69 protein-coding genes and 1 riboswitch (2 of these 70 cut by a window edge) are annotated in these 56444 nt (G+C 44.9%); of the genes, 63 read left to right on the forward strand and 6 right to left on the reverse strand.

What is annotated here, in order from left to right; translation table 11 throughout:
• From LCM20_RS06730 to LCM20_RS06800, 15 genes are all read left to right on the forward strand, one after another.
• Positions 1-35, forward strand: partial view of a pyrimidine-nucleoside phosphorylase gene (locus LCM20_RS06730; RefSeq protein ID WP_225194660.1) — the final stretch only. The gene continues 1267 nt to the left of window position 1, outside the view; 35 of the gene's 1302 nt are visible here — the last part of the coding sequence; its start codon lies beyond the left edge, outside the window; it ends in the stop codon at positions 33-35.
• A 293-nt stretch (positions 36-328) separates the two neighbouring features.
• Positions 329-1495 carry a D-alanyl-D-alanine carboxypeptidase family protein gene (locus tag LCM20_RS06735; RefSeq protein ID WP_225194661.1) on the forward strand — a complete coding sequence of 389 codons (1167 nt, stop codon included), beginning with the start codon at positions 329-331 and terminating at the stop codon, positions 1493-1495.
• A 92-nt stretch (positions 1496-1587) separates the two neighbouring features.
• The gene (spoIIAA, locus tag LCM20_RS06740) at positions 1588-1941 is read left to right on the forward strand and encodes an anti-sigma F factor antagonist (RefSeq protein WP_225194662.1); all 354 of its coding nucleotides are present in this window, start codon (positions 1588-1590) and stop codon (positions 1939-1941) included.
• The gene (spoIIAB, locus tag LCM20_RS06745) at positions 1938-2378 is read left to right on the forward strand and encodes an anti-sigma F factor (protein WP_225194663.1); all 441 of its coding nucleotides are present in this window, start codon (positions 1938-1940) and stop codon (positions 2376-2378) included. Before spoIIAA ends, spoIIAB begins: the two co-directional genes overlap by 4 nt.
• A gap of 11 nt (positions 2379-2389) precedes the next feature.
• Positions 2390-3136 carry an RNA polymerase sporulation sigma factor SigF gene (gene sigF, locus LCM20_RS06750; protein ID WP_225194664.1) on the forward strand — a complete coding sequence of 249 codons (747 nt, stop codon included), beginning with the start codon at positions 2390-2392 and terminating at the stop codon, positions 3134-3136.
• 101 nt (positions 3137-3237) lie between these two features.
• Positions 3238-3855, forward strand: coding sequence for a stage V sporulation protein AA (locus tag LCM20_RS06755; RefSeq protein ID WP_225194665.1), 618 nt, complete (start codon positions 3238-3240; stop codon positions 3853-3855).
• On the forward strand, positions 3842-4252 hold the full coding sequence (locus LCM20_RS06760) for a stage V sporulation protein AB (protein WP_225194666.1): 411 nt from the start codon (positions 3842-3844) through the stop codon (positions 4250-4252). Before LCM20_RS06755 ends, LCM20_RS06760 begins: the two co-directional genes overlap by 14 nt.
• Positions 4253-4267: 15 nt before the next feature.
• Positions 4268-4726: a stage V sporulation protein AC gene (gene spoVAC / locus LCM20_RS06765; RefSeq protein ID WP_225194667.1), complete on the forward strand. Its 459-nt coding sequence runs from the start codon at positions 4268-4270 to the stop codon at positions 4724-4726.
• 12 nt (positions 4727-4738) lie between these two features.
• Positions 4739-5752 (forward strand): stage V sporulation protein AD, encoded by a 1014-nt coding sequence (spoVAD, locus tag LCM20_RS06770; RefSeq protein WP_225194668.1) that lies wholly within the window; start codon positions 4739-4741, stop codon positions 5750-5752.
• Positions 5749-6099: a stage V sporulation protein AE gene (gene spoVAE, locus LCM20_RS06775; RefSeq protein WP_225194669.1), complete on the forward strand. Its 351-nt coding sequence runs from the start codon at positions 5749-5751 to the stop codon at positions 6097-6099. The genes spoVAD and spoVAE overlap by 4 nt, the downstream gene beginning before the upstream one ends.
• Before the next feature lie 24 nt (positions 6100-6123).
• Positions 6124-7590 carry a spore germination protein gene (locus tag LCM20_RS06780; RefSeq protein WP_225194670.1) on the forward strand — a complete coding sequence of 489 codons (1467 nt, stop codon included), beginning with the start codon at positions 6124-6126 and terminating at the stop codon, positions 7588-7590.
• 110 nt (positions 7591-7700) lie between these two features.
• Positions 7701-8999, forward strand: coding sequence for a diaminopimelate decarboxylase (gene lysA, locus LCM20_RS06785; RefSeq protein WP_225194671.1), 1299 nt, complete (start codon positions 7701-7703; stop codon positions 8997-8999).
• 15 nt (positions 9000-9014) lie between these two features.
• On the forward strand, positions 9015-9452 hold the full coding sequence (locus tag LCM20_RS06790; protein WP_225194672.1) for a peptidylprolyl isomerase: 438 nt from the start codon (positions 9015-9017) through the stop codon (positions 9450-9452).
• 6 nt (positions 9453-9458) lie between these two features.
• The gene (locus LCM20_RS06795) at positions 9459-9899 is read left to right on the forward strand and encodes a site-2 protease family protein (RefSeq protein WP_225194673.1); all 441 of its coding nucleotides are present in this window, start codon (positions 9459-9461) and stop codon (positions 9897-9899) included.
• Positions 9900-10139: 240 nt separating this feature from the next.
• Positions 10140-10502: a GNAT family N-acetyltransferase gene (locus tag LCM20_RS06800; protein WP_225194674.1), complete on the forward strand. Its 363-nt coding sequence runs from the start codon at positions 10140-10142 to the stop codon at positions 10500-10502.
• 30 nt (positions 10503-10532) lie between these two features.
• Here the strand turns inward: LCM20_RS06800 and LCM20_RS06805 are convergent, their stop codons facing one another.
• Positions 10533-10997 (reverse strand): DUF309 domain-containing protein, encoded by a 465-nt coding sequence (locus tag LCM20_RS06805; RefSeq protein WP_225194675.1) that lies wholly within the window; start codon positions 10995-10997, stop codon positions 10533-10535.
• A 137-nt stretch (positions 10998-11134) separates the two neighbouring features.
• Here LCM20_RS06805 and LCM20_RS06810 point away from each other — a divergent pair, with 137 nt between their 5' ends.
• From LCM20_RS06810 to LCM20_RS06885, 16 genes are all read left to right on the forward strand, one after another.
• Complete coding sequence (locus tag LCM20_RS06810) at positions 11135-11869, forward strand: segregation/condensation protein A (RefSeq protein WP_225194676.1); 735 nt, start codon at positions 11135-11137, stop codon at positions 11867-11869.
• 17 nt (positions 11870-11886) lie between these two features.
• Entirely contained in the window at positions 11887-12477 is a 591-nt protein-coding gene (gene scpB, locus LCM20_RS06815; RefSeq protein WP_225194677.1) for an SMC-Scp complex subunit ScpB, read from the forward strand.
• Between the two features lie 196 nt (positions 12478-12673).
• Positions 12674-13753 (forward strand): D-alanyl-D-alanine carboxypeptidase family protein, encoded by a 1080-nt coding sequence (locus tag LCM20_RS06820; protein ID WP_225194811.1) that lies wholly within the window; start codon positions 12674-12676, stop codon positions 13751-13753.
• On the forward strand, positions 13747-14337 hold the full coding sequence (locus LCM20_RS06825) for a nucleoside recognition domain-containing protein (protein WP_225194678.1): 591 nt from the start codon (positions 13747-13749) through the stop codon (positions 14335-14337). Before LCM20_RS06820 ends, LCM20_RS06825 begins: the two co-directional genes overlap by 7 nt.
• Positions 14334-14849, forward strand: coding sequence for a spore maturation protein (locus LCM20_RS06830; RefSeq protein ID WP_225194679.1), 516 nt, complete (start codon positions 14334-14336; stop codon positions 14847-14849). Before LCM20_RS06825 ends, LCM20_RS06830 begins: the two co-directional genes overlap by 4 nt.
• 285 nt (positions 14850-15134) lie before the next feature.
• Positions 15135-15863 carry a pseudouridine synthase gene (locus tag LCM20_RS06835; protein WP_225194680.1) on the forward strand — a complete coding sequence of 243 codons (729 nt, stop codon included), beginning with the start codon at positions 15135-15137 and terminating at the stop codon, positions 15861-15863.
• A gap of 54 nt (positions 15864-15917) precedes the next feature.
• Positions 15918-16466 carry a thiol-disulfide oxidoreductase ResA gene (resA, locus tag LCM20_RS06840; RefSeq protein WP_225194681.1) on the forward strand — a complete coding sequence of 183 codons (549 nt, stop codon included), beginning with the start codon at positions 15918-15920 and terminating at the stop codon, positions 16464-16466.
• Positions 16467-16493: 27 nt separating this feature from the next.
• Positions 16494-18119, forward strand: a complete 1626-nt coding sequence (locus LCM20_RS06845; RefSeq protein ID WP_225194682.1) for a cytochrome c biogenesis protein ResB — start codon at positions 16494-16496, stop codon at positions 18117-18119.
• 32 nt (positions 18120-18151) lie between these two features.
• The gene (gene ccsB, locus LCM20_RS06850) at positions 18152-19339 is read left to right on the forward strand and encodes a c-type cytochrome biogenesis protein CcsB (protein ID WP_225194683.1); all 1188 of its coding nucleotides are present in this window, start codon (positions 18152-18154) and stop codon (positions 19337-19339) included.
• A gap of 83 nt (positions 19340-19422) precedes the next feature.
• The gene (locus LCM20_RS06855; protein ID WP_225194684.1) at positions 19423-20139 is read left to right on the forward strand and encodes a response regulator transcription factor; all 717 of its coding nucleotides are present in this window, start codon (positions 19423-19425) and stop codon (positions 20137-20139) included.
• Complete coding sequence (locus tag LCM20_RS06860; RefSeq protein WP_225194685.1) at positions 20139-21923, forward strand: ATP-binding protein; 1785 nt, start codon at positions 20139-20141, stop codon at positions 21921-21923. The genes LCM20_RS06855 and LCM20_RS06860 overlap by 1 nt, the downstream gene beginning before the upstream one ends.
• Before the next feature lie 37 nt (positions 21924-21960).
• Positions 21961-22142: riboswitch (cobalamin riboswitch) on the forward strand.
• Between the two features lie 176 nt (positions 22143-22318).
• Positions 22319-22717 carry a DUF4430 domain-containing protein gene (locus LCM20_RS06865; protein ID WP_225194686.1) on the forward strand — a complete coding sequence of 133 codons (399 nt, stop codon included), beginning with the start codon at positions 22319-22321 and terminating at the stop codon, positions 22715-22717.
• Positions 22718-22723: 6 nt separating this feature from the next.
• Positions 22724-23230, forward strand: a complete 507-nt coding sequence (locus tag LCM20_RS06870) for an ECF transporter S component (protein WP_225194687.1) — start codon at positions 22724-22726, stop codon at positions 23228-23230.
• Positions 23231-23393: 163 nt separating this feature from the next.
• The gene (gene sigX / locus LCM20_RS06875) at positions 23394-23933 is read left to right on the forward strand and encodes an RNA polymerase sigma factor SigX (protein ID WP_225194688.1); all 540 of its coding nucleotides are present in this window, start codon (positions 23394-23396) and stop codon (positions 23931-23933) included.
• The gene (locus LCM20_RS06880; protein ID WP_225194689.1) at positions 23923-25023 is read left to right on the forward strand and encodes a hypothetical protein; all 1101 of its coding nucleotides are present in this window, start codon (positions 23923-23925) and stop codon (positions 25021-25023) included. Before sigX ends, LCM20_RS06880 begins: the two co-directional genes overlap by 11 nt.
• A 111-nt stretch (positions 25024-25134) precedes the next feature.
• Complete coding sequence (locus LCM20_RS06885; protein WP_225194690.1) at positions 25135-25587, forward strand: helix-turn-helix transcriptional regulator; 453 nt, start codon at positions 25135-25137, stop codon at positions 25585-25587.
• A 30-nt stretch (positions 25588-25617) separates the two neighbouring features.
• On the opposite strand, the gene LCM20_RS06890 is transcribed toward LCM20_RS06885, so the two are convergent.
• Complete coding sequence (locus LCM20_RS06890; RefSeq protein ID WP_225194691.1) at positions 25618-25866, reverse strand: ferredoxin; 249 nt, start codon at positions 25864-25866, stop codon at positions 25618-25620.
• A 91-nt stretch (positions 25867-25957) separates the two neighbouring features.
• Here LCM20_RS06890 and LCM20_RS06895 point away from each other — a divergent pair, with 91 nt between their 5' ends.
• Genes LCM20_RS06895 through LCM20_RS06910 form a run of 4 tightly spaced genes read left to right on the forward strand, consistent with a single transcriptional unit; the run spans position 25958 to position 29438 of the window.
• The gene (locus LCM20_RS06895) at positions 25958-27031 is read left to right on the forward strand and encodes a helix-turn-helix domain-containing protein (protein WP_225194692.1); all 1074 of its coding nucleotides are present in this window, start codon (positions 25958-25960) and stop codon (positions 27029-27031) included.
• Entirely contained in the window at positions 27015-28538 is a 1524-nt protein-coding gene (locus tag LCM20_RS06900; protein WP_225194693.1) for a RecQ family ATP-dependent DNA helicase, read from the forward strand. The genes LCM20_RS06895 and LCM20_RS06900 overlap by 17 nt, the downstream gene beginning before the upstream one ends.
• The gene (locus LCM20_RS06905; protein WP_225194694.1) at positions 28535-29134 is read left to right on the forward strand and encodes a CPBP family intramembrane glutamic endopeptidase; all 600 of its coding nucleotides are present in this window, start codon (positions 28535-28537) and stop codon (positions 29132-29134) included. The genes LCM20_RS06900 and LCM20_RS06905 overlap by 4 nt, the downstream gene beginning before the upstream one ends.
• The gene (locus LCM20_RS06910; protein ID WP_225194695.1) at positions 29124-29438 is read left to right on the forward strand and encodes a hypothetical protein; all 315 of its coding nucleotides are present in this window, start codon (positions 29124-29126) and stop codon (positions 29436-29438) included. The genes LCM20_RS06905 and LCM20_RS06910 overlap by 11 nt, the downstream gene beginning before the upstream one ends.
• A gap of 141 nt (positions 29439-29579) precedes the next feature.
• Here LCM20_RS06910 and LCM20_RS06915 read toward each other — a convergent pair whose 3' ends face one another.
• Genes LCM20_RS06915 through LCM20_RS06925 form a run of 3 tightly spaced genes read right to left on the reverse strand, consistent with a single transcriptional unit; the run spans position 29580 to position 30640 of the window.
• The gene (locus LCM20_RS06915; protein WP_225194696.1) at positions 29580-30149 is read right to left on the reverse strand and encodes a manganese catalase family protein; all 570 of its coding nucleotides are present in this window, start codon (positions 30147-30149) and stop codon (positions 29580-29582) included.
• Between the two features lie 16 nt (positions 30150-30165).
• Positions 30166-30429, reverse strand: a complete 264-nt coding sequence (locus LCM20_RS06920) for a spore coat protein CotJB (RefSeq protein WP_318247301.1) — start codon at positions 30427-30429, stop codon at positions 30166-30168.
• On the reverse strand, positions 30407-30640 hold the full coding sequence (locus tag LCM20_RS06925; RefSeq protein ID WP_225194697.1) for a spore coat associated protein CotJA: 234 nt from the start codon (positions 30638-30640) through the stop codon (positions 30407-30409). Before LCM20_RS06925 ends, LCM20_RS06920 begins: the two co-directional genes overlap by 23 nt.
• Before the next feature lie 149 nt (positions 30641-30789).
• Between LCM20_RS06925 and LCM20_RS06930 the strand changes: the two genes are divergently transcribed.
• The 7 genes from LCM20_RS06930 to LCM20_RS06960 all read left to right on the forward strand — a co-directional run bounded on the left by LCM20_RS06930 (position 30790) and on the right by LCM20_RS06960 (position 37582).
• Positions 30790-31404 (forward strand): CBS domain-containing protein, encoded by a 615-nt coding sequence (locus LCM20_RS06930; protein ID WP_263621968.1) that lies wholly within the window; start codon positions 30790-30792, stop codon positions 31402-31404.
• 109 nt (positions 31405-31513) lie between these two features.
• On the forward strand, positions 31514-32287 hold the full coding sequence (locus LCM20_RS06935; RefSeq protein ID WP_225194699.1) for a metallophosphoesterase: 774 nt from the start codon (positions 31514-31516) through the stop codon (positions 32285-32287).
• A 79-nt stretch (positions 32288-32366) separates the two neighbouring features.
• Entirely contained in the window at positions 32367-33269 is a 903-nt protein-coding gene (locus LCM20_RS06940; protein ID WP_225194700.1) for a MerR family transcriptional regulator, read from the forward strand.
• Positions 33270-33400: 131 nt separating this feature from the next.
• Positions 33401-33982, forward strand: coding sequence for a genetic competence negative regulator (locus LCM20_RS06945; protein WP_225194701.1), 582 nt, complete (start codon positions 33401-33403; stop codon positions 33980-33982).
• Between the two features lie 131 nt (positions 33983-34113).
• Complete coding sequence (locus LCM20_RS06950) at positions 34114-35052, forward strand: D-alanine--D-alanine ligase (protein ID WP_225194702.1); 939 nt, start codon at positions 34114-34116, stop codon at positions 35050-35052.
• A 128-nt stretch (positions 35053-35180) separates the two neighbouring features.
• Positions 35181-36461, forward strand: coding sequence for a Glu/Leu/Phe/Val family dehydrogenase (locus LCM20_RS06955; RefSeq protein WP_225194703.1), 1281 nt, complete (start codon positions 35181-35183; stop codon positions 36459-36461).
• Positions 36462-36604: 143 nt separating this feature from the next.
• Positions 36605-37582 carry a YpdA family putative bacillithiol disulfide reductase gene (locus LCM20_RS06960; protein ID WP_225194704.1) on the forward strand — a complete coding sequence of 326 codons (978 nt, stop codon included), beginning with the start codon at positions 36605-36607 and terminating at the stop codon, positions 37580-37582.
• A gap of 43 nt (positions 37583-37625) precedes the next feature.
• On the opposite strand, the gene LCM20_RS06965 is transcribed toward LCM20_RS06960, so the two are convergent.
• On the reverse strand, positions 37626-38594 hold the full coding sequence (locus LCM20_RS06965; protein ID WP_225194813.1) for an asparaginase: 969 nt from the start codon (positions 38592-38594) through the stop codon (positions 37626-37628).
• A gap of 95 nt (positions 38595-38689) precedes the next feature.
• Here LCM20_RS06965 and prsW point away from each other — a divergent pair, with 95 nt between their 5' ends.
• From prsW to LCM20_RS07070, 21 genes are all read left to right on the forward strand, one after another.
• Positions 38690-39346 carry a glutamic-type intramembrane protease PrsW gene (gene prsW / locus LCM20_RS06970; RefSeq protein WP_225194705.1) on the forward strand — a complete coding sequence of 219 codons (657 nt, stop codon included), beginning with the start codon at positions 38690-38692 and terminating at the stop codon, positions 39344-39346.
• 182 nt (positions 39347-39528) lie between these two features.
• On the forward strand, positions 39529-40368 hold the full coding sequence (gene sleB, locus LCM20_RS06975) for a spore cortex-lytic enzyme (protein WP_225194706.1): 840 nt from the start codon (positions 39529-39531) through the stop codon (positions 40366-40368).
• Positions 40369-40379: 11 nt separating this feature from the next.
• The gene (gene ypeB / locus LCM20_RS06980) at positions 40380-41720 is read left to right on the forward strand and encodes a germination protein YpeB (RefSeq protein ID WP_225194707.1); all 1341 of its coding nucleotides are present in this window, start codon (positions 40380-40382) and stop codon (positions 41718-41720) included.
• A 213-nt stretch (positions 41721-41933) separates the two neighbouring features.
• Positions 41934-42596, forward strand: a complete 663-nt coding sequence (locus tag LCM20_RS06985; protein ID WP_225194708.1) for a flagellar brake protein — start codon at positions 41934-41936, stop codon at positions 42594-42596.
• 107 nt (positions 42597-42703) lie between these two features.
• Complete coding sequence (gene cmk / locus LCM20_RS06990) at positions 42704-43384, forward strand: (d)CMP kinase (protein WP_225194709.1); 681 nt, start codon at positions 42704-42706, stop codon at positions 43382-43384.
• Positions 43385-43969: a lysophospholipid acyltransferase family protein gene (locus LCM20_RS06995; protein WP_225194710.1), complete on the forward strand. Its 585-nt coding sequence runs from the start codon at positions 43385-43387 to the stop codon at positions 43967-43969.
• Between the two features lie 101 nt (positions 43970-44070).
• The gene (gene rpsA, locus LCM20_RS07000) at positions 44071-45213 is read left to right on the forward strand and encodes a 30S ribosomal protein S1 (protein WP_225194711.1); all 1143 of its coding nucleotides are present in this window, start codon (positions 44071-44073) and stop codon (positions 45211-45213) included.
• A gap of 18 nt (positions 45214-45231) precedes the next feature.
• A complete protein-coding gene (fni, locus tag LCM20_RS07005) occupies positions 45232-46257 on the forward strand; it encodes a type 2 isopentenyl-diphosphate Delta-isomerase (RefSeq protein ID WP_225194712.1) in 1026 nt (341 codons plus the stop codon).
• A 252-nt stretch (positions 46258-46509) separates the two neighbouring features.
• Positions 46510-47097, forward strand: coding sequence for a hypothetical protein (locus LCM20_RS07010; RefSeq protein ID WP_225194713.1), 588 nt, complete (start codon positions 46510-46512; stop codon positions 47095-47097).
• Positions 47094-47963, forward strand: coding sequence for a YIEGIA family protein (locus LCM20_RS07015; protein ID WP_225194714.1), 870 nt, complete (start codon positions 47094-47096; stop codon positions 47961-47963). Before LCM20_RS07010 ends, LCM20_RS07015 begins: the two co-directional genes overlap by 4 nt.
• Before the next feature lie 11 nt (positions 47964-47974).
• Positions 47975-48160 carry a capping complex subunit for YIEGIA gene (locus LCM20_RS07020; RefSeq protein WP_079479945.1) on the forward strand — a complete coding sequence of 62 codons (186 nt, stop codon included), beginning with the start codon at positions 47975-47977 and terminating at the stop codon, positions 48158-48160.
• A gap of 259 nt (positions 48161-48419) precedes the next feature.
• Positions 48420-49730, forward strand: a complete 1311-nt coding sequence (der, locus tag LCM20_RS07025; protein WP_225194715.1) for a ribosome biogenesis GTPase Der — start codon at positions 48420-48422, stop codon at positions 49728-49730.
• Positions 49731-49748: 18 nt separating this feature from the next.
• Complete coding sequence (locus LCM20_RS07030; RefSeq protein ID WP_225194716.1) at positions 49749-50789, forward strand: NAD(P)H-dependent glycerol-3-phosphate dehydrogenase; 1041 nt, start codon at positions 49749-49751, stop codon at positions 50787-50789.
• A 61-nt stretch (positions 50790-50850) separates the two neighbouring features.
• A complete protein-coding gene (locus LCM20_RS07035) occupies positions 50851-51108 on the forward strand; it encodes a stage VI sporulation protein F (RefSeq protein WP_225194717.1) in 258 nt (85 codons plus the stop codon).
• A 228-nt stretch (positions 51109-51336) separates the two neighbouring features.
• Positions 51337-51534 (forward strand): DUF2768 domain-containing protein, encoded by a 198-nt coding sequence (locus LCM20_RS07040; protein ID WP_225194718.1) that lies wholly within the window; start codon positions 51337-51339, stop codon positions 51532-51534.
• Positions 51535-51550: 16 nt separating this feature from the next.
• Positions 51551-52270, forward strand: coding sequence for a hypothetical protein (locus tag LCM20_RS07045; protein ID WP_225194719.1), 720 nt, complete (start codon positions 51551-51553; stop codon positions 52268-52270).
• Positions 52271-52937: 667 nt separating this feature from the next.
• Complete coding sequence (spoIVA, locus tag LCM20_RS07050; RefSeq protein ID WP_225194720.1) at positions 52938-54416, forward strand: stage IV sporulation protein A; 1479 nt, start codon at positions 52938-52940, stop codon at positions 54414-54416.
• A 448-nt stretch (positions 54417-54864) separates the two neighbouring features.
• The gene (locus LCM20_RS07055; protein ID WP_225194721.1) at positions 54865-55137 is read left to right on the forward strand and encodes an HU family DNA-binding protein; all 273 of its coding nucleotides are present in this window, start codon (positions 54865-54867) and stop codon (positions 55135-55137) included.
• Positions 55138-55263: 126 nt separating this feature from the next.
• On the forward strand, positions 55264-55488 hold the full coding sequence (mtrB, locus tag LCM20_RS07060) for a trp RNA-binding attenuation protein MtrB (RefSeq protein WP_225194722.1): 225 nt from the start codon (positions 55264-55266) through the stop codon (positions 55486-55488).
• A gap of 162 nt (positions 55489-55650) precedes the next feature.
• Positions 55651-56373, forward strand: coding sequence for a heptaprenyl diphosphate synthase component 1 (locus LCM20_RS07065; protein WP_263621969.1), 723 nt, complete (start codon positions 55651-55653; stop codon positions 56371-56373).
• Positions 56374-56375: 2 nt separating this feature from the next.
• Positions 56376-56444, forward strand: partial view of a demethylmenaquinone methyltransferase gene (locus LCM20_RS07070; protein WP_225194724.1) — the beginning only. 642 nt of this gene lie beyond the right edge of the window; only the first 69 of its 711 coding nucleotides appear in the window; its start codon is at positions 56376-56378; its stop codon lies off the right edge, out of view.

The raw sequence follows: 56444 nt of genomic DNA on the forward strand, positions 1-56444 counted from the left end.
AGAAGCCGACCCTCATTCACAACATCATTAAGTAATGGAATTCCCTGGAGCGCTGCTCCGGGGTTTTTTGTGCTTACATACCAAGTTGGCCAAGCGCTGGGAGTCTTCCTGTCACTTGGTTCAACACTTTCTAGTTGCTATTGGAAAATCCTTCAGCCTATTCGCTTTACCCTCCAATTTCCTCTAACGGTCTCCCCTATCCCACCTGATCCACACAAATTATCTCGATAAAAACTGCGTTCCTCGCTTTGATTTCGTCAACTTTTCGTATAAACAGATATGCCTTGGGAAAAATAGGTTCACTTACAGCAAAATGGAGGAATGACCTATGCGAAAATGTTTGACATTGTTATTGTTACTCAGCTTACTCCTCTCGTTCTTTCCCATATCGGTTTTTGGAGCAGAGAAAAGTGATTTAATCGATTCTTCAAAATCCGCCATTTTATTAGAGAAAAACAGTGGAATGACACTGTATGAGAAGAACTCAGACGAGAAGCTGCCACCCGCTAGTATGACGAAAATCATGACGCTTCTTTTAATTATGGAAGCGTTGGAGAAAGAAACGATTAAAATGGATGAAATGGTAAGGATCAGTGAGCACGCTGCTTCTATGGGAGGGTCTCAGATTTTCCTTGAGGCAGGAGAAGAAATGTCTGTTGAGAACCTTTTGAAGGGGATTGCTGTCGCCTCTGGTAATGATGCGAGTGTCGCTATGGCCGAACGCATTGAAGGTACAGAGAAGGCATTTGTCAAAGCCATGAATAAGAAGGTTAAGGACCTAGGCTTGAAGAATACTCATTTTGAGAACCCTACAGGTCTGCCTGCAGAAGGGCACTATAGTACAGCTCACGATATGGCCGTCATGGCAAGAGAGCTGCTTCTGCATGATGAAATCACGAAATTCACAACCATTTATGACGATTACTTACGTAAAGGGGAAGAAAACGAGTTCTGGCTGGTGAACACGAATAAGCTGATAAAGTCGTATCCCGGTATGGACGGATTGAAGACCGGCTTTACAAGAGAAGCCATGTACTGCCTGACTGCTTCCGCGAAGCGTGACGACCTGCATATGGTAGCGGTTGTGATGGGGGCAGAGACACCTAAGAAGCGTAACGCTGATGTTACGAGCCTACTCGATTATGGATTCGGACAATATGAAGGAATTAAGCTTCACTCTAAAGATGAGGAGATGGCCACCCTTCGCTCAACTCGAGGAGAACCGCTTCACTTGTCTTTAGTTCCTGAGAAGGATGTCGTCGTACTGAAGAAGAAGAGTGAGAAAAAAGGGGACTATGAAACAAGTACGGAAGTGAGGAAGTCTGTAGATCTTCCTGTTGAGAAAGGCGAGCACATGGGATGGGTGAAGGTGACCCATAACGGCGATGAAGTGGCGAAAGTCAGGCTTGAAGCTGCGACGGAAGTGGATCGAGCCGGGTTCTTGAAATTGTGGGAACGCTCATGGAGAAATTTGACGAGCTTTTACAGGTTTTAGCCTATTTCCACTAGTATTGTTTTTCAGCAGGAATTAGAAGGATAACATGCGAAAGACTTACGTGACTCTTATTTAGATTGAGGAGGGAAACGATGAGTCTTCACGTCGATTTTATTGTAAAAGAAAATGTGCTTCTTGTTCGATTAGAGGGTGAACTGGACCATCATGAAGCGAGCCGACTACGGGAGGCTTGGCAACAAGAGCTTGCAAACAACAATGTCGGACATGTCATTGTAAATTTAGAGAAGCTCACCTTTATGGATAGTTCGGGACTTGGTGTCATGTTGGGTCGATATAAAGAAGTGCAGGCATCAGGAAGTGAGATGGTGATCTGTTCCATTTCACCAGAAGTGAGAAGGTTGTTTGACTTATCAGGAATGTTCAAAATTGTGAAGCTGGTGGACAATGAGACATTCGCACTTGAGATGCTGGGGGTGGCTTCATGAGAAATGAGATGACGATTGAATTTCTCAGTGTCAGTGAAAATGAATCTCTCGCCCGCGTCGCTGTCGCATCCTTTGTGAGTCAAATCAACCCTACGATGGAAGAGTTGACGGATATCAAGACGGTTGTGTCTGAGGCTGTTACAAATGCTATCATTCACGGATACCAGGAGAAAGTGGATCAAAAGGTCCGTTTGATGTGCTCGATTGATGGGGGCGAAATTGAAATTACCATTCAGGATGAGGGTGAGGGCATTGAAGACGTTGAAATGGCCCGCGAACCTTTGTACACCTCTAAACCGGAATGGGAGCGCTCGGGCATGGGCTTTACAATCATGGAGAACTTCATGGACCACGTCGAAATCACTTCAGGGCCGGGGGAAGGGACAACGATTCATATGAAGAAGCAGCTCACTTCCACCAAGGCTCTCTGTAATTGAGGGTCCCTGAGATGAGTGATACGACGAAAGCGCGCCTCAGTGATCATGACGTCAAGGAATTGATCCGAAAAAGCCAGGAAGGTGACCAGGATGCACGGGACTTTTTGGTGGAGAGCAACACAAGGCTCGTTTGGTCCGTTGTGCAGCGATATCTGCGTCGAGGGTACGACCAGGACGACCTTTACCAAATTGGCTGCATCGGTCTTTTGAAGTCGATCGATAAGTTCGATTTAAGCTATGATGTACGCTTTTCCACCTATGCGGTCCCGATGATCATTGGGGAAATTCAACGATTCATTCGGGATGATGGAAGCGTGAAAGTGAGCAGAAGCTTGAAAGAACTGAATCACAAGATCCGAGGAAAGAAAGAAGAACTTCTGAAAAATCTTGGCAGATCACCTACAGTCAATGAGCTGGCGGAAGCTCTGGACTTATCACCGGAGGAAGTCGTCCAGGCGGAGGAAGTTGGACGACCACCCCAATCGATTCACGAGACGGTGTATGAGAATGAAGGAGATCCGATTACTCTCGGAGATCAAATCGCAGAAAAAGATGATGGGTGGTTTGAACACATTACGTTACGGGACGTGATGGAGAAGCTTGATAAGAGAGAGAGGTTGATCATCTACCTTCGCTACTACAAAGATCAGACCCAAACGGAAGTAGCGGAGAGACTTGGCATCTCACAAGTGCAAGTTTCCCGTCTCGAGAAGAAGATTCTGTCAGATATGAAACAGACGATGAATGATACGACTTGAAACTGAGCTCCTAACCGGGCTCAGTTTTTTTCTTTTTCTCATATTTTTTGTTACGGGGCACATAATAAGCGCAAGAAAAACTTGCAGGGGAGGACAACAGAATGGCAACTCCTGTGTATATACGATTAAAGCAGGCTGTCAAGGTGGACTCCCTGTCGGAGGTTCGACTCGGCCATATCGCGAGGGTCGCCGGACCTAAACGATACAGTCATTCGCTCCATGACTTGCTGGTTCATCATATTACACCCAAGGATCAGAATATCGTCGTCATCGATGGGATTTCCATCATTGATAAAGTGATACGGAAATTTCCGACCTTGGATGTAGAACTTTTAGGACCCAGTGAGTGTGTCGTGCATATCGAAAAAGCTAAGAAAAAACCATCGATTGTGATGATTATCGGGATTTGGATTTTATTATTTATCGGAGCAGCGATGGCAATTATGAATTTTCACTATGATGTCAGCATGCTTGAAGTGCAGCAGAAACTTCACTTTATGCTGACCGGAGAAGAAGCTGAGCATCCGCTATGGATACAAGTTCCATATTCGATCGGACTCGGAATCGGTATGATTTTATTCTTCAACCACTGGTTCAAGAAACGTTTCAACGAAGAGCCGAGTCCGCTTGAGGTGGAAGTGTTCAAGTACCAGGAAGACTTGGACCACTATGTTGCGATCCATGAGAATAAAGAGGGCAATAAACATGTGGATCGTTGAGAGTTTAATTGGGCTTTCCGCTGGTCTCGCTGTGGGTACTGGATTTGTTGCTTTTTTGACGGTGCTCGGTGTTGTGCCGAGGTTGATGCAGCTGAGTCGATCAGAGTCGAAGCTCAGGTATTATGAAGCCGCCATTATGGCTGGGGTATTTGCAGGGATCTATTTATCATTTGGCGACATAGCGATTCCCATTTCCGTTGTTGGTATTTCACTTTGGGGGTTGTTCCACGGGATTTTTGTCGGCATGCTGGCAGCCGCTTTGACTGAAGTTCTGAATGTTTTTCCGCTGCTGTTCAAGCGGGTAGGAGTAGACGTATTTTTAATTCCGTTGCTAATGGCGGTCGTGCTGGGAAAAATAGCCGGATCCCTTTTTCAGTGGGTCATATTCGTAAGGTGAAAGGATGGATAGGAAATGAGCGATCAACGAATAGATGAGAATAATTTTGAGAAAATCAGTAAAACGTATCAGCCAAAACCGAATTACGTGTTGAACTGTTTTAAAGCCTTTGTTGTAGGTGGATTGATTTGTGTGCTGGGAGAACTGTTATCAGAAATGTATATTCATTGGTTTAATTTCAGTGATGAAGAGGCTGGTAACCCAACTGTAGCAACACTTATTCTGCTTTCCTCACTTGCGACAGGGTTTGGTGTGTATGATAAGCTCGGTCAATTTGCAGGAGCGGGTTCTGCTGTTCCTGTTACGGGGTTTGCGAACTCTGTCACATCAGCAGCTCTCGAATACAAAAGCGAAGGATATGTACTAGGTGTAGCCACGAACTTATTTAAACTGGCCGGCTCCGTCATCGTATTTGGAGTGGTTTCCGCTTACGTACTCGGTATGATTCGTTATATCTGGTCACTGATATTTTAGGAGGACAACGTGATGACGAAATTAGGGAAACAAACTTGGGTTTATGACAATCCTGTTTATATACAAGCATCAGCGACAGCGGTTGGCCCGTTAGAAGGGGAAGGACCGCTGAAAGATTATTTCGACCATGTCTATGATGATCTTCACTGTAATGAAGACAATTGGGAATTAGCGGAGCGTGCGTTAATGGTGGACTCTGTTCACAGGTGCCTTCAAAAAGCAGGGGTCGATGAGTCGAATGTTGACCTGTTATTAGCGGGGGACCTTTTGAATCAGAACGTCACAGGAAACTATGTCGCCCGTCAACTGGGGATCCCGCTCCTAGGTATGTTCGGAGCTTGTTCCACAAGCATGGAGACACTGGCAACTGCTTCCGCTCTCGTATCATCAGGTTACGCCAAGCAAGCGATGGTCGCGGTAAGCTCTCATAACGCGACAGCTGAACGTCAGTTTCGATACCCGACCGAATACGGTGGACAGAAGCCCCAAACCGCTACATTCACGGTAACAGGAAGTGGAGCAGCCCTGGTCTCCACTAAGCCATCTGAAATTCGAGTCGAAGCGGCCACGATAGGAAAAGTCCTGGATTATAAATTGAAAGACCCGTTCGACTTAGGATCCGCTATGGCTCCTGCAGCGTGGAGTACCATCAAGACGCACCTTGAAGACATGGGGCGTGTTCCAAGCGATTATGACCTGATTGCAACAGGCGACCTATCGGCTGTCGGAACTCCGATTCTAAGGGATTTATTAAAACAGGACGGACTGGATGTGTCTGAAGTCCATAATGACTGCGGCCTGATGGTCTATCATAGTGACCAACCGGTTTTCAGTGGAGGAAGCGGATGCGCCTGTTCGGCTGTTGTCACTTATTCAAAATTAATCGAAGAATTGAAGAACGGAACGTATAATCGAATTCTCGTTGTGGCCACAGGAGCACTCATGAGTCCTACGATGGTTCAACAAAAAGAAACGATTCCCGGTATTGCTCATGCCGTCGTTCTGACGAAGGAGGAATCGTCATGAACTTTGTCTGGGCATTTCTAGTAGGAGGGGGTATCTGCATTATAGGGCAGCTGCTTCTGGACGTCGCGAAATTAACACCTGCTCACGTCATGAGCTCATTTGTCGTTGCAGGTGCCGTACTTGATGTATTTGACCTCTATGACAACTTAATCGAGTTTGCAGGTGCAGGGGCGACAGTACCGATCACAAGTTTCGGACACTCGCTGTTACACGGGGCTATGGAGCAGGCGGATGAACACGGATTTATCGGGATAGCCATCGGGATTTTTGAATTAACATCGGCTGGAATCGCCTCCGCCATACTGTTCGGCTTTATTGTGGCCATCATCTTCAAACCGAAAGGATAGAGGGGCGAAAAGGAGGGAAGGACCATGCCTGAAAAGACGAAAACACCAATCGTCATGAAGTTGGAACAAAACCGTGATTTTTTAAATCAGCGCATCGGTGTCGATCAGTCATTTGATATCGGATTCAGGAAGTTAGATATTCTTGGAAAACAAGTGAACATCTATTATGTGACCGGTTTATGTGAAACACCTGTGATTGTCGAAATGATTGAGCAATTACTGGACGTTGAACATGATACGGACGATAACAGAGGGGTATTCAAACGAATTCAAAACGGCATTCCCCACCAACAGGTCGAAGCGGTCGAAACCATGGAGCAATGTATCACCCAGCTCTTGTCTGGGCTTGCCGTTCTGTTCATAGACGGTGAGACGGAGGCTCTTATCGTCGATGTTCGTTCTTACCCGGGCAGAACGCCTGAAGAGCCGGACACAGAGAAGGTCATTCGTGGGTCGAGGGATGGGTACACCGAGAATATTATTGAAAACACCGCCCTCACAAGAAGAAGGATTCGTGACGAACGGCTGCGGAATGAAATCATGCAGGTCGGGGAGCGTTCCAAGACCGACATCTGCCTGTCCTACATTCAGGATGTCGCGGATCCAGGCCTCGTAGAGAAATTGAAAAAAGAAATCAAAGGGATCGATATTGACGGCCTTTCCATGGCGGACAAAACGTTGGAAGAATATATTGTCCATCAGGGATACACGCCGTTTCCTCTGGTTCGATATACGGAACGCCCGGATGTAGTAGCTTCTCACTTATTCGAAGGGCATGTCGTCATTATGGTGGATACATCCCCGAGTGTCATCATTACGCCTACGACCTATTTCCACCATGTTCAGCACGCGGAAGAATTCAGGCAGTCACCACTGGTCGGGACGTTTGTCCGCTGGGTTCGTTTTTTTGGTATCCTGGCCTCTGTGTTTTTATTACCGCTATGGATGCTTTTTGTACTGCAGCCGGATTTACTCCCGGAGTCATTCGCTTTTATAGGACCTAATGAGGAAACGTCGATTCCTGTTATTTTCCAAATATTAATTGCAGATCTTGGACTCGAAATGTTGAGGATTGCCGCGATTCATACGCCAACCCCTCTATCAACGGCGATGGGATTGATCGCAGCTGTATTGATTGGACAGATAGCAATCGACGTTGGAATGTTTGTTCCGGAGGTCATTTTGTACGTTGCGGTAAGTGCGATCGGTTCCTATGCGACGCCGAGTTATGAGCTCTCGGTAGCGAACAAAATGTCACGAGTGACGCTTGTTATATTTGTCGCAATGTTCGGGGTGAAAGGGTTTATGATTGGTTTAGCCGCTTACGTCCTGCTGTTGGCAAGAATCAAGTCATTGAATACGCCGTATCTCTGGCCGTTCCTACCGTTCAATCCTAAGGCAGCGATCCAGATCGTTTTCCGGATGTCCATGCCTATGCTGAAGGTTCGACCGAGCATTACCAATCCGCAAAACAATCAAAGGCAGAAATAAAACAGGATTGCCGCCTCTTTACCATTGTGATACATTAAAACAAATGAAATGTTCCTTTATCATAAGGAGCATTTTCTTTTGATCATTTGAAGAAGGGGCGGGGATACGGTATGAGGAATAAAACAGTGAACGAAGATGGACAATTGCTGATCGGAGGTGTTCCTGCCAAAAAACTTGCAGATGAATATGGTACACCTTTATACGTATATGATGTAGGGCAGATCAGAGACAATGCCCGGGCTTTTGTCAATACCTTCAAAGAATATGATGTGAAGGCACAAGTGGCTTATGCCAGCAAAGCCTTTTCATCTATAGCGATGGTCCAAGTGGCGCACCAGGAAGGGCTGAGTTTGGATGTTGTCTCAGAGGGTGAGTTACATACGGCACTCGAGGCCGGATTCCCGGTCGATCGGATTCATATGCACGGGAACAACAAAAGTATCCGCGAACTCGAGATGGCGGTTTCCAATGATATAGGCTGCATCGTAGTCGATAATTTCTACGAGATCGATTTGCTGACGGCAATACTTGTGGAACAGAATAAGACAATGAATGTATTGATGCGGGTTACACCGGGGATCGAAGCCCATACGCATGATTATATTTTGACCGGCCAGGAAGATTCGAAGTTCGGTTTCGATTTGTCGAACGGGCAGGCCGAAGAAGCCTTCCTGAAAATGAATGAACACGAACACCTGCATGTCTTAGGGCTTCATTGCCATATCGGTTCACAGATATTCGAAACGCAAGGGTTTGAAATGGCCGTTCAGAAGCTTTTTGCCACACTGGAAAGTTGGCGTGAAAAATTCGGTTACAAGGCGAGCGTGCTTAATCTTGGAGGAGGATTTGGAATCCAATACAAGAGTGAAGACGAACCACTGGAATTGAATGAGTACGCCCATGCTTTAATCGATGAGGTGAAAAGGCTCACGTCAGTGAATGAGTATCCGATGCCTGAGATTTGGATCGAACCAGGGCGGTCGATTGTTGGAGAAGCCGGGACGACGTTATATACCGTCGGCTCTGTGAAAGACATTCCTGATGTCCGGACGTATGTATCCGTAGACGGAGGAATGACAGACAATATCAGACCGGCATTGTATGGTGCGAAGTACGAAGCAGCGCTGCCGGAGAGAATGAACGAAAAGGTCGAAAAGACTTACTCGATAGCAGGGAAGTGCTGTGAATCTGGAGATATGCTAATATGGGATATGGAGCTTCCGAAAATCGAACACGGCGATCTTCTGGCCGTTTACTCAACCGGCGCCTATGGATACGCGATGGCGAACCATTATAACCGGTTCCAGAAGCCGGCTGTCGTATTCGTTGAGGATGGAGAGCACCAACTCGTCGTAAGAAGAGAAAGTTATCAGGAGATGACACGACACGATGTGTCATATGAATTATGAGAGGGGTCTTACACAATGAAAAAAGCAACGATTCAATTCGAAAATGGAGAAAAGATGATCATCGAGCTATACGATGAAGCGGCACCCAATACGGTAGCCAACTTTGAAAAGCTTGCTAACACGGAATTCTACGATGGACTGACGTTCCACCGTGTTATCCCTGACTTTGTCATCCAGGGAGGTTGCCCGGACGGAACAGGAGCAGGTGGTCCAGGATATACGATCAACTGTGAAACCGAAGGGAATCCTCACAAGCATGAACGCGGCACACTTTCCATGGCGCATGCCGGTAAAGATACAGGAGGAAGCCAGTTCTTCGTATGTCACTCTCCTCAGCCACACCTTGACGGACGTCATACGGTCTTCGGCAAAGTGATCGAAGGAGTGGACACGGTTGACCGTGTGCGCGTCGGAGACGTCATGCAAAAGGTACGCGTAGAAGACGAAGCTTAAGGTGACATGATTCTAGAAATCATCGTCTTGATCTTTTGGACAGCCCCCCTTTGTTTGTTTATACACGAAGGGGGGCATGTTCTTGCCGCGAGATTTTGCAAAGCAGAAACATCGCGTCTGACAATCGGCTCCGGACCAAAATGGTTCAGCTTGTCCGTCTGCCGGGTGGATATACATATTCATACCATTTACTTTCATGGTGCGCACTCAATGAACGAGAAAAGCATAGAATTTTCAAAGAAGGAAAAAGCCTGGATCAGTTTGGGGGGACCTTTTCTCAATGGTTTGGTCGCCTTCCTATTCGTTCAACTGCCATTGGACTTCTCAAACCATTTACTATGGTTTATGCTGTTCAATGCTTATCTGGCCATCGTAAACAGTATTCCCTTTCGTTATCGTGGTAAAAAATCCGACGGTTACTGCTTCTTTCGTTCGTTTTTGACATAAGGGTTGATTTAAAACCAGTCATCGGCTATTCTATATGTCAGGTATGAACAAACCCTGGGGGAACGAACTATGAAAATGTCTAACTGGAAGCTGTTTACGATCTTGCTGATCCTGAGTTTGTCTTGGGGTGCGTATGTTTTATTCGGCATTCTCATGAAGTGAATACATGAGGATCAGGACAATGACTGTAAAAGTGAACACGTACCCTGTACACTTCACTTTTTAAATTGAGGGGTTATTATGTTAATTCGATATAAAAAATCATTTGAGAAGATTGCAATGGGACTCTTGTCCTTCATGCCGGAGGTTTCGGACGTAAAAACCTTACAAGGTATGATCAAGGAATATGATGAAAATGAAAACTGGCATCTGTTTCTTTGGAAGGATGAAGACATTCTTGGTGCAGTCGGTGTGCGTATAGATGGGGCGAAAGTGATCGTTCAACACGTAACCGTCAATCCTTCTCATCGTAATATGGGAATTGGAAAGCGGATGTTCCATCGCATCAACGAACTTTTCAAAGAGTACGATGTTTGTTCAGATGTCGCCACCGAATCGTTCATTGAGAAGTGTGAGTCGGAGAGCCCGTCTTCACAAGTGTAAGAAAAAGAGGTGCTGGACAGCGCCTCTTTTTTATTGGTTTCGTAGTTTGTGTTTATACACAATGGCATCTTCGCTCGGGCTGGGCTCACCAAACATGACGTCCCATTCCTTACAACGATCGTAGACGAGCTGCTGCAATGCCTCATCCTTTAATGGGATAAGGGGGCTCTTGTAAGGCATGAGTGATTGGACGAGCTGAAGTTCTTCGCGAAGTAACGTCTCTAACCGCTGCTCGTCGATTCCGAGAGGTGTAAGATCTGTATCCGGGTAATCGAGAAACAGAAGACAGCGGTTGACCAGCTTCTTCGCACCTTTGAAGTTCTCTTGACGATGGTGGTAAAAGCCGACCGCCATTTGGATCAGGAAAACCCATGGTGATTGTCTGTTTTCGGGGTCCGTATCTTTCCAGTATTCTTCTAACACCTCGTGACATTCAAAGTAGTCTCTCGTTCCATGAAAGTGAGCTAAATAGTCAATATAGGCTTGTGGATACATAGACAAATCTCCTCTTTTCGTCGCACTGATGCTATTTTATCTGACGCTGTACAGAAGAGGCAAATTCAAATTAAGATTAACGCCACCTTGATTTTTTGGTACGATTAGAGGTGCATCAGATGTAAAGGACGATTCATATGACAAAAACTTATCAAGTGAAAGTAGATGGATTTGAAGGTCCGCTTGATTTACTCCTTCATTTGATTCATCGTTATGAGATTGATATATACGACATTCCTGTGTCTCAAATAACGGATCAATATATGCAGTTTATCCATACGATGCAGGAACTTGAACTCGATGTGGCGAGCGAATACCTCGTTATGGCTGCCACGCTTCTTGCTCTGAAGAGCCAAATGCTTCTGCCTAATCCAGCGATGGAAGAAGCGGAAGATGAGGAGATGGAGGAAGATCCACGGGAAGACTTGATGAGGCGGTTGATCGAATACCGTAAGTACAAGCAGGCTGCCCATGAGTTGAAGGAAAAAGAGGTCGAAGCGAACCGGATTTATACTCGTCCTCCTATGGTGCTTGAGACGGAAGAAACCGATCAGCCTATCGAGCAGGGCGAAGCGTCAGTGTATGATATGGTACAAGCCATGAGTCGCCTGCTGAAGAGGTCGAAGCATCAATCCAAACAGGAATCCAGAATCAAGCGGGATGAGATTCCGATTCAAGTGAGAATGGACGAGATTCTTCAACGCGTGCAGCTGAAAGAGGAAGGGACCCCTTTCACCCAATTGTTTGAAAAGCGGACCCGTCCGCATATGGTTGTGACGTTTATTGCTTTACTGGAATTGATGAAATCGAGAAGTATCATTTGTGTTCAACAAAAGCATTTTGAAGAATTGGTCGTTTATCCATCAGAATAAACAATGGAGGAACTGCCGTGAATGTAGAAGAGTCAAAAGCAATTATTGAAGGAGTGTTATTCGCTTCTGGTGAAGAAGGGATTACGCTGAAAAAACTAGGGGATCTGCTCGAAGTCACCCCGCGCGAATTGGATGCCATCATTGAGGAAATGATTAAGGGGTATCAGGCGAAGGAAAGAGGAATCACTGTGATGAAAGATAACGGAACCCTCCATCTGACAACGAAACCTGAACACGCCGTTTATTATAAACAACTGCTTGATTCCTCCGGCTCGACAAGGCTGTCTCAAGCTTCTCTTGAGACACTGGCGATTGTTGCTTACCAACAGCCTATTACGCGCATAGAGATCGACGACATACGTGGTGTGAAAAGTGATCATGCAGCCCGGACTCTTGTCAATCGTGGATTGATTGAAGAAAAGGGGAGAAAAGAAGCGATCGGCCGGCCGATCCTTTATGGTACGACAAAGGACTTCCTGATATATTTCGGGCTTACATCGCTCGATGAACTGCCTCCGTTGTCAGAGTTCATTGAACAGCAGGACGTAGAGGACGAAGCGGATTTGTTCTTTGAGAAATTCACCGATCTGGATGATTCTGATTCATAGAGATCTGGCCTTTTTAGGTCAGACTCTTTTTTTGTCTGAAAAACAATGAGCTTGGATCTATCGATAAGACCTTTCGGTTCAGTTTGCTCCATGAGTCTTTGAACGGTTTGTGAAAAGGCAAACTTCTTTCATATGCTTGTCTTTCACTGCATAGAGTGGAGTAAACGACGATAACAGGGAGGAATACCTCTTGCGAATGATAGTTACTCTAAGTCTTCTCATGACCATGTTATTACTCACATTCTCTCCAATAAAAGGACAAGCCAATCCGAATCTCGGAGTCTCAGCTGAACATGCTGTGCTGATGGATAGCGAATCAGGCAGGGTGTTATTTGAGAAAGATGCCTATGATTCGTCTTTGATTGCCAGTACAACCAAGATAATGACAGCCATCATCGCGATTGAATCAGGAAAACTGGATGAGAAAGTAGAAGTGAGCGGCCAGGCTGTAAGAACAGAGGGTTCCTCGATCTACTTGACAGAAGACGAGAAAATCCCACTGAGAGACTTAGTCTACGGATTGATGCTGAGGTCTGGCAATGATTCGGCCGTAGCCATTGCTGAACATGTCGGTGGAAGTGTCGAAGGTTTTACCCATCTGATGAATGAGAAAGCGCAATGGCTTGGGATGCAGTCCAGTCACTTCGAGAATCCTCATGGTTTGGACGGAGAGACCCACTTCTCAAGTGCTTACGATTTGGGGCTGCTTATGGCGTATGCCATGAAGGATGAAACGTTCAGAGAAGTGACGGGCAGTGAAAAATACCTTTCTGAGAACCGCGATTATGCGTGGATGAACAAGAACAAACTGTTAACGAAGTATTACGAGCCTACGAACGGTGGGAAGACCGGCTTCACAAAAAAGGCAGGCCGGACGCTTGTAAGCAGCGCCGAGAGAGACGGAATGGAGCTGATTGCAGTCACGCTGAATGCTCCGGACGACTGGAACGATCACCAGCGGATGTATGAGTGGGGATTTGAGCATTTCGAAACGGTTCAGCTTCAAAAGCAAGGGGTCATGGAAGCGAATGGGCAAAGCTACTACATTCCAAGAGATGTATCGATGCCGCTCTCCTTACTCGAGAAAGAACAGCTTGAAGCACACTTTTACCGTTATCCTGTCGATGACTCGAGTCACTTGGCTGGTGTTGCACACTATTCCATTGGCGACACTCCGTTGTTAAAAACACATGTGTGGAAAGAACGTCCAGAGCAGGGATTGATAGAAGAGTCGCTGAACTTCATGAAACAGTTGACGGGGGTTTCCATATGGTAAACCTGATATGGGTTTTACTGGCGGCGGTTGGAATCATCTTTGCTGCTTTCAATGGAACCATGAAAGAAGTCAATGAAGCCATTTTCCTGACACTTGATGAAGCGGTGATGATCACCATCAGCCTCGCCGGTGTCCTTGTCTTCTGGCTTGGGTTAATGAAGATAGCAGAGGAAGCGGGTCTGCTGAGGGGACTCGCCGCCATCTTCCGACCTATTGTGGAAAGAATCTTTCCGGAAATTCCTAAAGATGATCCAGCTATTGGCTATATATTATCGAATATGACGGCGAATATGTTCGGCCTTGGGAATGCTGCAACACCAATGGGGTTGAAAGCGATGAAAGAAATGAAACGACTGTCAGGCTCTGACGGAGCGAGTCGTTCTATGATTACCTTTCTTGCCATTAATACTTCCTCCCTCACCTTAATTCCGACCACTGTCATCGCCATCCGTATGAAATATGGGTCTGTCGATCCGACCAGTATTGTCGGGGCTACGATCACCGCTACGATCATCTCAACGCTTGCTGCTTTGATGATCGACCGATTCTTCTACTACAGGCGGATGAGGGTGAGGAAGTTATGATCAGCATTTGGTTTATACCGGGTATTATCTTTATCGTTCTTGCGGTTGCGACAATCAAAAAAGTACCGGCGTATGAGGTGTTTGTAGAGGGTAGCAAAGAAGGAATTCAAATAGCGGTTTCCCTTCTTCCTTTTCTCCTTGGAATGATGGTGTCTATCGCCATCTTTCAAGCTTCAGGAGCGATGGGGGCAATTCTGAAAGTGTTTGAACCGTTAATGACATCGATTGGCGTACCGGAAGAAATTCTTCCCCTCGCCCTGATCAGACCGATATCCGGCACGGCTGCTTTAAGTATGACGACGGAACTGATTCGTACATTCGGACCGGACTCCCTCATTGGACAGCTTGCCTCCACCATGCAGGGAAGTACCGACACGACACTTTACATCATTACAGTCTATTTTGGGGCAGTCGGAATCAAACGTATGGGAGACGCGTTAAAAGTTGGACTATTGGCGGATTTAGTCGGTATCATTGCAGCCATCGTTGTTGTTTTCATCCTATTTTCGTAATAGGGTGATTTTTTTGTGCGCAGTGTTCTCACACGGGACGTACAAAAAATGGTCGTACCGCTCCCTCATCATCATGAAAATGGAATAAGAGTTTCCACATTTGGCAAGGTTTAATGGAAGAGAAAGAGAATCAATTTCGACAAGCTGATTCCGCTTATTCTCATTTGGTGCCGGAACGTGTATAATGAGATGTTGAAAGCCGCGTTGTATCTGGCACAACGTGGTTTATCTATGGATAGTATGAATATGTAAAATAAAAAGGTTGGTGACGGTCCTATGGCAAACATGGAACGACTACAAAAGGTGATCGCCCATGCAGGTGTAGCATCAAGAAGAAAAGCAGAACAATTAATTGTAGATGGAAAAGTGAAAGTAAACGGAGAAACCGTAACAGAACTCGGAACGAAGGTAACGCCGAACGATGACATCGAAGTGAACGGTGTACCGATCGACAAAGAGGAACCTGTCTATTTCCTTCTCTATAAACCACGCGGAGTGATTTCCAGTGTGAAAGATGATAAAGGTAGAAAAGTAGTCACGGACTACCTGCCTGAAGTACAAGAACGTATTTTCCCGATCGGACGTCTCGATTATGATACTTCCGGCGTGCTTCTTCTGACAAATGACGGAGATTTCGCTAATCTACTCATGCACCCTAGTCATGAGGTTGACAAAGAATACATCGTGAAGACAAAGGGAATCCCGAGCTCAGATCATATGAAAAAGCTGAAAAAGGGCATCTCAGTTGATGGAGACTATCTGAAAGCTGTGCATGCAAAAGTGATGTCTACAGAAAGCAAGAGAAATACGGCGATTGTAAAAGTGATCCTCCATGAAGGGAAGAACAGACAAGTCCGTCGAATGTTTGATGCATTAGGCTTCCCTGTGGACAAGTTGAAGCGTGAGAGATACGGCATGATCGGGCTTCATGGAATGAATGCCGGTGACTACCGCCCGTTGAAACCTCATGAAGTGAAACAGCTTCGTCAACTAGCTGAAGAAAATGTTAAATAACGTTCAAATTTAGTATCTCCAAACAATGGTATAATGAGTGGGGAGTGACAAAATATGAAAGAATCTACGTTCAAGAAAAAACGAAAGCGCTTATTTTTCCGTACCTTCATGCTGCTCTTCATGGCAGGCCTCGTTGCGTTTGCGATTATTTCGAGCCTCAATGAGGAGGATGCCGTGATTGCAAAAGGGGAAAAAGCACCTAATTTTCAACTGAACAAATTCGGAACAGATGAACCGGTTACCCTGCGTAGTTTAGAGGGAAAAGGCGTCATGTTAAATTTCTGGGCCACTTATTGTGAACCATGTAAAGACGAAATGCCTTATATGGAGGAAATGTATGCGGAGTATAAAGATAAAGGTGTAGAGATCTTAGCGATCAACCTGGATTCTACCAACATCGTGGTTGAAAGGTTCCTTGACGACTATGGCATTACATTCCCGATTTTGCGAGACAAAAAGGGGCAAGTGATGGACTTGTATCAAATCGGTCCAATCCCTACGTCCATTTTCATCAGCCCTGAAGGAGAAATTGTTGAGCAAGTCAAAGGTGAACTGACCTTGAACAAGCTGGAAGGCTACCTCCAACAAATTACGCCTGAGTAAGTCTATTCAACATTGTGAGGTTTTAGTATGAAACAAATGAAATGTGAATGCGGTCATGTTAACCCGACTGGTACAGTCCTTTGTGAGGAATGCGGGAAACCGATTGAAGGGAACCAGCACATTGATGGAAATGACCGCCAGGAACTTTTGAACATGCGCTATGACGGTTCAGCCAGGCGCTCACAGACCTACAACAGGACAGTGGTCGATAAGATCTGGAATTTCTTTTCTTCTGTTAAAGTGGGGGTCTGGTTAATTGTCATTACGGTGATCGCATCGGGGATTGGTACGATTTTCCCTCAAGAGATGTACATACCGAGTAATGTAGATCCCGCTATTCACTATCGTGATGAGTTCGGGATTTTAGGTCAAATTTATTACCAACTGGGCTTTCATAATCTGTTCAGTTCATGGTGGTATATGTTGCTGCTCGCGATGATCGGGATTTCGATCGTGATTGCCAGTATCGACCGTTTCTTCCCTTTGTATAAAGTACTGAAGAAACAAAAACCGAAGCGTCACGAGGCATTCATGAAAAAGCAGCGCGTTTTCGGAAAGACAGAAAATGCACAAATTGATGTGGAACGGTTCAAAAGCAACTTGAAAAAACAGCGTTTTAAAGTTACGGAACAAGATGGGCATATCCTTGCAGAGAAGAACCGATTCTCAAGATGGGGTCCATACGTCAATCACATCGGGTTGATCATTTTTCTGATCGGTGCTTTATTACGATTTGTTCCGGCTTTCTACATTGATGAATTCGTATGGGTGCGGGAAGGAGAAACAACCGTTATCCCCGGTACGGACAGTCAGTATTACATTGAGAATTTAGATTTTATTCTTGAGACCTATGATCAGAACGATGAACGTTTCCAAGAAGCGATTCAGAATTCAGGTGGTCTTGTACCGAAGAACTTCCAAACGGATGCCATCATCTATGAACGTTCTGAGGAAGCCCTCCCTGGAGCTGAGTCCGAACTTCAAGTGGTTAAAGAAGACTCGGCGAGAATGAACCATCCGATTAAATTCGGTGAGTTCGCCCTCTATCAATCCAGCTATCAGTTGAATGAATTTGATGAAATGACATTTAAGATTCATGATGCAGGTGATGAGGATACCAATTACGGAGAATTCACGGTAGATCTCAACGATCCGCAAACCGAATACCAGCTTGAAGGAGGCTACCGGGTCGTCATTGAAGATTACTTTCCTGAGTATGAGCTGAGTGACGGCGTACCTAGTTCGATTTCGAAATATCCGAAAAACCCGGCTTTCGTATTCAATGTTTACCCTCCAGATGCATCAGAGCCGGAAACGAGCTTCCTTGGCATTGGCAGTAATATCCCAGCAAATGAAAACAACGAGTATAAGCTAGGGCTTGTGAATTTCGATGTGCGGGATGTAACGGGTCTGTCTGTCAAAAAGGACCATACGCTAGGGATCATTTCTCTCGGCGGTGCGATCTTTATGATTGGTGTGATTCAGGGGATGTATTGGAACCATCGCCGTATTTGGCTTCAGCCGAAGAAGGATGGCGTTTGGATAGCTGGACATACGAACAAAAACTGGTTTGCACTCCGGCGCGAAATTGAAAAAGCGGTTGACGGGACGAACATCGAAGAACCCGTTGATCAGTATGAAATGAAATCGTAAGTCATTTCCATTGAACAGTTAGGAGGACGATCATGGGAGATTTAGTTTCGATCAGCAGTAACCTATTATATGCTTCATTCATCATCTATTTGATTGCGACATTCTTCTTTGGAGGCACGATACGCGATAAACAAAAAGGAAGAAGCCGGGTCGCTGGTAAAATAGGAATAGGCATTACCATCGTAGGTTTCTTATCTCAAGTTGGTTATTTTATTACAAGATGGATGGCAAGCGGACATGCACCGGTCAGTAACTTATTTGAATACACGACGTTCTTTGGCATGATGCTTGTATTTGCATTCATTATTTTGTATTTCATTTACAGGCTGGATTTCCTCGGACTGTTTGCCCTACCGGTCGCCTTGTTGTTGATTGCTTTTGCCAGCATGTTTCCGACCGAGCTGTCGCCACTTGTGCCATCTCTCAAGTCGCACTGGCTCTATATTCATGTAACGACAGCATCACTTGGACAGGGGATTCTATCCGTCAGCTTCGTAGCAGGGCTGATCTTCTTGATCCGTCAGGTTGATCAGACGAAACGTTCAAAACATACTTCCTGGCTGGAATTTGTTTTATATGTAATTGTGGCAACCGTAGCCTTCATCATTCTCTCTTCCACGTTCAGTGCGCTGAATTACGAAGCGACATTCGAAGCACCTGTGAATGGACAGCAGGGTGAGGTGACGTACGAGCTGCCAGCTTTAGTCGGACCTGCTGGTGGTGAGCTGACCACAGAAGGCGTTATGGCTCCGTTATTCAGTGCACCTGGCTGGATGGAAGGCCAGGACGCGGCCAAGAAGTTGAATACGTTCCTTTGGTCGATTGTCGGAGGGCTCGTATTATATGGACTTCTCAGACTCATACTGAGAAAGCGTCTTGCAGCTTCGATTCAACCGCTGCTCAAGCGTGTCAATCCTGAACTTGTGGATGAAGTGGCGTATCGCTCCGTAGCCATCGGATTTCCGGTGTTTACGCTTGGTGCACTCATTTTTGCCATGATCTGGGCTCAACAAGCTTGGGACCGATTCTGGGGATGGGACCCGAAAGAAGTATGGGCATTGATTACATTCTTCTTCTATGCGGCTTATCTTCATTTAAGGTTGTCCAGAGGCTGGCAGGGGATGAAATCCGCCTGGCTTGCCGTTGGAGGATTTGGCATTATTATGTTTAACTTGATTGTAGTGAACCTTGTAATTTCTGGTTTACACTCATACGCTTAACAAATCTGTACGTCATGAAGGGCAGGGGGGTGAGGAGTACTCCTCTGTCCTTTTTTCGATCTTTGAAAAGAGGAGGATGTATCGTGGAACAAGAAGCTAGAGTATTAGTCGTAGATGATGAAGAGCGTATCCGCAGACTGATCCGTATGTATTTAGAGCGTGAGAATTACGTCGTTGAGGAAGCAGAGGATGGGGAGGAAGCCTTGACGCTTGCTCTTCAGGAAGATTTCGATGTGATTTTACTTGATCTAATGCTGCCTGGTAAGGATGGTATGGAAGTGTGTAAACAGTTACGGGAAAAGAAAGCGACTCCTGTCATCATGCTGACAGCCAAAGGTGAGGAAACAAACCGTGTTCAGGGCTTTGAAGTCGGGACGGATGATTACATCGTGAAGCCGTTCAGCCCACGTGAAGTGGTGCTGCGTGTGAAAGCTTTATTGAGGAGAGCCTCCTCGACCCGGTTCTTGGAGACAGATACGTCAGCAAGAAATGTTCTCGTCTTTCCGCATATGACAATTGATAATGATGCTCACCGTGTAACAGCGGACGGAAAAGAGGTCGCGTTGACACCTAAAGAGTATGAGCTGCTTCATTTCATTGCTCAGGCTCCGGATAAAGTGTTTGACCGGGAACAATTGTTGAAAGAAGTGTGGCAGTATGAATTCTTCGGCGATCTTCGTACAGTCGATACACATGTCAAGCGATTACGGGAAAAGCTGAGTAAAGTATCCGGCGAAGCTGCAAGTATGATTGTGACCGTGTGGGGCATCGGATATAAATTCGAGGTTAGTGGCGACTAATGTTCTGGCGAAGTGTAGTAGGAAAACTTTGGTTTACCATCTTGCTTCTCGTATCGGCCGTATTAACGCTGCTGACGATCCTGCTACTGGAATTTTTTCAGAATTATCATGTTCTGGAGGCTGAAGAGCACTTACTGCAAACAGCCTCTAAGATTTCAGAGGTAGTCGAGCGCTATGAAGACCGTGACCTGATGCTTGAGACGACAGCTTTAGTGAAAGACCCGGAAAGCAGGGCTGTCATCATATTCAATCCTAACGATGTAATCGTTTCGGAGAGTGAGTCCGATACCCTCCCGCACATGGAATACCAGTGGTTCTCTTCAGATGAGCAGCTCGCTTCGGTGCTAGAGGACGGGCAGGATGTCAAGATGGTCTCGGATACGGAAGAGTCCGAGACTGGTTTGATGGTTGTCGGGACCCCTCTTCAAGCTCAGGAAGGGGCTGTTTTCGTATATGAGTCTTTGGATACGGTGCGCGAAACGTCTGAACAAACGACGAAGATCATCTTTCTTGGTGCGGGGATCGCCATTATTTTAACGACAGTCTTTGCCTTCTTCTTGTCCACTAGAATCACTTCTCCTTTAATTCAAATGCGGGAAAGTGCACTCGAACTTGCAAGAGGGGAGTTTCATAGGAAGATTCCGATTCGGACTCATGATGAAATCGGTGAGCTTGCCATGGCTTTCAATCGAATGGGCAGGCAGCTTAAATATCATATCAATGAACTCAATCATGAGAAAGAGCAGCTTTCGGGTATTTTAAGTTCGATGGCTGACGGAGTCATTACGGTCAATCGAGAAGGAGAAATTTTGATTTCAAACCCTCCTTCCCAACAATTTCTACAAGCCTATGAATTCGAAATGTACGGCCTTTCGATGAGTGATTCAGAATCTACGTCTCTTCCTGATCCGCTTAAGCACATGTTTGAAAAGGTGATTAAGGAAGAAGAGGAAACGATGACAGAGGTCACGCTCCAAGGGCGGTCCTGGGTCATCATCATGACACCTCTTTATGATGATTCGAAGGTTCGTGGTGCTGTTGCCGTTCTTCGGGACATGACCGAGGAGCGCAGGCTTAATAAACTTCGCAAAGACTTCATTGCGAACGTCTCCCATGAGCTGAGAACTCCAATTTCCATGCTTCAAGGCTACAGTGAGGCCATCGTTGATGACATCGCAGAGAGCAAGGAAGAAAAAAATGAATTGGCTCAAATCATTCACGAGGAATCGTTGAGAATCGGGCGGCTTGTTAATGAACTGCTGGATCTAGCACAAATGGAAGCAGGACACATCACATTAAATACGGACCGTGTTGATATGTCATCCTATATGAATAAGGTCATCCGTAAATTTAATGGGCTTGCGAGTGAGCAAGGAGTGGACCTTTCCCTTAAGCTGGACTTGAAAAAAGAAGAACTGATCTTTGATGAAGACCGAATCGAGCAGGTATTCACCAACTTGATCGACAATGCGATCCGCCATTCTGTAGAAGGGGGAGTCGTGAGTGTCGAAGTCGTCGAGAACGGTAAGGAGTGGATGGCTTCTGTCCAGGACTCCGGTCAAGGCATAAAGGAAGAAGACCTGCCCTTTGTATTTGAGCGGTTCTACAAGGCAGATAAATCAAGAAAACGGGATACACAGAAAAAAGGAACGGGTCTCGGACTTGCGATTGCAAAGAATATTATAGAAGCCCACCGTGGTTCGATCAGCGTCCGTAGTAAATGGGAAGAAGGTACGACATTTACGTTCCGTATTCCGAAAGATCTAGAAAAAAATGAAAATTAGGTTGCTTGTCCACCGAATGTACGATAAGTTAATAGATGAACATTAGTAGGATCATGGTGCCTTTAAGGCTGAAAAGGGAATCCGGTGAAAAGCCGGAACTGTCCTCGCAACTGTAAGTGCTAACGAACCGGAAGAGCCACTGCGATATTGAATCGCGGGAAGGTTCCGGAGTAGGAAGACGCACGAGTCAGTAGACCTGCCGGATCTGATGTTTCAAAGCTTCGAGGATTGAGCGTTTGAGACAACCGATCGGTGCAGCGTTATTTTTACCTATCTGGTTTGTCTTAAGCTTGTCCTTATGTAAAGGGCAGGCTTATTTTTGTGGTTAATAACGAGGTCGTTGTCTTTACGTGTTCTCAAACCTTGACTAATTCTGGAAAGAGAAGGTGAAGAACATGAAGAAGTTTTACTCGATTTTACTTGCTGTCAGTTTTTCTTTGGCGGTTCTTGCGGGCTGCGGTGCCACTACGGAACCCGGGCAGGCGGAAAGTGGCCAAACAGAAGCGAAACAGGAAGTGGCAGCAACCATTATTCTCAATAATGGAGAAGAAGAGCTTGCCAACAAAGAAGTTACGGTAGAAACGGGAACGACATTGATGGAAGTGATGAAAGAGAACTTTGAAGTGGAAGAAAGTGATGGTTTCATCAATGGTCTGGAAGGCATTTCAATGAACGAAGAGGAAAAAATGGCTTGGATGTACACCATTAACGGTGAAGAAGCGATGGTAGGAGCAAACGAGTACGAGATCGAGCAGGGTGACGAAATCACATTTGACTATCAATCTTGGGAATAAAACGTGATGAATGTCTATAAGCTGACATTGATTGCCATGCTTGCATCGCTTTCCGTTTCAGGGAGAATTATCTTCGCGAATATTCCGAATATCCAACCGTCGACAGCGATCATTATCATAACGGGTTTTTGGCTGGGACCACTTGGAGGAGTCCTAGTCGGTCTGCTTACTGCTTTGCTATCGAACCTTGTGATCGGTATGGGCATGTGGGTGGTATGGCAATTGGTTGCGTGGTCAATCATTGGGTTCGGCGCAGGAATAATCGGTAAGTTTTGGAACAATACGCCGATTTGGTCGTTAATGGTTTATGGCGCATTCGGAGGGTTCTTCTTCGGGTTCATCATGGCTGTAACCTTCCGGGCAGCAGGCCAGCCTTTTTGGGCCTATTACCTAGCTGGGATCGGTTTTGATGTGAACCATGCGATTTCAAACGTAGTGGTCATCGGCTTACTGGCTCCGGTGTTGTCGAGGCTGTTTAGAAGATATGAAACGAATCTCCAAGTCGTCAGTTAAGTTTGAAGCGTTCGGTTGATACCGGACGCTTCTTTTTTAGGAGCATTCAACTTTGAATAAAGACGTCGAGGGAAGGTTTCTTTTTGTTTCTTCACATATTAAGATAGAAGTGTAACTTTTTTTATACATAGACGACTATATCATTAAGCAGGAGGTACATGACGTGAAACGGCTCTTTGATGAATTATACGATCACTATCATCAAGATTTATTCCAATACATCATCTACATGGTCAAAGACCGGAATTTGGCTGAAGACCTTGTTCAGGATGTGTACATGAAGGTCTTGAAGTCCTACGACAGTTTTGATGGGCGGAGCAGTGAGAAGACTTGGTTGTTTTCCATTGCGCGTCATGTGACCATCGACTATTTTAGAAAACAGAAGCGAAAACGAAAACGCATCTTAGATTTTTTTGACTGGGGAGAAAAAGGTGAAGAGTTGCGGGACCAAGCTCGTATGCCCGAGGAAGTTGCGGTCTTAAACGATGAGATGCAACAGGTGTACCGTGCTCTTGACGACTGCACGCTCGATCAAAGAAGTGTTATTATCCTCAGATATATACAAGGGATGTCGATTCAAGAGGCGGCAGAAGTACTGGAGTGGAGTGAAAGTAAGGTCAAGACAACGCAGCATAGGGGAATGAAGGCCTTGAAAAGTAAGCTTGAGGAAAAGGGACAAGGAGGGGTGCAGCGTGAAGCGTAAATCTTATGATGACAACCAGATCGAAAACCTCGTGAAACAACTCCCTTCCGTGCAAGATCAACAACGAAAAGACGAATTATATCAAAACGTTCAAAAGAAAATGAATAAATCCGAGAAGAAAAAAGCCCCTTGGCTCGTTCCTGCGTTCGCATCTGTTGCTGTAGTACTGGTCATGGTTATGATCATTCCTTCGATTTGGAGTTCGATGAATCTCCAATTCCAATCCAGCCAGCCTGAAATGGGGGAAGAAAGTGGAGGTGAGTCCTCTTCTGGTGATGAAGCGTCAAGTTCAGAACAAGCAACGATGGAATCAGCCGATACAGCCATGCCGGCATTAAATCGGATGACCACTTCCCGAGTAGAAGGAAAGCCGATGGTGTACTTTGACAGTCAGGCTCAAGTCGTGGTCCCGGTATCGTGGGTAACAAACGAGCCAGTGCCCGATGAAGATCTTTCTTCCATAGCCGCTGAAGCTTACGGATTGACAGAACCATCCGCACGCTACTCATTTGAAATGGAGAATAATGAGGCGAACGTTGTTTTTCCTGCAGGTTTTAAAGCGAAGGGCAGTGCGACCGAAAATGCCATAGTCCGTTCGATTCAATGGAGGGCAGAAGCAAACAGCGCAATCCGGATCAATGTGAGTACCGAAGAGGGAGGCCCGGTGAACTTAGGAAACCGTGGAGAGGTGACACAGTTGTCTACGATTGAATCATCATCTTATGTCTATCATCTGTTCACCTCTACAACAGGCGTTCAGTTCCTCGTCCCCGTACCATTCGAAGGCACGATAGAGGAAGCCCTAGAAAGCCTGAAGAGAGATCAGTCAAACACTTCGGCGCCGGTCCCCCCGCACCTAGTGTTTGAACAAATTGACACAACGGATGACATCCTGAATCTAACGGTCAGCCACGACAGTTGGAGGGTGGACCAAAACCGCATGACCGCTGTTGAAGCCATCTTGATGACGGCCAAACAATACGGGTTTGAAGAAGTCCAGTTTCAGGGAATAACTCCATCAGAGGATGCTGAGTTTGATTATACAAAACCTATTCCCGTGCCTGGAAATGTAAATCCATTACAACCATAACCAATCCCCCTTGCACGAATGGTGTGAGGGGGTTCTTTCTTTACTTTTTGATAGGTTAAAATTACGGTCTCATGTTAAACTAGAAGAGATGTGAGAAGGGGACGATCCACAATGGAAAGAGATGATTTAAGAAGCCAGGTTTCAGAAAAGATGAAACTGATTCGAGTGGAATATGATTACACTCAGAACAGAATGGCAGAATGTCTCGGGCTTTCAAAGAAAACACTTGTTCAAATCGAGAAAGGGAGATCGACGGCAGGATGGACGACAGTCGTAGCTGTATGTGCACTTTTTCAACATAGTGAAGTGTTGAAAGGAATCCTAGGAGATGCTCCGCTTGAAATCGTAGAAACGCTTGCCCACCAGCAAGTCGAGCGTCCGGCTGGTCAGACGATGGGTGGTAAGGTGTGGTGGCAGAATATTGAAGAGAGCGAATCGTTTATTCTTCAACAGAATTTAATTAGCCAGCATTACCGGATTATTGACCAACACTATCAGCGCTGGTACTCGAGTTTTGAAGAGTCGGAGGCCAAAACACGTTTCGATGAATTAACAAACAACTAAAAACCCCCTTCAACGGAAGGGGGGAAGAAATTATTCAAACTTCAATGGATCGCCATTGAAAGGTTGGTCAGCGATTTTGATCGATTCGGTTGGGCACCCTTCAAAGGCGTCCTCCATATCCTCTTCATATAACTCCGGTACTTCTTCGGTCCCTTCGTTATCGTCAAGGACTCCAAAAGCAAGTCCTTCATCATCATAGTCATATATATCGGGTGCAGCGGCTCCGCATGCCCCGCAGGCAATGCATGTATCTTTATCAACAATCGTGAACTTAGCCAACTCAAGAACCTCCTTACTTCCCCTTCCATTTTAAAGGGCTGGAGGTCTTATTTCAATCAAACCGTCTGCATTTGGAAAAGGAGGACCCATCATGCTGCAGGAAATCGTTCTTATTTGTATCAAGCATATGAAAGAGGAACGAACCGTCTCAGGAATCTATCACTTATTAACGGGCAAACGTTCATCACAGACGATGCAGGATGCGAAGGCCTATCAGCTTTCATCCTTCTTCGGGGTGCATAAATCTTTAGAGAGACACGAATTAACCGAGGTGCTGCAATCTCTAGAAGAGAAAGAGATGATTGTCACTGACGAGTTGTATGCTCGCTTGACAAAAAAGGGGGCATTGTACCTCAAACAAAGAGACATTCAAAATCAGCTGAGTGGATTTAGAGGGCTGGATTACCACCAGGTGACGCCCGTATTGACTAAGCGGCTGTTGCTGCTCATTCAGACGGTTACCAACCTTAACGGAAAAAAGAATTCCTTTGTTCCTATTATAGACGATGCGGGAGTCCAAGCATGGGTGAGAGGCGTTTATTCCAGCAAACGTCACCAGCTGGAGTCTTTTGTTGCGACCCTTTATGAAGAGTTAAATACTGTACTCGAGGCATGCTCTAAGAGGGAGGCCTATCTTTTTGTGTGCCGTCTTACAGGAAATGGGCAAGTTGGTTCCACATATGACCAGCTTGCGGATGAATGCCATATCAAAAAATGGGATGTTCACCTGCACTTAGAACGCGTCATGCATCAAATGATACATATAGTGAAAGCAGACCCTTCAAGCTTTTCAGCGCTTTCATTGTGTTTGGAAGGTCTGGGTTCATCCAGTCTTATTACCGAGTCTGCGAAACGGACGTATTATTACGTCGAAAGAGGCTGGACAATCGAAGAGATCGTTCAAAAGAGAAGGCTAAAAGAAAGCACTATCCAAGACCACATCGTAGAGGCAGCGCTCGTTCTTCCTGATTTTAGGATTGAATCCTTTGTCTCTCTTGAAGGTCAGTCCCTAATTGTTACGATGGCACGCTCTCTACAGACGAAACGTCTGAAAGAAATTTATCTGGGGTTGAAGGAAGAGTTCAGCTATTTCCAGATTCGCCTGACCCTTGCTCACCATCAACATCATTCTAGAGAGGAGTCTCTTCATGGATCGGTTAATTGAGGAGCTGAAAAATAACTTCGGATACGATCATTTTCGAGATGGCCAAAGAACCATTATTGAAGATGTCATGAATGGTCGGGATACGCTCGGGATTTTACCAACAGGAACAGGGAAGTCACTCTGTTACCAGTTGCCAGCCCATTTGTTAAAGGGGGTCACGGTAGTCGTTTCCCCTTTGATTTCCTTGATGGTCGATCAGGTGAAACAGTTGAAAGCCCAAGGGATCAAGGCTGTAACAGCTATCAACAGCTTTATGGATCGTAACGAAAGGATCCGTGTTACGAAAAACCTGGATCGTTATAAACTCATCTACGTTTCGCCTGAGATGCTGCAGAATGACGATATTGTGGATGGGCTCAAGAGAACGGGCGTCGATTTATTTGTCATCGACGAAGCGCATTGCATTTCCCAGTGGGGACACGAATTCAGGACAGATTATTTAAAGTTGCATCTTGTCATTGAAGAACTAGGGGATCCTACTGTGCTGGCGTTGAGTGCGACGGCTACGCCTGAGGTGCAGGATGATATCCTGGAGAAACTGAACAAGCCAGATATGAATAAACGGATTCATCCAATGGATAAAACGAATATCAGTTTTGCTGTTAAGCACGTCACCACTCCTGAAAGCAAACTTATCGAAATCACTCAACTTCTCGAACGTACCCATGTTCCGACGATGATATATTTTTCAAGCAGGCAGTGGGCGGAACGCGTGGCAACAGAGCTTCAGACGAAATTGAATAAAAGAATTGCCTTCTACCATGGCGGCATGGAACAAACGGATCGTATGCTCGTCCAACAACAATTTATGAACGACCAATTGGACATCATTTGCTGCACGAGCGCATTCGGAATGGGGGTCGACAAGAAAAATATCCGATTGATTATACACTTTCACTTTCCACCTCAGCTCGAGTCGTTCATTCAAGAGATTGGACGAGCTGGGAGGGACGGTGCTGCATCAGCGAGCTTGCTTCTCTATGCTCCAAAGGATCACTATCTTCCACAAATGTTAATCGAAAGTGAGCTTCCCGACGTGAACCGCCTCCCTGGAATATTAAATTACGTGGAACGTAAGAGAGGACAAAATGGTGTCTTGCCCCTAGACGAAGTGATCATTGGCGATCTTGAACTCTCTGAATCGCAGTGGAATTTTATTCATTTTCAAATGGAGCAAGCTGGAATGGTAGATAACAGACACATCATGAAGCCGACTGAAGACCCTGACTTTTTACAAAAGTTGACCATGCTTGTACAGGAACGATGGACATATAAACAGAACAAGCTGAATGAGATGGTACATTGGATTCATGAAACGGGCTGCCGCCGTGTTTCGCTTTACCAATCTTTTCAGGACAACACTCGACTTCCTGAGGTTCCTTGCTGCGATGCTTGTGAGTTTGACATTGACGAGATTGAATGGCAGGAAGTGAACAGAACCGAAATCGCAGGTGGCACGTGGGAAGAACGTTTAGCTTCGATATTTGGCAGGGGAGTCGCTCGATGAGACGGAACAGACAAGCAGAACTCATCCGACAAATGAGCGATCGTGAAGTGACGCTCCAGTTAGTGATCACGCAACTGATTCTGCTCGTTACGGCTTTAGTGGTCAGTTTATTTGTATTCGATGCATTCTGGGCAGATTGGCTTACATTCTTCCCTATTACTATTGAGAAATGGTTATGGTATGGAGTCTTTCCGGGTGTTTTGATTCTTCTCATCGATCTCATGCTGATGTATAGTCTTCCTAAGAAGTATTACGATGATGGGGGTATCAATGAAAAAGTTTTTGAGAATCGGTCCGTGCTCAGCATTCTTTTTCTTACCCTGCTGATTGCGTTTAGTGAAGAGATGCTGTTCCGTGGTGTTCTGCACACGTCACTTGGGTATATACCTGCAAGCATTCTTTTTGCTGTGATTCATTTCCGCTACTTGACTAAACCGGTACTGATCATCTCTGTACTATTTGTAAGCTTCTTGATTGGATACATGTTCGAGGTGACAGGGAACCTTACTGTTACCATAACCGCGCACTTTATCGTCGACTTCGTACTGGGACTTTGGATACGCTTTGGCAAATGGGGTGGAAATGATGGAAAATAGGAAAAGTCAGGATCAAGCTGAAGCTTTACGAGCCTATAAAGAGGAAGAAGGATTCCAGGAGTACGTGTCGGTGCTTGATCTGCCTCCACGTAGTGAAGTGCATGAATCTTCAAAGAAGCAGACGAAGTGGAAGCTGAACATTCTCTGGATCAGGTTTTTATTCATTCTTCTTATTCTGCTGATTGCGGTATTTTTATCCCAGCCCTACTGGGGAGAGTGGTTCGGGACGTTTCAGTCAGAGAATCCAATCATAATCGATGAGCAGCCTTTGCATGATGAAGTGACTGTAGAAAGAAATGAATGAGTAAAGGTGGGGCGGCAACAGCCTGTATGGTTAGACATGTCGTTAACATTTTTATGAAAACAAATGATAGCAAACGTAGAAAAGGAACGTACCTTTCGTAAGGTACGTTCCTTTTCACATAACCTGATAAATGATTTAGGGTTAAAAGTACTGTTTGCGATCTCGCTCGAACTTTAGGATCTCGACCGCCTCACGGAATCGTTGAGAATGCACAACCTCTCGTTCTCTAAGAAACTTCAAGCTGTCGTTCAAACATGGATCGTCCGACATGTTGATGATCCATTGATACGTCGCCCTCGCTTTTTCTTCTGCAGCAATGTCCTCGTATAAGTCTGCGATCGGATCCCCTTTTGCGGCTATGTACGTAGCCGTCCAAGGTGTTCCGGCAGCGTTGTTGTAGAAGAGGGCATGGTCGTGATTCGCAAAATGAGCACCGAGACCAGCTTCCTTCATTTGTTCTGGTGTCGCATCTTTCGTGAGTTTATAAATCATGGTAGCAATCATCTCTAAATGAGCGAATTCCTCTGTCCCGATGTCTGTCAAAAGCCCAATGACCTTATCGGGGATGGTGTAACGCTGATTCAAGTATCGCAAGGCGGCCGATAATTCCCCATCCGCACCTCCGTATTGCTCAACGAGGTATTTGGCGAGCCTCGGGTTGCACTCGGTCACTTTTACCGGATATTGCAGCTTCTTTTCGTAATACCACATGTCTTGATCCTCCTCACTATAATTGCCACGGCCAAGGACCATCTTTCCAGTTCCACGGATAACCGGAGAAGCTGGCTCCATATTGTCGTAAAGGACCAAAATGTTGTTCGTAGACATTTTTCAAATCCCGACTTTCGACAGCCAGTTGGTTAAACTGTTGAATGGCCTGTGAATCTTGAGGGTGAGTGTCCAAATAGAGAGTTAGCTCGACGAGGGCAAAATCGACGACTTGAATTTTCTCCATCAATTCATAGCGGTCAGCCTTCGGTGCTTTGTTCACGGTAGCCGCCTCCTTCTAGTGGGTAAGGATCGTAAAGACTCGGCCATAATGTTCCTTTGTACAAAGCTTCTTTCAGACTGTATTGAGGGAGGTTGGGTTGTTGGAATCCTAAATAGAGATTGGGTGGTGTAGCATAGCAGATCGGAGTTCTAGGGGGGCACGGGTCAAAAGGGCTGTAGTAAGGCTGATAACATTTCACCGGTGTGTACATCTCATCATCACCTTTCTTCTCATGTTCATACCTATGCAAAATCCGGAACATGTATTCAGTCTATAAAAAAGGGATTCTTCAGGCGGTTGGAGAAATAGTTATAGAATCAGAATAATGTAGAGGTGATCAGAATGTTTGTCAAAAGTATCATGAAACCGCCGCACAAATCGTACACGGCGAAGAGCAGCGAACCATTGAAGACGGTGCTATCCTTTTTGAATGATAAAGATATCGACTGTGTCCCTGTGTTAGAGGGGCGGACCTTTGTGGGGATGGTATCGAAAGAAGCGGTTTACCAATCGTTCTTTGAAAAGGAAATGGATAAGGATAGCTTCCTTAATGAGACGACAGCTGGTGAAATTGCTGTTAAAAAGGACTTATATATCCACGATGAAGAGGTATTTGAGCGTACTTTACCTTCGTTCAAAGGATTTCCGGTATTAGCAGTTGTGGATCGTGATAAGCAGTTTCTTGGTTTAATTACGAGATACGACGTATTAGAGCAGTTTGAAAGTGCTTTCGGCGTCAAGAAACAAGGAGTTCGAATCGCCTTCACATCTGAAGAATCAGAAGGTAGGATTGAGCGTCTCGGAGATATTATTAAAAGCTATCATGAGAATGTCATTTCGCTTGCGACTTTCGATGAAACCGACAAACTGGCACGACGAATCGTTCTCAAGGTCGAAAAAAGTGATAATATTGAAGCCTTTACGAAGAAGTTGGAGAAATCAGGGTTTCGAATACTTAGCGTGAAAGAAGTGTAAAGCTGCTGTTTACAGCAGCTTTACACTTCTTTCGAGTAATATCACTTTCTTATCATCTCAGCTGTATGGTAAGATGGATTTTACTTTCTCTTTCGAGGATGGTGTTCACATGTTGACTTCTTTTATCATTCTCTTTCTCTTGTTGATTTGTATGTCAGGCTATATGCTGTTCCGCGCACAGTATGATCATGTTCGCTTTCATCAAATAACAGACCATCAATATCCCTCATCCACCCCTCTCAACATTTTGTTTATATCTGATATACATAATCGAGTCATCAAGCAGGAGACGCTTCGTTCGCTGACAGATGTCGATTTGGTCATCATCGGAGGAGATCTTGTGGATCGCCGTACCCCTTTGAAGAAACTTAAAGAAAACTTGAGCACTCTTCAATCATTCGGAGCGCCGATCTTCTTTGTGCCGGGTAATAATGACCATGAACTGGAAGGCGGTGACCTCATCTCGCTTCTCGAAAAGGAAGAGGTCAAGGTGCTTGCCAATGAAGATCAGAAGATTTCTCTTCACGGTTCGGATTTTCTATTAAGCGGTTTAGATCCTTATTTTTTGAAACCGAGGCGCAGGATGAAGTCAGCCATCCACGATACGAGGAGCTATCAAATCTTATGTGTCCACGATCCGTTTGTTTTTGAGCGGATGAACCGCGAAGACCGACAGAAATTCCGTCTTATTTTGACAGGGCACACCCATGGTGGGCAGATCCGCTTCCTTGGTATAGGACCCTACAAAAGAGGTGGAATGAAATTGGAGGGGAGTCAGCACTTTCTCATAAGCGAGGGGTACGGGACTTCTTTGGTTCCGCTCAGGTTGGGAACCGCTGCGGAGTGTCACATGATTGAAATATCCGGCATCGATGCGTTGTGAAGAATATACAGATTTTACATGCTCAATGTTGTAACGATATAATAATGATAAAACTACTCAAGTGTGTGGAGGCAATCTTATGGCGAATACGAAACCCAAATACAATATAAAGGCCGTATCACAAATGATTGGCATCCAACCAGGAACGCTCAGAGCATGGGAACGACGCTATCAGATGATTCGCCCATCCCGCAATGAAGCAGGACACCGGTTGTACACCGATGATCATATAAAAATATTGAAATGGTTGATGGAAAAGGTGAATAAAGGTTTTACCATTTCTCAAGCCGTATCCCTGTTGGAGAGCAATGAGGATGTCTTTACAGAAACCAATGAATCGGGCTATACAAACCAATTGCAAAAAATCGGTGACGAGTTGCTGGATGACCTTCTTTCTTTTGATGAAACAGAAGCACAAAAGAAACTGGATCATGCTTTCGCGCTCTTTACTCCCGAAACCGTTGCGATTGATATCATTGGTCCGATTCTCGTGAAAATCGGCGATCTTTGGGAAGAGAATCATATCACAAGTGCACATGAACACTTTGCCAGCCAATTCATCAGATCTAGAATCGGGATGATGCTATTAGCGATACCTACAGACGGCATGCTTCCGAAAGCGCTGCTTGTGTGCGGTCCTAACGAACGTCATGAATTGGGCTTACTGATTTTTGCATTGTTCTTAAAGCGCAAAGGTTACGATGTGGTCTATCTCGGTCAGAGCATCGCAGGAGGAGACATAGACATCGTAATAGAAGAAATCGAACCGACGTACGTGTTTATGTCATGCACCTTGAAAAAAAATATACCGATTACGGTCAGGCTGGCTGAATCGTTGTCCAAGCAGTTTCCGGATATGAAAATCGGTCTTGGTGGGTACGCTTATGACCGGTTATCAGAGTTGGACAGGAAGCGAATACAGCCGTTTATCGTAGGTAACTCTAAGAAAGACTGGGAAAAGTGGCTGCAGCTTCGAGCGTAGTGCTTAATCCCTAATCCTTTAAAAGACTTGCCCCTTGAAATATGGGTTCGATATAATTTGAAAAAAGGTACCATATTGAGCACAATCATCATAAGATATAGATAAACACATTGTGACAGGGGGGCGATCATGTGCGAGTAGAAAGAATGTCTAATGAGAAATTCAAGATATTCCTAACGTTTGATGATTTATCGGAAAGAGGTTTGTCGCGTGATGAGCTGTGGAATGACCTGCCACGTGTTCATCGTATATTCAGCGATATGATGTATGATGCAGGGTCTGAGCTTGGGGAAGAGCTTTCGGGTGTCCTTCTTGTTCAGGTATATTTGTTGCAGGCACAAGGGATGTTAATCATCGTTACGAGAAGTGAACCGATTGACTTTGATGATGAAGATGATTATTTGGAAATGAAAGTCACACTGGATGAAAGCAGTGAAATGATGTTTTCTTTCCAACGTTTTGAAGATGTCATTCAGGCAGGCTTGCAGCTTCATCGATTGAATGTGGACGGGGGCAGTGTGTATCATTATGAAGATGATTACTATATGCTTCTTACAGAAGATGATGTATGGCATTTAGATGACGATCAAGTCATCGCGTTAATGTCTGAGTTTGCATCCGCTTCAGCAGCGACTTCTCACCGCTTGATAGAGTATGGAAAAACCATTATGGAAAATCAGGCGTGTCGAACCATTCATCACTATTTTTCATAAAATGGAAAAGCAGGAACGATGCTTCTTTAGCTTCGTTCTTTTTTGTTTTTAGCATAGATGACCATGATGGAAAATGTTACGATAAAAACGTGTATATCATAGGGAAACAGAATAGAAATGGAGTGTAGATCATGAAGATTGCGGTTTTATACGGGGGTACTTCCGGGGAACGCGAGGTTTCTTTGTCAACAGGAAAGGGAATTATAGAAGCGTTACAAAATAACGGACACGAAGTATTCGGAATCGATTTTTCACCTGAAAAATTGATTGACATTATCAAATTGAATGTGGACCTCGTATTTATAGGGTTACATGGAAAATTCGGAGAAGATGGTAAAATCCAAGGTTTACTCGATATGCTTGAGATTCCTTATGTAGGTTCTGGTGTGCTTGCGTCTGCACTTGCGATGGATAAAACAAAAGCTAAGCAGATTTTCGGTTCAAACGGGATCAAGATAGCGAAAAGTAAATCCTATCCGGCAACAGATGGGATTGCAACCATTGCCGAGAGCGTAAGAAAACATTTCACTCCTCCTTTTGTTGTAAAACCCAATCAGGAAGGTTCAACGCTAGGACTTACGATTGTGAAAGAGGATCGTCAACTCGAGGAAGCTCTTAAGCTTGCGGTTGAATCAGACTCTACGATTTTAATCGAGGAATATATCAAAGGGCGCGAGATGACGGTGCCAGTAATTGGACGTCAGGGTGAAGAACAAGCGCTCCCTATTATCGAGATCATTCCTAAGAATGAGTATTACGATTTTGACTCAAAATACAAACCAGGCGGCAGTGAACATATCGTACCTGCCCAAATTGACCTTGATCTCACGAATCGAATGAAGGAAGAAGCGGTGAGGGCCCATCAGCAGCTAGGCTGCGAAGTCTATTCGCGCGTTGACTTCATTGTCGATGAAGACGGTGAACCTGTCATTTTGGAAGTGAATACACTTCCGGGCATGACGCCTACGAGTCTGTTCCCGGATTCAGCAATGGAAATCGGTTGGAGCTATGATGAACTCATTCAGAAGTTTGTCGAAATATCTGTATCAGAGAAAACTAAAACCGTGTAAACGTTTACAATTTATTTGATTTTAAAGAGAAATTCATCAATTCCGCCTTTCCATAAGCGGGGCTAGCGTGTATACTATTGACTGAACGATGACCCTTACGTCAATGGATGGATATAGGAGGTAAATGGATGGTAGCCGATAAGCCAACAGATACTGCAAATGATAAGAATGACAAACTCGACGTGTTAAAATCCACTCAGACGGTGGTAAAAAAAGCACTTGATAAATTAGGGTATCCAGAAGAAGTTTACGAACTGATGAAGGAACCCGTTCGAATGATGACGGTACGAATTCCAGTAAGAATGGATAATGATAAAATAAAAATTTTCACAGGCTACCGCGCTCAGCACAATGACGCCGTTGGTCCTACTAAAGGCGGAGTGCGTTTCCACCCGAATGTATCAGAGAAAGAAGTAAAGGCTCTATCCATTTGGATGAGTTTAAAGGCTGGAATTGTAGACCTTCCATATGGAGGGGGAAAAGGCGGAATAGTATGTGACCCGAGAGAAATGTCATTCCGTGAGCTTGAAGGAGTAAGCCGCGGGTATGTTCGTGCCATCAGTCAAATTGTAGGGCCTACAAAGGATATCCCGGCTCCAGATGTATTCACAAACTCACAGATTATGGCATGGATGATGGATGAATACAGCCGTATTGATGAATTCAACAACCCGGGTTTTATTACTGGTAAGCCATTAGTTCTCGGCGGATCACACGGACGAGAGACCGCTACGGCTAAAGGTGTAACGATTTGTATTGAGGAAGCTGCGAAGAAGAAGGGTATTAATGTAGAAGGTGCCCGTGTTGTCGTCCAAGGATTCGGGAATGCCGGAAGCTTCCTTGCTAAATTCATGCACGATCGAGGAGCGAAAGTCATCGGTATTTCAGATGCTTACGGTGGACTGCATGATCCAGATGGTCTCGACATTGATTACTTACTTGACAGACGCGACAGCTTTGGAACCGTAACAAACCTGTTTAAGAACACCATTTCCAACGAAGAGTTATTGGAATTGGATTGTGATATTCTAGTTCCAGCTGCAATCGAAAACCAAATTACAGAAGACAATGCCTATAACATAAAAGCATCCATTATCGTTGAAGCAGCCAACGGACCGACGACGCTTGACGCTACAAGAATTCTGTCTGAACGAGGAATTCTCCTTGTGCCGGACGTTCTTGCTTCCTCTGGCGGAGTAACGGTTTCCTACTTCGAGTGGGTACAGAACAACCAGGGTTATTACTGGACGGAAGAAGAAGTGGAAGAGAAACTCCACAAAGTAATCGTCAAAGGGTTTGATAACGTCTATCGAACGGCAGAGACGAGAAGAGTCGACATGCGGCTGGCTGCTTATATGGTCGGTGTCCGTAAGATGGCGGAGGCTTCAAGGTTCCGCGGATGGATTTAGGTTGATTTGATCATATGAATCTCCTATCATTAGGATGGTAGGAGGTTCTTTTTGTTCAAAAAGATCTCTTCTCTTAACGACAAAGTGACCGAAGAAACCTAAAAATCAGAAAGACTCGCGACAGGACAGAGGAGTGACAGAACGTGCAACAAGAAAAGGTAATCATTATTGGCGGTGGCCCGTGTGGCATGAGTGCGGCCATTGAATTGCAAAATCAAGGGCTTGAGCCACTTATTATAGAAAAAGGCAATATCGTAAACTCCATTTATCACTATCCGACTCATCAGACTTTTTTCAGTTCCAGCGAAAAGCTTGAAATTGGAAATATTCCTTTTATCTCTGAGCGGCAGAAGCCTGTGCGAAACGAAGCACTTGCTTATTATCGCAGGGTAGCGCAGCGTGAATCACTTCGCGTACATGCGTTTGAGAAGGTGGAGAAAGTCGAGCGTAAGGACGACGGCTTTGTTTTGTCGACAACGAAAAATACGGGAGAGGCATGTGTGTACTCTGCCGAGCAGATTGTCATCGCAACCGGTTATTACGACCAGCCGAACTATATGGGAGTCAAAGGTGAAGAGCTTGATAAAGTTCAGCACTACTTCAAAGAAGCCCACCCGTTTTACAAAAAGAATGTGGTGGTCGTTGGAGGGAAGAACTCTGCGGCGGATGCAACGCTCGAGCTTGAGAAAGCAGGTGCGAATGTAACCGTGCTTTACCGAGGAGAAGAATATTCGAAAAGCATTAAGCCTTGGATTCTTCCTTTGTTCGAGTCGTTAGCAAAAAAAGAACTGATCGATATGAAGTTCTGTGCAAACATAAAGGAGATCACCGAAACAGAGGTCGTTTACGAGTGCAAGGGGGAAACGCACCGTATTCCTAATGACTTTGTATTTGCTATGACCGGTTATCGTCCCGACCATGATTTTCTTACTGAAATGGGTGTGGAAATGGACGAGGAAACAGGACGACCGAACTTCCAAGAAGATACAATGGAGACGAACGTACCTGGCATTTATATTGCTGGTGTCATTGCAGCTGGATACAACAACAATGAGATTTTCATCGAGAACGGTCGTCATCACGGCGGCAAAATCGCAAAAAGTATTCAAAGTAAAGCATAGAAAAAAGGCATGGATGATTCCATGCCTTTTTCATGTATATTGATCAGCTGAACATGTGCTGGAGTTCTGTTGGGTTATTCGTCATTTCAAGGGCGACCATAAGCTTGATTCGCGCTTTCGGTCCCGTCACACCGTTTGCGAAAATAATACCTAACTCTCGCAGCTGTCTGCCCCCACCAGTATAAGCGTAGGTATCTTGTACAACTCCTTGATAGCATCTAGAGACGAGCACGATCGGAATCCCGTCGTCTAGCGTTCGTTTTAAAGCATCGACCGTATCCGGTGGCATATTTCCCTGACCCAGAGCTTCTACGACGAGCCCGTCAATCCCGCTTTCCCTCACAGCGTCAATCAGAGTTCCGTCCATCCCTGCGTAAGCTTTAATTAACGATACTTTCTTATCAATCTTTTGAATGGGATAGGAGTCGTACCTTGTCATTTTGTGATGGAAGAAGACATCGCGTTTCGTCGTAATTCCGATCGGACCGTATTGTGGACTTTGGAATGTGGCCACATTACTAGTAGAGGTCTTCGTGACGTTCCGTGCCGTGTGGATTTCGTCATTCATCACGACGAGCACGCCTTTGTCCTGCGCTTCATCACAGCTTGCAACCCGGATGGCACTTAGTAGGTTGTAAAGTCCATCAGAACCGATTTCGTTGCTTGAGCGCATTGCACCCGTTACGACGACAGGCTTTCTCGTCTGGACGAAGAGGTCGAGGAAATAAGCGGTTTCCTCTAATGTGTCCGTTCCGTGAGTGATGACGACACCATCGTAATCTCTTTGAGCTAGTTTCTCGTGGATTGTACGGCCAAGTTTCAGCATATGGTCAGGTCGCATATGGGGAGAAGGAAGGTAAAAGACGATTTCATCTTCAATCTCGGTTTCACCCTTCAGCATAGCGGAGATTTCGTCCAACGGGTGTTTGTCAGAAGTATCAACTTCACCGGTTTCCTTATTTTCTTTCATGGATATTGTTCCACCTGTATGTAGAATCAAAATTCTCTTCAAGGTCTGTACACCAACTTTCATTCATTTGTTTTCTTTCCTCATTCTTCATGATACGATGAATCTTAGGTGAAAGAAAGAGAGAGGGCTGATGAACCATGGCCATTCTTACCGCGGCCATTTCCCCCGCAGTAGCCATTATGACCTTTATTTATTTAAGTAAAAAAATCGAATTGGAACCATTGCCGTTAATCGTACGCATGTTCATCATCGGTATTATCATGGTTTTTCCAATCATGTTTATACAATATGCTTTTGAAACCGAGGGGCTTTTTCAAAATCCTTTTCTTAAATCGTTTTTTCTTGCAGGTCTTATAGAAGAGTTTTTTAAATGGTTCTTTTTAATCTTCGTCGCTTATCAACACTCAGACTTCGATCATCACTACGACGGAATTATCTATGCAGTAGCCATCAGCCTCGGTTTTGCCACCATTGAGAACATCATATACTTATTCGCAAATGGCATTGAAATCGCCATGCTGCGCGCTGTTTTTCCTGTGTCTTCCCATGCATTATTCGGGATTATCATGGGGTATTACTTAGGAAAGGCGAAGTTCTCAAGCAGGCACAAGAAGCTCTGTTTGTTTCTGGCGGTTGCAATTCCAGTGAGTCTTCACACGGTGTATGACTTTATTATGTCTGTATTTGAACAGTCGTGGCTGTATTGGATCACCCCTTTTATGATTGTACTCTGGGTCATTGGATTCAGAAAGATCCGAGTGGCGAATCGCCATCATGAAACACTTATCAAGTGACTAACAACCTTCCATTCGGGAGGTTTTTTTATTGGGATAGGATTTTGAGTTATCGTCTTAAACGAGAAGGAAGTAGGCATGGAGTTCTTAATGTGTATAACTTTGCATCCTTGTCGAAAACTAGCTCTATAAATGGTTGGCATTACAGACCGACAAATTCAAATGATCAGAGGTGTGCGAGGATGCTATGGAAGAAACTATTGGTCGTAGCCGCTGCGCTTTCATTGCTGCTGTTTCCTCTTTCGGAATGGACCAGTGTAAAACCTGTACACGGGTTTTCGAATCAAGTGATTCAGCAAGGTGCGATTGGTGATGATGTCATTGAGTTGCAGTCCAGGCTTCAGTATTTAGGTTTCTATAATGGTGAAATTGATGGAGTGTTTGGGTGGGGAACCTACTGGGCAGTCCGAAACTTTCAATATGAATTTGGTTTGACAATAGATGGACTTGTCGGGCAGGAAGTTAAAGACAAATTGGTCAAGGCATCGAATTACGATGAAGGCTTTGTTAAGGAACAAATCCGACAAGGCAATGATTTCACCTACTATGGTGGCGTTCCGAAAGCTCAGCAAACTAAAGAAGGTCAATCTTCACAAAATCAAGCTCAGCAGCCTAGTCGGGAACAAACTCCAAACCAGCCGACTGCCGTAAACGTCCCTGGCGGTTATTCTCAAAACGATATTCAATTAATGGCGAATGCCGTTTATGGAGAAGCGCGCGGAGAACCATATGTTGGTCAAGTCGCTGTTGCTGCTGTCATTATCAACCGTGTAGCGAGCTCATCATTTCCTAATTCTGTATCAGGGGTAATTTTTGAACCTAGAGCTTTTACAGCAGTCAGCGACGGTCAAATATGGCTGACTCCGAATGAGACGGCAAAAGAGGCGGTCATCGATGCGCTGAACGGATGGGACCCTTCTGGTGAAGCCATGTATTATTTCAATCCGAATACGGCGACATCGAGCTGGATATGGTCCAGACCGCAAATCAAGCAAATCGGAAAACATATTTTCTGTAAATAGGAGGTGGAAAGATGGTTAGAATCATACTCATTGTAGTGTTAGGCCTATCGACTTTGGGGGCAGGAGTTTGGGGCTATATGGAGCATCAGGACAAAAACGCCGTATTGATTCAAGCGGAAAACAGCTATCAACGGGCATTTCATGAGCTGACATATAATGTCGAACTTCTCCATGACAAAATTGGTGCCACCTTGGCCATGAACTCAAGGCAGCAACTTTCTCCTCAACTAGCTGAAATATGGAAGGTCACTTCAGAGGCAAATAGTGATGTTGGACAGCTGCCATTAACGCTTATGCCTTTTAATAAAACAGAAGAATTCCTGTCTCAAATCGGTGATTTCGCTTATCGAACAGCTGTACGTGATCTAGAGAAAAAGCCGTTGAGCGAAGAAGAGGTGCAAAAGCTTGAACAACTTCATGAACATTCCAGAGAAATCAAAAATGAACTTAGGAAGGTTCAAAATGTCGTTCTTCGCGACAATTTGCGTTGGATGGATGTTCAGCTAGCGTTAGCAACGAATGACGAAGTTGGAGACAATACAATCGTGAATGGGTTTAAAACCGTAGAGAAAACCGTAGATGGTTTCGAAACGGCCGAATTGGGAACGGGTTCTGGGACATCTGGCCCTGCCAAGCAGTATGAATATTTATCCGGGGATGAGATCGATGAACGGGAAGCGAGGAAGATCGCATCAGGTTGGCTTGAGAACATCGAACCATCCCGTTTGACCATGACAGAATCCGGCAAAGGGGCGAATGTTCCGACACTGACGGCTTCTTTTCAGAAGGGTGAAAAGAACGGGTATCTTGACTTAACCAAAAAAGGTGGACATCCTCTTACGATGATGATCAGCCGGCCGGTAAAAGAAGCAGCAATCAGTCTTCACGAAGCATCTGAACGTGCAAAAGCATTTGTGGAGCGGATGGAAGTCGACTCGATTGAGTTAGTGGAAAGCAGTCAATATGACCGAACCGGTGTCTTCCGTTTTGTCTATACTCAAGATGACGTCCGTTTTTACCCGGATGCTCTTGTTGTCAAAGTAGCATTGGATAACGGGGAAGTGCTCGGTTTGTCCGCAAGGGAATATTTCAACTTCCATAATGAGAGGGACATAAAACCACCTGTCCTCACGGAGGATGAGGCGCGTTCGAAGGTTAATCCACAATTGAAGGTTCAGGAGCAGCGACTTGCTGTCATTGAAAATGATATTAAAGAAGAAGTGCTGTGTTATGAATTCTTAACTACGATGGAAAATACGACTTACCGAATCTTCATTAATGCAACGAATGGGGAAGAAGAAAAGGTGGAAACGTTAAAGAAATCAGAAGTGAAGTTTGACCCAGAAGTTTAGGACGGAAGACCGAGTGAAGTTGCTCGGTCTTCTTCTTTTATATTAGAAAACATTCCAACCTTTGTACTGTACGTAGTTGATCATTCAAGTCCAGCACAGGGACTTACAGACTTGAATGACAGGACTCCCATCCTTTTTCCTAGTCCTTTCCTTTTTGTCCAAATGATGCGATAATTATGGCAGACGAAAGTCACGGTGAAGGGGGAATAAGGTATGAAAGTTCTAAAGATTGGGACTCAAATCAATTTGGACATCGATAAGGGGGATGACCACAAGGAAGAAAAGTATCGGTGTAAGCTTGTCGATCTTCAAGGGGATTATTTGTTTATCGATTACCCTGTCCATACGTTAACTGGTAAAACGGGTTTCTTTTTAGACGGAGCTCAATTCCAAGCTAGCTTTGTCGGTGAAGATCAATCGGTTTATTGGTTTGAGACGGAAATTGTGACACGAAAGAAATTGAACATCCCTGTCATCGTATTGAAATTCCCAGGACTGGATAAGCTCGACCGCATCCAGCGAAGACGGTACGTGCGTGTGGAAACATCTGTAGACGTTTCTGTTGGAGGGGCCGAGCATTTTCACCCGACCGTTACGACAGATATCAGCGGGGGAGGCGTCGCTCTCATTCAACCTAAACAACAGGAGTTGAAGGAGAAAGACCCTGTCAGGATGACGCTGGTATTAGGGATGAACTCGGGAGACTATCATTACATTGAGGCAGAAGGGACGGTGGTCCGAACGTTTATGCCTAAGGGTTCCAAGCAGGCCAGAGCATCTATAGAGTTCGATGACATTCTGGACAAACACCGTCAAAAGATCATCCAGTTCTGCTTTGAGCAGCAGATGCATATGAGAAAGAGACATTTGCAATAGAAGATTTACATAGATTTTTCGCGAAGGCTTATGTTATTCTTTACAATGATTAACGAAGGCATGAAAGCGATTCTGGATTGCAATGGATTATTGGAGGAAGATGTTTAATGAATACGATGACAATAGCAATTGATGGGCCGGCAGCTGCTGGAAAAAGCACGGTAGCGAAGCTGGTTGCCGAAAAATTATCATTTATTTACGTCGACACAGGAGCGATGTACAGAGCTCTTACGTGGAAAGCGATTGAGGAGAACGTCGATCTTGAAGACGAGACGGGTCTTGAACAGCTGATTAAAGAAAGCGATCTTCAACTTGTCCAATCAGAAATGGGGCAGAGGGTCATGCTGGATGGCAAAGACGTATCGGACGACATTCGTTCCAATGAAGTGACAAATAACGTATCAATCGTCGCAAAGCATGAACGCGTAAGAATCGAAATGGTCAAAAGACAACAGAAGCTTGTCCGTGAACAAGGAGTGGTCATGGACGGTCGTGATATTGGAACACATGTCCTGCCTGATGCTGAGGTGAAGATTTTCATGATTGCCTCTGTACAGGAGAGAGCCGAGCGCAGGTTCAAAGAAAATGTGGAAAAAGGCATAACCGCTGACTTGGAACAGTTGAAAGAGGAAATCCGAAAGAGAGATGAACTGGATTCGAATCGAGACGTTTCACCTCTGGTCAAGGCGGAGGATGCTGTTGAGCTGGATACGACGAGCCTTAGCATTGAGCAAGTCGTGGATCGAATTATCGAAATCGTTCGAAAGACGGAGGAAAAGGAGGGGTAGATGGTGAATTTATATAAATTAGGGAAATGGATCTGTTCCATTATCTTTTACCCAATGTACAGAATTCAAGTTGTCGGAAAGAAGAACATTCCGAAAGATGGGCCCGTGATTATCTGTTCGAACCATATTTCCAACCTGGATCCACCCATCGTAGGGATTACCAGCAGCCGAAATATATACTTCATGGCCAAAGAAGAGTTGTTTAACAACCGTTTCATTGGGGGAATATTGAAAAGAGTCCACGCTTTTCCTATTAAAAGAGGGATGCGCGATCGCAACGCTCTAAGAAAGGGCTTGGACGTGTTAAAGGAAAACCATGCGCTGGGACTTTTTCCTGAAGGTACCCGCCAGAAAAGCGGCGAAATCGGGGAAGGACTTGCAGGGGCTGGATTCTTTGCTCTTCGTTCCAATGCGTATATCGTTCCTTGTGCAATCATAGGGCCGTATGAAAAATTCAAACCTCTGAAAGTGGTTTATGGTGAGCCGATCGATATGACGAAATATAGGGAAGAAAAAGCTTCCGCACAAGTTGTAACCGATCGGATTATGGAAGAAATCAGACAATTGCATAAAATTCATCAATAAACTGAGGTAATCACTTGACAAACGGCGCTAAATATTAGAAGTTAGACAAAAGGGCATTTCTGTATTTCGGTTGTGTCGGAATTTGAAGGAGGTAGCTTGGTATGGATGAAATGAATCAAGAAGTATCAGGAATGAAAGAATTCTCTGCAGGGGACATTGTGACTGGTAAAGTCGTTAAGATTGAAGAGAAACAGGTCCTTGTAGATGTTGGATATAAAGTTGAGGGTATTGTACCTATTAGTGAATTATCCAGCCTTCATGTTGAAAAAGCATCTGATGCTGTCAGTGAAGGAGACGAACTGACTTTACAGGTGAAGAAGGTCGAAGACGACGAGATTGTTCTTTCTAAGCGTGCCGTAGATGCGGACAAAGCGTGGGAAGACTTAGAATCAAAATTTGAGAGCGGAGAAATCTTCGAAGCAGAAGTGAAAGACGTTGTCAAAGGTGGTCTTGTCGTAGACATTGGTCTTCGTGGATTCATTCCAGCATCTCTTGTAGAGACGTACTATGTTGAGGACTTTGAAGACTACAAAGGTAAAACCCTTTCCTTAAAAGTGGTTGAGCTTGACCGTGAGCAGAACCGTGTCATCCTTTCACACCGCGCTGTAGTGGAGGAAGAAGAATCTGCCAAGAAATATGAAGTCCTTCAATCCCTTGAAGAAGGTCAAGAAATTGAAGGAACTGTACAGCGTCTAACGGACTTTGGTGCGTTTGTTAACCTTGGAGGTATTGACGGTCTCGTACATATCTCCCAGTTATCACATCAGCACGTTGAGAAAGCATCCGACGTTGTCGAAGAAGGTCAGTCTGTGAAGGTGAAGGTTCTTTCCGTCGATCGTGACAATGAAAGAATTTCTCTTTCTCTTAAGGCTACTCAGCCTGGACCTTGGCATGACATCCAGAACAAAGTGCAGACTGGAGAAGTCCTTGAAGGTACGGTGCGCCGCCTCGTTACATTCGGTGCATTTGTAGAAGTTCTTCCTGGAGTTGAAGGTCTAGTACACATTTCTCAAATTTCCAACCGTCACATCGGCACGCCTGATGAAGTTCTTGAAGAAGGACAGCAGGTTGAGGTTAAAGTGTTGGATGTAGATGAGGGCGCGAAACGTTTGTCCTTGAGCATGAAAGAGCTTGAGCGTGACGAAGAGCGTCAGGAAATTGAACAGTATGAGAAAGAAGAAGACAATTCCGGTTTCTCCCTTAGTGATATGATCGGGGATCAATTGGACAAGTATAAAAAATAAGTAGAGATGGTGAAGGATATGTCGAGATCCGAAAGGAAAATTGATCATATCCGCCATGCGCTTGGACATGAGAGGGAACATCACAACCATTTTGATGATGTGACGATCGTCCATCAAAGTCTTGCTCGGCAGGACTTTGACAAATTGAATATCAACACTAAAGTAGGGGAACTTTCATTAAGTTCCCCTCTTTTTGTCAATGCGATGACAGGCGGTGGCGGAGAGAAAACAAAACAAATCAATCGGGATTTAGCTTTAGCTGCGAGAGAAACAGGTATTGGCATGGCTGTCGGCTCTCAAATGTCAGCGATTAAGAATCCGGAAGAAAGAATGACATATGAAGTAGTTCGTGAAATGAATCCAGATGGGATCCTTTTTGCTAATGTTGGGAGTGAGGCCACACCTGATCAGGCTAAAGAGGCGGTGAAAATGCTGGATGCAGATGCATTGCAGATTCACATCAACACCCTTCAGGAATTAATCATGCCGGAAGGTGACAGAGATTTCACCAGCCGATTGAAGCGTATTGATGACATTCATAAGGCCTTAGACATTCCTGTGATCATTAAAGAAGTAGGGTATGGGATGTCGAGAGAAACGGTACAGACTTTGAATGAAATCGGTATTCAATATATTGACGTTGGTGGACTAGGAGGCACGAATTTCTCCAAAGTAGAAAATTTACGGCGGGATAAGCCTTTTGCCTCTTTTAATAATTGGGGTATTCCAACACCGATTTCTGTGCTCGAAGCCAGTCATCATTTCCCAGAGCTCCATATTATCGGTTCCGGCGGGGTTCGTCATGGGCTGGATGGCGTAAAGGCGTTAGTTCTTGGTGCGGATGCTTTCGGTATGGCTGGTAACCTGCTCAGGGTATTGATTAACGCAGGCAGAGAAGAAGTAATTGCTGAGATTGAACACATTCACAAAGAAATACGTATGGCTATGATGCTTATGAACGTCGAAGAAGTGAACGAGTTCAAGGCACAGCCTTATGTTCTGCATGGGCTTACGAAGGACTGGACTGAACAACGGTTGAGGTAATAGACTTTTGTAAACAGAGAGAAGATATTTCAGGTTGAGACATAGTTGTCTCAGCCTATTTAAGGTGGATTCGTTGACAATCAATTGAATACAAAACCGTAATAAATTAAAAACCGGAAGATGCGTTGATAAAAGAATGCATCTTCCGGTTTTTTGTATTTTGTCACCCTGCCGTTATACACAGATTAATAAGTCAGGTGAGTTTAAAGACGAAGCGCTTAAGCCATAATAATATGGGAAGGAGTGACGGGCGTGGCACCTACGTTTTACTGGCTGGCATGGTTGATTGTTATTATCGTAACTTTTTTTATTGAACCGATTTACATGAAGAAAGTCTTTCTTTTGTTCATGGGGTTGATAATGTGTTTGTTTTCACTGAACGAAAGCCCGTACCTGTGGGCCCCATTCGTTACTCCTGCTGTCTTCGTCGTCTTCGGAATTAAGTTTTGGATGTTTCAAAAGCAGAAGGCTTGGGCTCATTTATGGCCTTTCACACTAAGTATCGGCTTTTCAGCGATCCAACTATTCCTCATTGTCATTCCATTGTGGAGAGTCGTACCGGTTTCGTTTATCGGAATCGGAGTTTATTTGTTCTTCGTTTCTTTATTCGTAAGGGTGTTTTTTTCATCCGTTGGACTGTGGTTGATCGTGAGTGGTCTCGGCACGTTTTGGACGTGTGGTGTCCTGTACATGTACGACATGACCGCAGCTATTGACCCGAACCAAATCGTGATCACGGTAATGAAAGGATTGCTGCTCTTGTTCATGATTCATGGAGTATTACGATTGAAGAACATGTTAAAGCATAAATCACTAGGAAAAGGAGCTGTGCAGGTTTGAATGAGTACACGTACCCGATTTTGTTCGGCATCATTGTTGGAACGGCTATCCGTGTTTACATGTTGAGGACGGATTACAGACAGTATCCGACCTATTTGCACGGGAAAATCATTCACTTATCTTTAGGTTTCATTGCTGCAGCGCTTGGAACCATTGCGATACCTTCCATCATGGAAAAGGAGTTTACGGCCGTGACGTTTCTGACTCTAGCGGCTTCACAGTTTAGAGAAGTACGGAACATGGAACGAAACACCCTTGCAGAAATGGATTCCTATGAACTGGTGCCTAGAGGGAATACTTACATTGAAGGGATTGCTGTCGCATTCGAGAGCAGAAATTATCTTGTCATCTTCACTTCCTTTGTTGTCACCCTTGCCTACTTGGCTTTGAACATCTGGGGAGCGCTAGTCGCCACGGTCCTTTGTTTTATAGGGTGTAAGGTCTGGATGAGTGGCTCGAAATTATCGGATATCGTCACCATAGAGCATTCTACGTTATCTTTCGAGGGAGCTGGATTATATGTAGACAACATCTATATCATGAACATCGGTCTGCCTGAGCGTCAGGAAGAGATCCTTAAGTATGGAATGGGGTTCATCCTGACTCCTAAGTCGTTCAGTGTGCGGTCGACCATCGCAAACCTGGGACAGCGACAGGCGATTCTTCATGACGTTTCTGTCTCACTCGGAGTATTTCGCGATTCGGGTACACCGGCTTTAGTTCCATTGATTAAAAGAGATTTGAATGACGGAAGAATCGGAGTGTTCATTCTGCCTCAGCTTCAGGACCCTGGGCGTGCAAAAGAAATTATTTCTGCCGTTCCTGTGCTTGAGAACGCTATTCAAATGCCATCCAAGAAAAATTAGGAGGTTGTCTTATGAAAATGGAAAAAGCGATCTTGGCTGCGGTTACGACAAAGACCGACAAAGTGGCGGGGAGTGCGGCTGTGTTTACTTGTGAGACCAAAGAGGAAATGGAAGCTGTGGCGGCAAATTTAGAAGCGATTCTGGATGGGATTGCCCATGCGCTCAGTGACCACCTCTATATCATTGTCAAGCACTGATTGTTAATTGTGAATAAATTTGCTAAAATAATAAAGTTAATGGCTTCTGCTGTTCTATCGGGACAAGGCTGTTCAACAGTTGGTCGATAGAAGAGCAGCCTTTTTCGTGTTCTGAGAAGTTTGGCCATTAAGGACAACAGAACGACGATCATGTGCCTCGTTTATGCTTATTTGTCAATGAAAGCTTTACATAAAAGCTTTTCACACAGGATGGAACATGAAATAATGAAATCAGAATAGAGGAAAGGATGATCCTTTCATGAGAAAATCAGTTGTAGCTATCGTAGGACGACCGAATGTAGGGAAATCAACAATATTTAACCGGCTGGTCGGAGAGAGAATCTCCATTGTAGAAGATACGCCGGGCGTAACAAGAGATCGAATTTATGCAGAAGCAGAATGGTTAACCACCACGTTCAATCTGATTGATACTGGTGGAATTGAGCTTGGAGACGAACCTCTCCTCGTTCAAATGCGTGCACAGGCCCAAGTAGCCATCGACGAGGCCGATGTCATCATCTTCATGGTCAACGGACGTGACGGCATCACAGGTGCTGACGAAGAAGTGGCCAAATTACTTTTCAAATCCAATAAGCCCGTTGTGCTCGGGGTCAATAAGGTTGATAACCCTGAAATGCGGGAAAACATTTATGAGTTCTACTCCCTTGGATTTGGTGAGCCATTCCCGATCTCCGGGACACACGGATTGGGTCTTGGGGACCTGCTGGACGAAGTAGCCGGTCACTTCCCTGAATTGGAACAGGAAGAAGTGGACGAGCAGACGATCCGCTTCAGCCTGATTGGACGCCCGAATGTCGGCAAGTCCTCATTAGTGAACAGTATTCTAGGGCAGGACCGAGTCATCGCGAGTGACATTCCCGGAACGACTCGTGACGCGATCGACACGCCATTTACAAAAGATGAGCAGGACTTTGTCATCATTGATACCGCCGGAATGCGAAAGCGCGGGAAGGTGTATGAATCCACTGAGCGATACAGCATCATGAGGGCGCTTAAAGCGATTGAACGCTCAGATGTCGTCTTGACTTTGATCGATGCTGAAACGGGAATTCAGGAGCAGGATAAGAAGATCGCCGGTTACGCGCATGAAGCAGGAAAAGCGGTCATCATCGTCGTGAACAAATGGGATACCATGAAAATCGAAGAGAAAACCATGAAAGAGTTTGAAGATAAGGTTCGAGATCAATTCAGGTTCCTCGATTATGCTCCTATCGTTTACGTTTCGGCTAAAACGAAGAAGCGGCTTCAGACCCTTCTTCCTAAGGTCGTGCAGGCAAGTGAAAGTCATGCCAAACGCGTTCAAACAAACGTCTTGAACGAGGTGATTATGGATGCATTGGCGATGAACCCTGCGCCTTCGATCAAAGGACAGAAGCTTAAGATCTTTTATGCGGCGCAAGTATCTGTCAAGCCGCCAACATTCGTGGTGTTTGTCAATGAACCTGAACTTATGCACTTCACATATGAACGCTTCCTCGAGAACCGTATTCGTGAAGCGTTCGGTTTCGAAGGTACTCCAATTAAGATCTACGCTAGAAGACGTAGTTGATGAAAGGAGCAGAATGATATGGAATCAGTTGCAGTATTAGGAGCGGGGAGCTGGGGGACGGCGCTCGCTCTCGTGTTGGCAGATAATGGACACGACGTGCGTCTATGGACACACAGGCCATCTCTGGCAGAGGAAATTAATACAAATCGGACAAATGAAAAATATTTGAAAGACATCACGATTCCGGAAAACATCAAAGCTTCTACAGATTTAGATTACGTAGTCGACGGGGTGAATCACGTAGTGCTTGTCGTCCCGACGAAAGCTATACGTGACGTCTGTCAAAAACTGAATCATAGCTTAAAACAGAAGGTTACGATTACTCACGCTTCGAAAGGGATTGAACCAGAAACGTATAAACGTGTTTCAGAAGCCATCCGTGAAGAGCTCTCAGAAGAACTTTACGATGATATTGTCGTCCTTTCCGGACCGAGTCATGCGGAAGAAGTGAGCCTCAGACAGCCGACTACAGTAACCGTTTCAGCGGACGTATTGGAAAAGGCGGAGAACGTACAGGATTTGTTCATGAACCGACAGTTCCGTGTCTACACCTCCCCTGATATCGTTGGCGTCGAGCTCGGTGGTGCACTCAAAAATATCATTGCCCTGGGTGCTGGCATTTCAGACGGATTGGGTTACGGAGACAATGCGAAAGCAGCTTTGATCACCAGAGGGCTCGCGGAAATCGCCCGCCTCGGCACATCCATGGGAGCGAATCCTCTTACCTTCTCTGGTCTCACGGGGATCGGAGACCTGATTGTGACTTGTACGAGCTCACACAGCCGAAATTGGAGAGCAGGATACAAGCTCGGTCAAGGCCATGACCTTGAAGAAGTTTTAGAACAGATGGGCATGGTTGTAGAGGGTGTCCGGACAACGAAAGCAGCTTATCAACTCTCGGATTCACAAGAGGTTGAGATGCCGATTACTGCTGGCATTTATCAAATTTTATTTGAGTCTCAAGATCCGAGAGACGTCGTGGATCAATTGATGACGCGGATCAAAAGACATGAAATGGAAGACTTGACGAATATTCTTGGTCAGCAAATGAATGACTGACACATCGATCTCTTCGTGCATATACTATCCAGAACCCAACGCACGAGGAGGTCAATGATTCATGAGTGATTTTCAAAAGAGCATTTTCGATCACCTGAAGAAGAAGGGGAATATTGACGCCGATGAAGTGTTCAAAGTGGCGAACTCCGTCCAGAGCGCAGACTTCACGGATGAGAAGACCGTTCGGAAATTGATACGTCAACTTTCGAATGTGGCTGGAAAGCCAGTGTCAAAGCAGAAGGAAGATAAAATCGTCGAAGCCGTCACCAAGCAGAACATGCCTTTAGATATGAACACGCTCGGAAGATTTTTGAAATAAATTCTTAAATGCTGGGCTCCTGATGAGGCAGTCCTTTGAAAAACAGCATAGAATAACTCGCAGCAATCATTACACATGAGCTGAACGGGGATTATTTAGTCAACCGGAACATTCCATATGTTCCGGTCTATTTTTGTTCATCATTGTTCATTCCCATGACGTCTTACAGGGGGAGTGCAATGTGTGGTATAATGCTAGAAGATTGTGGAGGAAAGAGGGGGATAGATGATGTCTGTAGCGATGTTAAAGATGTATATTTCTTTTGGGGGCATCATTTCATTATTTTTAGCGGTAGCACTCATTTACTTAAGCCGGCATAAGCTTTCAGGCTTTATGTCAAGCATTGTAGCAGTATTTGCATACTTATTTATGATCCTTGGAGGGATCATCATTTTCTATATTGTGATGAGCGGACCGACAGCATGAAGAAGGAGGCCTGGATATGAAAAGGCTTAAGCTACTCATTTTTCCTGTTTTGGTCGTTCTTTTGTCTGGATGCCTTTATCCGAATGCAGAACTTAAGAAGAATCAAGTACCAAATCAGGTTCAATTAGAATCGATTCAACATGCAGTTGAACAATTCCAAACCAATGAGAATGGACTGCTTCCCATTAAAACGAAACCTCAGGAAACACCGATTTTCCAAAAATATTTATTGGACTTCGATAAGTTGAAGCAGCGTGCCTTGATTGGGGAGCTGCCGGGTACTTCTTTTGAAAATGGTGGCTATTATCAATATGTCATCATTCATCCTGAAACGGATCCTACAGTAAAAGTGTTGGACCTTCGTACAACGGAAGCGCTCCGCTCCCTGCAGGTGAAATCGACTTTTTATCAACAGAGTCATCAGTATCCGCCATTTGGTGATCAAATAGCGAAAGGGGTTTACGAGCTTGATCATAGCAAGTTAGGGTTGGACGAGCCCCCTATGATCGACAGTCCGTATTCAGAGCAGATGCTGCCCGTTTATTTGAACGCAAATGGTGAAGTGCTTATCGATTATCGAAAAGATTTGTATGCCTATTTGAACGAAAAAGACCACGACTATCAAACAGGGGACGATATCCGATATTTACTGACCGATTACGCTCCGTTTGTACCCGGTTATTCTGAAGAATATACCGTGGAGGGTGGAGAGCCCATTTTTATGAGTGAACACTAATCCTGAAACGAAAACCGCTTCCTAGTTATAGGGGGGCGGTTTTTTGTTATACCTTTCATGACGAGTGTCTGGTCTCATGCTTGACTTAAGAGACAAATCCCACTCTTTGCGCGTGAAGAAACACTATGCGAACCAGGTGTGCCCCTCCTATCGTGGAGTTTTATTTGATCTGAGATACAGATAGGAACAGCATTTGAGAGCTCATGGAGCCTTCTTCAGTGACTGAGAACGTTCTCATACAGAGAGAATTTCACTCGCGTGAGGAAAACGGCGTCTATTTCCTATACACTGTGCATTGTCTCAAGTCGTAAACGAATAAGGGAATAAACCTGCATAGCCCTCCCGACGCACTCTTTTAAGACCGTCCTCGGTCTTCAAGTCCCCCTCTATCCATCTCCTCATCTTATACCCCTATCAGTCCTTCGAATCGTTAGGACAGCATGTTTCACAATCTATGAAAATAGAAGAAGATGAAAACCCCCCCTAGAAGAAAAATGAAAAAGATCTGAAGTTCTGGGAATGAAAGTGCGAGTGCTCAGATACATATAGAAGAAGAATGACGACCGAAGCATTTTCAACGTTTCTGTCATATTCCAATAGGACAACATCATAGACTTAGATTGTCTAGGCTTGTATGTTGGTGAAATATTATTTGGGAGGGGATCCTTTGGAAAAGGTAGATATCTTTAGCGATATTTCCAAACGGACAAATGGAGATATTTATTTAGGCGTGGTTGGGGCGGTGCGTACCGGCAAGTCTACATTCATAAAGAAATTCATGGAGCTTGTTGTTCTGCCGAATATGGAAGAAGAGTCTGATCGTGAACGAGCTCTTGATGAGCTTCCGCAAAGTGCTGCCGGAAAACAGATCATGACGACGGAACCTAAATTCGTTCCGAACCAAGCGGCCACGATCAACTTGGATGAGCATCTGGATATCCGGGTTCGTATGGTGGATTGTGTAGGCTATGCAGTCAACGGGGCTGTAGGATATGAAGACGAACACGGACCTCGTATGATTCACACTCCGTGGTATGAAGAAGCGATTCCTTTTCAGGAAGCAGCTGAAATCGGTACTCAGAAAGTAATCCAAGAGCACTCGACCATTGGTATTGTAGTAACAACGGATGGAACCATCGGGGAAATCGGAAGGCATGATTATGTTGAGGCAGAAGAAAAAGTCGTAGAGGAATTGAGAGAAGTAGGGAAGCCGTTTATCATGGTGATCAACTCTGCTCAACCTCATCATGACAGTACAGAACGTTTGAGAGCAGAACTCGCTGAGAAATACGATATCCCTGTTCTGGCTTTATCTGTTGAGAGTATGCGAGAAAAGGATGTCCAAAGCGTCCTCCGTGAAGCGCTATTTGAATTTCCTGTATTGGAAGTGAATGTGAACCTCCCGAGCTGGGTGATGGTACTGGATTCCAGACACTGGCTCCGAAACAATTTACAAAATGCAATTGAAGAAACTGTCAAAGACATTAAGAGACTGAGAGACGTAGACAGGGTCATCGGAAACTTTGACAATTATGAGCATATTACCGGCGCGCACATTTCTGGTATGGATCTGGGTGAGGGGATTGCCGAGATTGATCTGAGAGCTCCAGAGCAGCTTTATGATCAAGTGTTAAAAGAAATTGTCGGAGAAGAAATCAGAGGCAAAGACCATTTGCTGGAGATTATGCAGGACTTCTCTCATGCGAAGCGGGAGTATGACCAAGTAGCGGATGCACTGCAAATGGTCAAGCAAACTGGGTACGGCATTGCAGCGCCAAGTCTTGAGGAAATGGCATTAGATGAACCTGAGATTATCCGTCAGGGCTCAAGATTCGGGGTTCGTCTGCGAGCGGTCGCTCCATCGATTCACATGGTCAAGGTTGATGTGCATTCTGAATTCTCTCCAATCATCGGTACAGAGAAACAGAGCGAAGAATTGGTGAGGTATTTGATGCAGGACTTTGAGGAAGATCCTCTTTCCATTTGGAATTCGGATATATTCGGCAGATCGCTGAGCTCTATTGTAAGAGAAGGGATTCAAGCGAAGCTCGCGCTTATGCCAGAGAATGCACGCTATAAATTACAAGAAACGCTGGAACGAATTATCAACGAAGGTTCCGGCGGTATGATTGCTATTATATTATAACGGCTCCTCGTGAGCCGTTATTATTTTTTTGCACCATAAAATCGGCTGCCATTTCGCCCTCTCAATAAGGGTAAGCCCTCTCATTCCTCGTGGAGATCGGGAAAAGCGTAGGTTTTTCAAAAAAAAATTTCTACTTGAGAAGAGGAATTTTCATCAGAAGTGTCGTATATAACGATAGAGCCTAGAAAAACCAATTGAAACCTTGTCATATCAAGGGTTTGAGTGACTTGCGCACGAAAACCAATTGTGTTAGTCTATTTGTGAAATGAGGCGGAATTCAGCGTTGAAATCGCGTTGTAATGCGATTTTAAAGGTATTATCTATTGAATTTCCGTGAAAACTCGTTTAATATAAGGCTTGTCATCGGATGATGACCTTAAAAAACACATTTATAGCAGACCTTCGTCTGCTTGAATGAGATTAACCCTCTTGAGAGGAGGTGAATGTCATGAACAAAACAGATCTTATCAATGCAGTATCTGAAAAAGCAGATCTTTCTAAAAAAGATGCTACAACAGCGGTTGATTCTGTATTCGAATCGATCATGGATTCACTTAAAGATGGTGACAAAGTTCAGCTTATCGGCTTCGGTAACTTTGAAGTACGTGAGCGTGCGGCTCGTAAAGGTCGTAATCCACAAACTGGTGAAGAGATCGAAATCTCTGCAAGCAAAGTTCCAGCTTTCAAACCAGGTAAAGCCCTTAAAGACGCGGTTAAATAATAGCTACATAGGGCTGATAAAAAAGGGTGCGTTGTGCACCCTTTTTTATTTTTACTTATCGGCATCTATAGATGCTTTGACATCATACATCGAGTGAGAGATATTAGAAGAAAAGGAGACTAATGAATGAGTGCAAATAATAATGATTTCTTCGTCATAAAAGCGATGGAAGATGGCGTAAATGTCATCGGCTTGACTAGAGGGACAGATACTCGTTTTCATCATTCCGAAAAATTGGACCGTGGAGAAGTGATGATTGCTCAGTTTACGGAGCACACATCAGCTGTAAAGGTACGCGGCAAGGCTGTCATTCAGACAAGTCACGGTGAGATGACGAACGAAGCGGAGTAGCGAAGCATAGCTGAAGGGTCTTCGGAAGCGTATCAAACGGGAAATGTGCTATACTAAGTGTGGCAATTGTTAAGGAAGGACAAGGTGATCGAGTTGAACTCTACTGATAACCATATCAAACAACTTAAAGACAAAATAGCTTCAAGAATTCGCCATCCTTTTTTGGTTAAATTCGTTCAGGAACCGTTGATCGATGAGGATAAACTCGTTCTGTTGTCATCCATCATGGACCACACGAGCCTGTCCCAAGTGAAAAAAGAGCAGTATATCATTACGACGATGCTTGTTCAGATTGCTCTTGATACACACGACCTCGTCACCTTGACCGATGAAGAGGATGACAGGGAGACCGTCCGCAATCGTCAATTAACCGTTTTGGCAGGGGATTACTACAGTGGTCTGTATTATTACCTGCTGTCTCAGTTAGACGATATACCCATGATTCATACACTGGCAGGAGCCATTAAAGAAATCAACGAACTTAAAATGGAACTTTATTATAAAGATGTAGAATCTTTCCAGGAATTTTTAAATGGCCTGAAGAAAGTCGAATCCCTCTTGATTCAGCGCGTGGCTTCTTATGTTCAGAGATCGTCCATCAATGATATGGCTGGAGAGTGGCTGCTTGCGAAGAAACTGATGGTCGAGAAACGCAGCTATCAAGAAGGGAAATTTTCACCTCTGATGGATACATTAATCAACCGTGAAGGCAGTCACAGCGGCGGACAAGTGATGATTCATATTGAGCAGATGCTTCAACATCATATGCACCGCTTAGAGAACTCCGTTTCACAGCTGCCTATTCATTTTAATTGGCTGAAGTCGTACATGCACTCCGCCATCCATCATCAATTCAATCACAGACAGATAGCGGAAGAAGGGTAATTATGGATCAACAAACGAAGGAACAACGCGTTCACCACGTGTTTGAAAAGATATATAAACGATATGACTCA

It is taken from the genome of Halobacillus litoralis (genome assembly GCF_020171725.1).
In the GTDB taxonomy this organism is placed as follows: Bacteria; Bacillota; Bacilli; order Bacillales; family Halobacillaceae; genus Halobacillus; species Halobacillus litoralis_F.

Bases quoted from the DNA above. Each gene is read 5' to 3' on its own strand.
- ccsB (WP_225194683.1), top strand. From the start codon at position 18,152: ATGGGAGATTTAGTTTCGATCAGCAGTAACCTATTATATGCTTCATTC.
- cmk (WP_225194709.1), top strand. From the start codon at position 42,704: ATGAATACGATGACAATAGCAATTGATGGGCCGGCAGCTGCTGGAAAA.
- LCM20_RS06950 (WP_225194702.1), top strand. From the start codon at position 34,114: ATGAAGATTGCGGTTTTATACGGGGGTACTTCCGGGGAACGCGAGGTT.
- LCM20_RS06830 (WP_225194679.1), top strand. From the start codon at position 14,334: ATGATCAGCATTTGGTTTATACCGGGTATTATCTTTATCGTTCTTGCG.
- LCM20_RS07040 (WP_225194718.1), top strand. From the start codon at position 51,337: ATGTCTGTAGCGATGTTAAAGATGTATATTTCTTTTGGGGGCATCATT.
- spoVAD (WP_225194668.1), top strand. From the start codon at position 4,739: ATGACGAAATTAGGGAAACAAACTTGGGTTTATGACAATCCTGTTTAT.
- mtrB (WP_225194722.1), top strand. From the start codon at position 55,264: ATGAGTGCAAATAATAATGATTTCTTCGTCATAAAAGCGATGGAAGAT.
- sleB (WP_225194706.1), top strand. From the start codon at position 39,529: ATGCTATGGAAGAAACTATTGGTCGTAGCCGCTGCGCTTTCATTGCTG.
- ypeB (WP_225194707.1), top strand. From the start codon at position 40,380: ATGGTTAGAATCATACTCATTGTAGTGTTAGGCCTATCGACTTTGGGG.
- spoIIAB (WP_225194663.1), top strand. From the start codon at position 1,938: ATGAGAAATGAGATGACGATTGAATTTCTCAGTGTCAGTGAAAATGAA.
- LCM20_RS06805 (WP_225194675.1), bottom strand. From the start codon at position 10,997: ATGTATCCACAAGCCTATATTGACTATTTAGCTCACTTTCATGGAACG.
- LCM20_RS06860 (WP_225194685.1), top strand. From the start codon at position 20,139: ATGTTCTGGCGAAGTGTAGTAGGAAAACTTTGGTTTACCATCTTGCTT.
- LCM20_RS06935 (WP_225194699.1), top strand. From the start codon at position 31,514: ATGTTGACTTCTTTTATCATTCTCTTTCTCTTGTTGATTTGTATGTCA.
- LCM20_RS06835 (WP_225194680.1), top strand. From the start codon at position 15,135: ATGGAACGACTACAAAAGGTGATCGCCCATGCAGGTGTAGCATCAAGA.
- LCM20_RS06885 (WP_225194690.1), top strand. From the start codon at position 25,135: ATGGAAAGAGATGATTTAAGAAGCCAGGTTTCAGAAAAGATGAAACTG.
- LCM20_RS06800 (WP_225194674.1), top strand. From the start codon at position 10,140: ATGTTAATTCGATATAAAAAATCATTTGAGAAGATTGCAATGGGACTC.
- LCM20_RS06735 (WP_225194661.1), top strand. From the start codon at position 329: ATGCGAAAATGTTTGACATTGTTATTGTTACTCAGCTTACTCCTCTCG.
- LCM20_RS06900 (WP_225194693.1), top strand. From the start codon at position 27,015: ATGGATCGGTTAATTGAGGAGCTGAAAAATAACTTCGGATACGATCAT.
- LCM20_RS06825 (WP_225194678.1), top strand. From the start codon at position 13,747: ATGGTAAACCTGATATGGGTTTTACTGGCGGCGGTTGGAATCATCTTT.
- der (WP_225194715.1), top strand. From the start codon at position 48,420: ATGAGAAAATCAGTTGTAGCTATCGTAGGACGACCGAATGTAGGGAAA.
- prsW (WP_225194705.1), top strand. From the start codon at position 38,690: ATGGCCATTCTTACCGCGGCCATTTCCCCCGCAGTAGCCATTATGACC.
- LCM20_RS06910 (WP_225194695.1), top strand. From the start codon at position 29,124: ATGGAAAATAGGAAAAGTCAGGATCAAGCTGAAGCTTTACGAGCCTAT.
- fni (WP_225194712.1), top strand. From the start codon at position 45,232: ATGTCGAGATCCGAAAGGAAAATTGATCATATCCGCCATGCGCTTGGA.
- LCM20_RS06930 (WP_263621968.1), top strand. From the start codon at position 30,790: ATGAAACCGCCGCACAAATCGTACACGGCGAAGAGCAGCGAACCATTG.
- LCM20_RS06915 (WP_225194696.1), bottom strand. From the start codon at position 30,149: ATGTGGTATTACGAAAAGAAGCTGCAATATCCGGTAAAAGTGACCGAG.
- LCM20_RS07035 (WP_225194717.1), top strand. From the start codon at position 50,851: ATGAGTGATTTTCAAAAGAGCATTTTCGATCACCTGAAGAAGAAGGGG.
- LCM20_RS07045 (WP_225194719.1), top strand. From the start codon at position 51,551: ATGAAAAGGCTTAAGCTACTCATTTTTCCTGTTTTGGTCGTTCTTTTG.
- rpsA (WP_225194711.1), top strand. From the start codon at position 44,071: ATGGATGAAATGAATCAAGAAGTATCAGGAATGAAAGAATTCTCTGCA.
- LCM20_RS06810 (WP_225194676.1), top strand. From the start codon at position 11,135: ATGACAAAAACTTATCAAGTGAAAGTAGATGGATTTGAAGGTCCGCTT.
- LCM20_RS07055 (WP_225194721.1), top strand. From the start codon at position 54,865: ATGAACAAAACAGATCTTATCAATGCAGTATCTGAAAAAGCAGATCTT.
- LCM20_RS06895 (WP_225194692.1), top strand. From the start codon at position 25,958: ATGCTGCAGGAAATCGTTCTTATTTGTATCAAGCATATGAAAGAGGAA.
- LCM20_RS06845 (WP_225194682.1), top strand. From the start codon at position 16,494: ATGAAACAAATGAAATGTGAATGCGGTCATGTTAACCCGACTGGTACA.
- resA (WP_225194681.1), top strand. From the start codon at position 15,918: ATGAAAGAATCTACGTTCAAGAAAAAACGAAAGCGCTTATTTTTCCGT.
- LCM20_RS06985 (WP_225194708.1), top strand. From the start codon at position 41,934: ATGAAAGTTCTAAAGATTGGGACTCAAATCAATTTGGACATCGATAAG.
- lysA (WP_225194671.1), top strand. From the start codon at position 7,701: ATGAGGAATAAAACAGTGAACGAAGATGGACAATTGCTGATCGGAGGT.
- LCM20_RS06905 (WP_225194694.1), top strand. From the start codon at position 28,535: ATGAGACGGAACAGACAAGCAGAACTCATCCGACAAATGAGCGATCGT.
- spoIIAA (WP_225194662.1), top strand. From the start codon at position 1,588: ATGAGTCTTCACGTCGATTTTATTGTAAAAGAAAATGTGCTTCTTGTT.
- spoVAC (WP_225194667.1), top strand. From the start codon at position 4,268: ATGAGCGATCAACGAATAGATGAGAATAATTTTGAGAAAATCAGTAAA.
- LCM20_RS07030 (WP_225194716.1), top strand. From the start codon at position 49,749: ATGGAATCAGTTGCAGTATTAGGAGCGGGGAGCTGGGGGACGGCGCTC.
- LCM20_RS06820 (WP_225194811.1), top strand. From the start codon at position 12,674: ATGATAGTTACTCTAAGTCTTCTCATGACCATGTTATTACTCACATTC.
- LCM20_RS06755 (WP_225194665.1), top strand. From the start codon at position 3,238: ATGGCAACTCCTGTGTATATACGATTAAAGCAGGCTGTCAAGGTGGAC.
- LCM20_RS06780 (WP_225194670.1), top strand. From the start codon at position 6,124: ATGCCTGAAAAGACGAAAACACCAATCGTCATGAAGTTGGAACAAAAC.
- LCM20_RS06995 (WP_225194710.1), top strand. From the start codon at position 43,385: ATGGTGAATTTATATAAATTAGGGAAATGGATCTGTTCCATTATCTTT.
- LCM20_RS06790 (WP_225194672.1), top strand. From the start codon at position 9,015: ATGAAAAAAGCAACGATTCAATTCGAAAATGGAGAAAAGATGATCATC.
- LCM20_RS07020 (WP_079479945.1), top strand. From the start codon at position 47,975: ATGAAAATGGAAAAAGCGATCTTGGCTGCGGTTACGACAAAGACCGAC.
- spoVAE (WP_225194669.1), top strand. From the start codon at position 5,749: ATGAACTTTGTCTGGGCATTTCTAGTAGGAGGGGGTATCTGCATTATA.
- LCM20_RS06760 (WP_225194666.1), top strand. From the start codon at position 3,842: ATGTGGATCGTTGAGAGTTTAATTGGGCTTTCCGCTGGTCTCGCTGTG.
- LCM20_RS06865 (WP_225194686.1), top strand. From the start codon at position 22,319: ATGAAGAAGTTTTACTCGATTTTACTTGCTGTCAGTTTTTCTTTGGCG.
- sigF (WP_225194664.1), top strand. From the start codon at position 2,390: ATGAGTGATACGACGAAAGCGCGCCTCAGTGATCATGACGTCAAGGAA.
- LCM20_RS06925 (WP_225194697.1), bottom strand. From the start codon at position 30,640: ATGTACACACCGGTGAAATGTTATCAGCCTTACTACAGCCCTTTTGAC.
- LCM20_RS06940 (WP_225194700.1), top strand. From the start codon at position 32,367: ATGGCGAATACGAAACCCAAATACAATATAAAGGCCGTATCACAAATG.
- LCM20_RS06795 (WP_225194673.1), top strand. From the start codon at position 9,459: ATGATTCTAGAAATCATCGTCTTGATCTTTTGGACAGCCCCCCTTTGT.
- LCM20_RS06870 (WP_225194687.1), top strand. From the start codon at position 22,724: ATGAATGTCTATAAGCTGACATTGATTGCCATGCTTGCATCGCTTTCC.
- LCM20_RS06955 (WP_225194703.1), top strand. From the start codon at position 35,181: ATGGTAGCCGATAAGCCAACAGATACTGCAAATGATAAGAATGACAAA.